This is a genomic window from uncultured Maribacter sp., from assembly GCF_963975365.1.
GTDB lineage: Bacteria > Bacteroidota > Bacteroidia > Flavobacteriales > Flavobacteriaceae > Maribacter.
Genome location: NZ_CAXBGF010000023.1, coordinates 1 through 41309 on the forward strand (window position 1 = coordinate 1; position 41309 = coordinate 41309).

33 protein-coding genes and 1 pseudogene are annotated in these 41309 nt (G+C 36.2%); 5 read left to right on the forward strand and 29 right to left on the reverse strand.

The genetic code is table 11. From position 1 onward, the window contains the following. Window positions 1–603 precede the first annotated feature (603 nt). The 19 genes and pseudogenes from AACZ49_RS17515 to AACZ49_RS17605 form a co-directional block, all read right to left on the reverse strand. Window positions 604–753, reverse strand: a pseudogene (locus tag AACZ49_RS17515) (DUF6090 family protein); the annotation flags it as partial. Between the two features lie 6 nt (window positions 754–759). Beyond that, window positions 760–1512: a DUF6090 family protein gene (locus tag AACZ49_RS17520; protein WP_339657443.1), complete on the reverse strand. Its 753-nt coding sequence runs from the start codon at window positions 1510–1512 to the stop codon at window positions 760–762. 12 nt (window positions 1513–1524) lie between these two features. After that, window positions 1525–2235, reverse strand: a complete 711-nt coding sequence (locus tag AACZ49_RS17525) for a DUF6090 family protein (RefSeq protein WP_339657445.1) — start codon at window positions 2233–2235, stop codon at window positions 1525–1527. 287 nt (window positions 2236–2522) lie between these two features. Next, window positions 2523–3704 (reverse strand): dipeptidase, encoded by a 1182-nt coding sequence (locus AACZ49_RS17530; protein WP_339657447.1) that lies wholly within the window; start codon window positions 3702–3704, stop codon window positions 2523–2525. Between the two features lie 13 nt (window positions 3705–3717). After that, window positions 3718–4470 carry a DUF6090 family protein gene (locus tag AACZ49_RS17535; protein WP_339657449.1) on the reverse strand — a complete coding sequence of 251 codons (753 nt, stop codon included), beginning with the start codon at window positions 4468–4470 and terminating at the stop codon, window positions 3718–3720. A 47-nt stretch (window positions 4471–4517) separates the two neighbouring features. After that, the gene (locus AACZ49_RS17540) at window positions 4518–6026 is read right to left on the reverse strand and encodes a serine hydrolase (protein ID WP_339657451.1); all 1509 of its coding nucleotides are present in this window, start codon (window positions 6024–6026) and stop codon (window positions 4518–4520) included. Between the two features lie 21 nt (window positions 6027–6047). Further along, window positions 6048–7409 carry a serine hydrolase domain-containing protein gene (locus tag AACZ49_RS17545; RefSeq protein ID WP_339657453.1) on the reverse strand — a complete coding sequence of 454 codons (1362 nt, stop codon included), beginning with the start codon at window positions 7407–7409 and terminating at the stop codon, window positions 6048–6050. Between the two features lie 10 nt (window positions 7410–7419). Then, entirely contained in the window at window positions 7420–9114 is a 1695-nt protein-coding gene (locus tag AACZ49_RS17550; protein ID WP_339657455.1) for a D-aminoacylase, read from the reverse strand. Window positions 9115–9244: 130 nt separating this feature from the next. Further along, a complete protein-coding gene (locus tag AACZ49_RS17555) occupies window positions 9245–9871 on the reverse strand; it encodes a Pycsar system effector family protein (RefSeq protein ID WP_339657457.1) in 627 nt (208 codons plus the stop codon). A gap of 27 nt (window positions 9872–9898) precedes the next feature. Beyond that, complete coding sequence (locus AACZ49_RS17560; protein WP_339657458.1) at window positions 9899–10939, reverse strand: adenylate/guanylate cyclase domain-containing protein; 1041 nt, start codon at window positions 10937–10939, stop codon at window positions 9899–9901. A gap of 4 nt (window positions 10940–10943) precedes the next feature. Next, window positions 10944–11318 carry a response regulator gene (locus tag AACZ49_RS17565; RefSeq protein ID WP_339657460.1) on the reverse strand — a complete coding sequence of 125 codons (375 nt, stop codon included), beginning with the start codon at window positions 11316–11318 and terminating at the stop codon, window positions 10944–10946. Between the two features lie 48 nt (window positions 11319–11366). Next, window positions 11367–15074, reverse strand: coding sequence for a two-component regulator propeller domain-containing protein (locus AACZ49_RS17570; protein WP_339657462.1), 3708 nt, complete (start codon window positions 15072–15074; stop codon window positions 11367–11369). Next, window positions 15071–19237, reverse strand: coding sequence for an ATP-binding protein (locus tag AACZ49_RS17575; RefSeq protein WP_339657464.1), 4167 nt, complete (start codon window positions 19235–19237; stop codon window positions 15071–15073). Before AACZ49_RS17575 ends, AACZ49_RS17570 begins: the two co-directional genes overlap by 4 nt. Before the next feature lie 362 nt (window positions 19238–19599). Next, on the reverse strand, window positions 19600–19935 hold the full coding sequence (locus AACZ49_RS17580) for a hypothetical protein (RefSeq protein ID WP_339657466.1): 336 nt from the start codon (window positions 19933–19935) through the stop codon (window positions 19600–19602). A 262-nt stretch (window positions 19936–20197) separates the two neighbouring features. Continuing rightward, entirely contained in the window at window positions 20198–21085 is an 888-nt protein-coding gene (locus tag AACZ49_RS17585) for a hypothetical protein (protein ID WP_339657469.1), read from the reverse strand. Between the two features lie 40 nt (window positions 21086–21125). Beyond that, window positions 21126–21845 (reverse strand): hypothetical protein, encoded by a 720-nt coding sequence (locus AACZ49_RS17590; RefSeq protein WP_339657471.1) that lies wholly within the window; start codon window positions 21843–21845, stop codon window positions 21126–21128. Between the two features lie 722 nt (window positions 21846–22567). Beyond that, window positions 22568–23089 carry a hypothetical protein gene (locus AACZ49_RS17595; protein ID WP_339657473.1) on the reverse strand — a complete coding sequence of 174 codons (522 nt, stop codon included), beginning with the start codon at window positions 23087–23089 and terminating at the stop codon, window positions 22568–22570. Window positions 23090–23512: 423 nt separating this feature from the next. Beyond that, entirely contained in the window at window positions 23513–24208 is a 696-nt protein-coding gene (locus AACZ49_RS17600) for a peptidase E (RefSeq protein ID WP_339657475.1), read from the reverse strand. 83 nt (window positions 24209–24291) lie between these two features. Then, window positions 24292–24828 (reverse strand): ester cyclase, encoded by a 537-nt coding sequence (locus tag AACZ49_RS17605; RefSeq protein ID WP_339657477.1) that lies wholly within the window; start codon window positions 24826–24828, stop codon window positions 24292–24294. 187 nt (window positions 24829–25015) lie between these two features. On the opposite strand from AACZ49_RS17605, the gene AACZ49_RS17610 reads away from it, so the two are divergent. The 3 genes from AACZ49_RS17610 to AACZ49_RS17620 all read left to right on the forward strand — a co-directional run bounded on the left by AACZ49_RS17610 (window position 25016) and on the right by AACZ49_RS17620 (window position 28669). Beyond that, entirely contained in the window at window positions 25016–26977 is a 1962-nt protein-coding gene (locus AACZ49_RS17610) for a histidine kinase dimerization/phosphoacceptor domain -containing protein (protein ID WP_339657479.1), read from the forward strand. Beyond that, window positions 26977–27711, forward strand: coding sequence for a response regulator (locus tag AACZ49_RS17615; protein ID WP_339657481.1), 735 nt, complete (start codon window positions 26977–26979; stop codon window positions 27709–27711). The genes AACZ49_RS17610 and AACZ49_RS17615 overlap by 1 nt, the downstream gene beginning before the upstream one ends. Window positions 27712–27874: 163 nt before the next feature. Beyond that, window positions 27875–28669, forward strand: coding sequence for a hypothetical protein (locus AACZ49_RS17620; RefSeq protein WP_339657483.1), 795 nt, complete (start codon window positions 27875–27877; stop codon window positions 28667–28669). A gap of 93 nt (window positions 28670–28762) precedes the next feature. On the opposite strand, the gene AACZ49_RS17625 is transcribed toward AACZ49_RS17620, so the two are convergent. Further along, the gene (locus AACZ49_RS17625) at window positions 28763–30055 is read right to left on the reverse strand and encodes a DEAD/DEAH box helicase (RefSeq protein ID WP_339657485.1); all 1293 of its coding nucleotides are present in this window, start codon (window positions 30053–30055) and stop codon (window positions 28763–28765) included. A 384-nt stretch (window positions 30056–30439) separates the two neighbouring features. Between AACZ49_RS17625 and AACZ49_RS17630 the strand changes: the two genes are divergently transcribed. Then, the gene (locus AACZ49_RS17630; RefSeq protein WP_339657487.1) at window positions 30440–30676 is read left to right on the forward strand and encodes a hypothetical protein; all 237 of its coding nucleotides are present in this window, start codon (window positions 30440–30442) and stop codon (window positions 30674–30676) included. A 192-nt stretch (window positions 30677–30868) separates the two neighbouring features. Here AACZ49_RS17630 and AACZ49_RS17635 read toward each other — a convergent pair whose 3' ends face one another. From AACZ49_RS17635 to AACZ49_RS17650, 4 genes are all read right to left on the reverse strand, one after another. Then, window positions 30869–32419, reverse strand: a complete 1551-nt coding sequence (locus AACZ49_RS17635) for an FAD-dependent protein (protein ID WP_339657489.1) — start codon at window positions 32417–32419, stop codon at window positions 30869–30871. 102 nt (window positions 32420–32521) lie between these two features. Next, complete coding sequence (locus AACZ49_RS17640; protein ID WP_339657491.1) at window positions 32522–33133, reverse strand: alpha-ketoglutarate-dependent dioxygenase AlkB; 612 nt, start codon at window positions 33131–33133, stop codon at window positions 32522–32524. Beyond that, a complete protein-coding gene (locus tag AACZ49_RS17645) occupies window positions 33130–33258 on the reverse strand; it encodes a hypothetical protein (protein WP_339657492.1) in 129 nt (42 codons plus the stop codon). Before AACZ49_RS17645 ends, AACZ49_RS17640 begins: the two co-directional genes overlap by 4 nt. A gap of 404 nt (window positions 33259–33662) precedes the next feature. Beyond that, window positions 33663–35990: a PAS domain S-box protein gene (locus AACZ49_RS17650; RefSeq protein WP_339657493.1), complete on the reverse strand. Its 2328-nt coding sequence runs from the start codon at window positions 35988–35990 to the stop codon at window positions 33663–33665. Window positions 35991–36201: 211 nt separating this feature from the next. Here AACZ49_RS17650 and AACZ49_RS17655 point away from each other — a divergent pair, with 211 nt between their 5' ends. After that, window positions 36202–36444: a hypothetical protein gene (locus tag AACZ49_RS17655; RefSeq protein ID WP_339657495.1), complete on the forward strand. Its 243-nt coding sequence runs from the start codon at window positions 36202–36204 to the stop codon at window positions 36442–36444. A 244-nt stretch (window positions 36445–36688) separates the two neighbouring features. Here the strand turns inward: AACZ49_RS17655 and AACZ49_RS17660 are convergent, their stop codons facing one another. The 5 genes from AACZ49_RS17660 to AACZ49_RS17680 form a co-directional block, all read right to left on the reverse strand. Continuing rightward, window positions 36689–37498 (reverse strand): HAMP domain-containing sensor histidine kinase, encoded by an 810-nt coding sequence (locus tag AACZ49_RS17660; RefSeq protein WP_339657505.1) that lies wholly within the window; start codon window positions 37496–37498, stop codon window positions 36689–36691. 33 nt (window positions 37499–37531) lie between these two features. Continuing rightward, on the reverse strand, window positions 37532–38239 hold the full coding sequence (locus tag AACZ49_RS17665) for a PAS domain S-box protein (protein WP_339657497.1): 708 nt from the start codon (window positions 38237–38239) through the stop codon (window positions 37532–37534). Between the two features lie 712 nt (window positions 38240–38951). After that, window positions 38952–39308: a helix-turn-helix domain-containing protein gene (locus AACZ49_RS17670; RefSeq protein WP_339657499.1), complete on the reverse strand. Its 357-nt coding sequence runs from the start codon at window positions 39306–39308 to the stop codon at window positions 38952–38954. A 2-nt stretch (window positions 39309–39310) separates the two neighbouring features. Further along, window positions 39311–39604 carry a type II toxin-antitoxin system HigB family toxin gene (locus AACZ49_RS17675; RefSeq protein ID WP_339657501.1) on the reverse strand — a complete coding sequence of 98 codons (294 nt, stop codon included), beginning with the start codon at window positions 39602–39604 and terminating at the stop codon, window positions 39311–39313. A gap of 893 nt (window positions 39605–40497) precedes the next feature. Continuing rightward, on the reverse strand, window positions 40498–41070 hold the full coding sequence (locus AACZ49_RS17680) for a hypothetical protein (protein ID WP_339657503.1): 573 nt from the start codon (window positions 41068–41070) through the stop codon (window positions 40498–40500). Window positions 41071–41309 lie beyond the last annotated feature (239 nt).

A 41309-nucleotide genomic window follows, 5' to 3' on the forward strand; every position in this document is an offset into this window, starting at 1 on the left:
AGAGGCTTATATCGATAGTTGTTATCTCTAATCAAAGGCTTGTGCAACGGTTACCTTTGTTTAAAGTAAATTTTTTGTTGAGTTAACAAATTTCAAGGAAATATTTAATCATTAAATAGTAGTTAAGAATCAAATGGTTAACGAATGCATATAATATTCTTTTAATTACGTATTCACTTGCGTTTTCGTAACGAAATACTTATCTATTTTACCTTTCCCTTTTGCTTGTATTTTACCCCTAGGCGTAAAAGTGAATTGAGGATTGTCTTTTAGTAGTTCATAAGTTTGTTCAGGTTAAACTCCAAATCTGTAAATTTTTCATTTATTGTTTTATCCTTTATCAAACTGAGTTTATTGGTGTTTTTTAAATTATTATAGGAGTTAAAGGTGGGTTTGTTGCTTTGTAAGTCCCATACTGCGGTATTAAAAAGTGAACCGGTAATTATTATAGCACTATAAAGTATGCTGTTTCGTAGAAACACCAAGGATGCTTATCAGTTTTATTTTAATCGTAACTTCTTCTAAAATAATAAGTTACGATTGTATCTTTGCTATTTAAATTCTCTAAAAGGCTCTCTAAAATAGCTTTTTCCTCAATATTTTTTTTCTGTTCTCGTTCCAATTATTGATCTGTAATGCAATCAAAATCCCAATTACCACTAGTACAATTTCGCCTAGGGCGTATTTAAAGTAATTGGTGGTCTTGCCTTCATTAAGCAAGTTTTGGCGGATTTTATGGAAGAATTTAATCATTGTTCTTTAGGATTTATAATTCGTTTCTAGATAATTGATTATTCCTTGGGCCTGTTGATCTAGGTACTTTACTTTGTATTCAAAGTACGTAGCCGTGCTTCCAATGAAGCGGCATAACGGCAGTATGCGTTGATCATTTAAAATTGCTTCATAAACTTGTTTATGGGGAACCACAGGATGCTGGGTTGGAAAAAATTTTCGATGTTCTGAATTCTTGAACAATTCATATTTCAATTGTCTCAATTCTAGCCTTACCGGGTTGGCAGAATTCGTGAAATTGATGGATATATCATTAAAGTTGTCGTAAAAATTCTGCAATAAATTCACCAATTCTTGATCATTTAAATCGGACATCATCCCATTCGTGCTCAGATAATCCCAAGTGTTGTTCCGTTGGGTGAAAATAGGGGTGGTGGTAAAGGAATTGAAATCCATTATGAACCGTAAAGAATCCTGTATAACTTTTGATTCCGATTCCATGATTGGTATAATGTACTTGGCAGCTTGGTTTTGTTCGGTCAAATCTTTTAGGATTGCCTTAATCTGTAAATCATTTTGACGCATATCCAACAATACCGCCTGTATTTTCGTCCTTATCTCCTTTTTGTATCTCTTATTCTCGTTCCAATTGTTGATCTGTAATGCAATCAAAATACCAATAACCACGAGTATTATTTCACCAACAGCATATTTAAAGTATTTGGTTGTTTTGCCTTCTGTGAGGAGATTTTTGCGGATATTGCGGAAGAATTTGATCATCTATGGGTAATTTTATTCAATTTCGTTTTCAATTAATTTTACAATGGTTTTTATTTTTTTCCTGTAACCATCAGATTCCCAGTTAAGACCCGTGTTCAGAGTTACAGCACTTGCAAGAATCCCCTCCAACTTTTTATCCGATAATATCTCTTCAACAGCAGGTAAATTTTTAGAACCAGTTATATTAATATCTTCTATCATTGTTTTATCGTTTAGGAACGATAGGTTATCCGGACTTAAGAAAAAACTGATTTGTATATTTCGAGAAATACCCAAATCTATTAAATGCTCAACTATTATATTTCTGTAAATGTCCACCCATTCAGATTCTTGGTCTTTAAAATCGACTATGCCAGATGAAAATGTAGTGAGATAGTGCCTTAAAGAATCATTTCTAATAAGCTGCAGGTTTTCGGCTGTCATTATTTCATTATCTATTGGGTCAAAAGTTGGGGCAAGGATAAGGGGACTCAAAATTGCAGTAAGTGTATCCATAGTAACTACTGTTTTTGTATCCATTAATTCAAGCGCTCTTTTTGAGCCTTTTATGATGAGTTTTCGCTGATGCATTTTATCTTCAAGTTGGACAAGGTTATCTTTAAACTGGCTTAGCAATTCCACTAAGATTTTTTGCTCTTTAGATCGCTCCTTACGTAACTCGTTCCAGTTGTTTATGCTCAAAGCAATCAAAATTCCAATAACTACGAGCACAATCTCGCCCATGGCGTATTTAAAGTATTTGGTGGTCTTGCCTTCATTTAGAAGGTTTTGGCGGATTTTGCGAAAGATTTTAATTATTCTGTAGTTCAGTTTTGATGATGTCTTTTAACGTAATAGTTTCTATGATAAGTTGCTTATCTGTTTTTCGTTACTACAATTATTAATGCCCAGTGCCAAAAGGATTCCTAAGACAACCAACACAATTTCACCAATCGCATATTTAAAGTATTTGGTGGTCTTACCTTCTTAGAGAAGGTTCTGGCGGATTTTTATAAAGAATTTAATCATATTTAGTTGCTTTCATTGGCTTTTAATACCCGTAACAGATTACCACCAAGTATTTTATCGATGTCTTTTTTGTTATATCCTTTATCTACCAAGACCTTTGTAATTTTTGAATAATCGGTTACATCATCCAATTGTTTTGGGGGTTGATAGATGCCGTCAAAATCAGAGCCAATTCCTACATAATCTATACCCACGAGATTTATTACGTATTCTATGTGTTGAATAACGTAATCAAAAGGTGCGCGAAGTTCATAGGATTCATCAGTATACTTTCTGTACATAGCTTCTTCAGCGTGGTATAACAACATTCCGGTTATTACGAGGGAGTCTATTTCTTCTTTGTGCTTTTCTAGAAATGCCAATTCCCTTGGTTCTACGGAAGGGTCTATAAACCCTGAATTAAAATTGATCTGGATAACGCCTCCATTTTTGGCGACCGCTTTTATTTGATCGTCCTTTAGATTTCGTTTGTGCGGACAAAGGGCGTACACCGAACTGTGAGAGGCGATAACAGGCTTTTTGGTGGTTTCTATAGCATCGTAAAAAGTTTGCTCGCCAACATGGGAGATATCTACCATTATTCCCAAAGCATTCATTTTTTGAACCACTTTTTTACCAAACGCTGTAAGTCCTTTTTTTCCTTCGGAATTATTTAAGCCTTTTGGATTCGTTTCATCCGAAGCACTGGTTGCCCAAGGTGTAGAATTGTTCCAAGTTAAAGTAATATACCGTACACCACGATTGTACAGTGCTTCCATTTTGTCCAGATCATTTTCAAACTGATGACCGCCTTCCAGCCCTGAAAATGTAGCTATTTTATGCTGCTTCACCACTTTTAGAAGTTCTGTGGAATTGGTGACTTTTACTATTTTATTAGGATTTCGTTCTATAACGGCATCCAAACTATCTAGTTGCCGATTGGCAAATGCATATGGGTTGGGTTGGTCACCATCGCTCCAAACCGAGAAGAACTGCACGTCCACACCACCTTCTTTCATCCTATTAAGGTCGCTGTGGGTGATACCCTTTAAATCGGTATCGAAAACAAAATCCTTTTCCATAGTTTGAGTAAGAAAATCGTTGTGTGTATCTACAAAAGTTGCTTTGTCATGCATTTGTTGATAGCGCTGGGCGCTTAGTTGCAACGTTGCAAATAAACTGAAGAGTAGTAATTTGGTTTTCATTGTATATACGTATTTAATCATAGTTTTTAGATCCAGTTGCTTGTAGAATGTCATCAATCAGAAAATCCGTTTCATCTAGTCTAGAAATAATTTGTTGATGTAGCCATAATGAATTGTCCAATAAATTTTCAAATTCAATTTTTTGAAATAAAGGATAATAGCTAGGCTTTACTTTGGAGGTTCCTGCCCATTCATAATTGGCATTACTGTCCATTTCCCTAAAAGAAATATGCGATAACAAAAAAGGTAAAAAATGCTCGTTATTCCACGAATCTAGTTTTGCGAAGCGTGTTTTCCTAATTTCGGTGAGTGAATTCCAATGGTTTAAGAGTGCGGTGATGGAGTCGTTTTCAAAAAGGTTGAGACGGCCGTTTTCTACAATGCTATTAACTGCATTGTCCGCAAAAGCTAGCTCATTAGAAGGGAAGGATAGAAATAGTAAACTATCTAAATTATGACTTAATAAATCTTCTTCTGTGGCGCCAACTAGATTTATCAAATTCATTGCGGATTTAATAGCTCGTTCTTCAGCAATTCTAAAGTTTGCCACGACCTTTTTATTGGATTTAAACTCCACATGTAGCTTGGAAAGTAAATCTCTTTTTTCAAATCCGTTAAGTCGGTCTTGGTTCCAATGGTTGATAGATAAAGCAATCAAAATCCCAATGACTACCAAAATTATTTCGCCCACTGCATATTTTAGGTATTTACCGGTTTTGCCTTCATCTAGAAGTTTTTGGCGTATGTTTCTAAAAAGTTTGATCATGCTTTGGTAGTTGTTTTTTAGGTAATTGATATTTTAAAATATGTGTGTTACTTTTTCTTTATAAATACTTCTCCCATAATGTTTAATCGGCTCGATTTACCGGCTTCGTTAAGGTCAAAATTTACTTTTAATTTCTTATAAAAACGGGGGTCCTTATTGGTAATGAAAGTGTCATAGTGCCAATGTTCTGCACTATAAGTTATAAATTCATTAAAGTTGATTTGCAATTTGCCGTTAAGCAACGCCACTTGTACGCTACCTAACATCTTGTTCTTATAAGTACCCTCATAATCTAACAATGGCAAGCTTGGCTTGGTGTTTTTTACACGTTCGGCTTCGTCTTTCTTTACTTTCTCAATTCCTTCTTTTTTAAAGCCTTGGTACAGATTAAAAACCTCTGTATGCCAATCTCGACCATCATCGTTAAAAGCGAACAAATCCATCGTCTTGTACATAATCGCATGCCGTAATTCTGCATGGTCTAAGTTTGCAAAAACATAGACCGCCAAGTCTTTGTCATGTATAATACCTGCAAGGGCTATCAAACCAAACAGGCTACCGGTATGAAAATCTAACTTATGCCCTTTGTAGTCTTGTTGAAACCATCCCAGCCCATACGTGTTCCAATTGGGTTTGGTCAAGGCATTGGTGGGGTAGGTTCCCGTAGTACCCAAAAAGGAATGGGGCTCAAAAAGTTTTTTGAAGGTTTTAGGTTGTAGCAACGTATCCGATTTGAATACTCCATCATTCACTAAAAAAGTTAAGTAATTACCCATATCGTGTGCCGTAGAGCATATCATTCCCGCGGGACCTATTTGATCGGAGAATCCGTAATCTACTTCTATTAGTCCCTCTTCCATATCATTCAAATAAGGGGTTACATAGTTGCCCGCCTTAAAAATATTGGCTGCTATGGCCTGTGTTCGAGTCATCTCTAAAGGATTGAAAATGCGTTGCTGTACAAATTCGTTCCACGGTTTTCCGCTGGCTGCGGCAATAACTTCACCGGCAACGGCATACATTATATTTTGATAGGTAAATCCGCCGCGTAGGGGATAGGTCTTCTCAGCAAACTGAAATCTTTGAATCGTTTCCTTTGTAGAAAGACTGTCCAAAGTCCATAGGGCATCCGCATTTCCGATTCCTAAATTATGGGTTAACAAATCCTTTACTCGGGCATCTGCCGAAATGTATACATCGGAAAGTTTAAAATAGGGAACATGGTCTGTTACTTTATCATCCCAATTAAGTTTACCGTCGTCCACCAACATCCCCATGGCAATGGCAACGATTGCTTTGGTTGTAGAAGCCATGTTGAAAAGGGTATTTTCATCTACTGCCTCTTTGGTCTTCAAGTTTTTAACCCCGTATGCTTTTTGAAATACCACTTCGCCATCTTTTACAACGATTGTAGCTAAACCAGGAACTTTCCAATCTTTCATTCCTTGAACAATCATGGCATCCAGTTTTTTGTTGGGCGTTTTTTGTTGGGCCGAAACGCCTAAAACAACGAAGAGAGCTATGGAAATACATTGCAAATATTTTCTGGAATTCATTATTTACTTTGTTTTGATATGTTATTCATTCTTTTTAAAAATATAATGACCATAGACTTGATCCGTTTCTAAAATCCCATCTTTAATGTCAATGGTGGTATTGCCATCTATCCAAGTATGATTACCAATATAGGTAGTCAATGTGTCTATATTTCCATCTTTGTTGGACTCAACGGTAATCGCATCGGTAATCGCTTTTACCTCAATGTTGTTGTTTCTACCTCTGATCTGACCAGAATAGGTTCCTTCAACTATAGTTGGGTCAAAATCTAATTCAACGGCCTCATATTCTATTTTATCCAACAGTTTCCACATCAGGTTGTTTACAAAAAATTGACCTCCATGGGGTCCAGTAGTATTGGTTAAACAGATGATATAAACATCTTCTTCCGGAAAATATACGGTCTGTGACAAAAATCCATTAATCCCACCGCCATGGCCAATTTCTTGGTTTCCATAGTTGCTAAAATTAGTAAGGCCCATGGCATAGCGTAGGGGAGTACCATCTTTTAGAGTTTTCGGGGTGATGAGTTTTTGGTATTGTTCTTTCGTAAGTAATTTTTCGCCGTGTAGCGCTTTCATCCAAATCAGTAAATCTTCGGTAGTACTACATAGGGAACCAGCGGCATAAGGCCACGTATGGTTCAGATACTGTTTTTGGTTGAGACCATCTGGGGTATAATCATACCCATACGCCTTGTTTTTAAATACTTTACTGGTGGAACAGTAATGCGTATTCTTCATGCCAAGAGGCTCAAAAATTTTTTCTTTTAGATATTCTTCATAGGTTTTCCCTGTAATTTTTTCGATGATAAGCCCTAAGAAGAAGAAAGCGGAATTGTTGTAAATCAATGCTTCACCTGGTTCGAATAAAAAGTCTTTCGTTTCTAATATCCGCAATAAGGAGTCCCTCGGTAATTCTTGGGGAATAAGGCTTCCAAATTCCTCTATTTCGGTATAACTGGCAATACCCGAGGTGTGATTGAGTAATTGGTCAATGGTCACTTTTCTTCCTTTCGTATCATAATCCAAATACTTCGTAAAATCATCCTCCAGATAAAGTTTACCGGCCTCTACCAATTTTAGGATAGCGACCGCGGTAAACTGTTTGGTCACAGAACCGATTTCAAAAATCGCATTCTCGGGCATGGGCATCTCTAGTTCTAAACTGGCCTGGCCATATGTTTTTTTAAGCAGGGTTTTACCTTTTTGATGCACAAGAATGGCACTACCCGCAATTTTTATACTATCTATACTAGACTGAAAAAGAGAGTCCGAATACACTTCTAAATCTGAAATAGGAGCTGTGTGGGCATTTTCTTCTTTTTTGCAGCTAAGGGCGATTATAAGCGAAAAAAGCAATAGCCATTTTGATATGTTCATAGTTTTCTTTTTACTTTTTATTTATCCCAGTCCATCCCGGCCCACGTACCACTTTGCCTGGGGTAGCGCCTGTGTGTTCACCTTCCTTTAAAACCTGCGCTCCGTTTACAAAAACGTGTAGCATGCCTTCCGAAAATTGAAGGGGTTCGTCAAATGTGGCTTTATCGATAATGGTGTTGGCATCAAAAATGGCCAAGTCTGCATAATTTCCCACGGCCAAAGAACCTCGTCTTTTTATCTTTAAATTGGATGCAGGTAGTCCGCTCAATTTATAAACTGCTTCTTCCAAGGGAATTACTTTTTCATCACGGACATATTTGCCTAAAAGGCGGGCTACATTGCCATAAGCTCGTGGATGGTTACTGGTTTCAAGAAAAACTCCTTCTGGAGCCGAGGAATCAGCATCGGAGCCAAAACTCATGTAGGGAAGGGCCAGTTGTTTTTTTACATTTTCTTCGGACATTAAAAAATAAACCGTTCCCACACGGCTACCATCCTGTACAACCAGGTCCATAGCCGTTTCTTCGGGGGATTTATTGCGTAGTTTAGCTACTTCGGCCAATGACTTTCCGGTCAAGTATTTTAGGCTGTCATTTTTAAATCCGATCAGTAGGATTTTATCATAAGACCCAGTTGCCAATAATAGATTTTCCCATTCATCTGTAGGAATCGTCATCTCTTTGGCAACCTTCTTTCTGATTGCAGGGTCTTGCAAACGCTCCGCCCATTTAGCATACCCACCTTCTTGTACCCAAGGTGGCATAGAAGCATCAAGCCCAGTAGCTCCAGCAGTATAGGTATACATATCGGTTGTAATCTCTAATCCGGCTGCTCTAGCAGAATCAATTTTCGAGACTACAGCATCGTATTTGTTCCAATTATTCTTACCGGCCATTTTTAAATGATACACTTCCGCTCGAATATTAGCCTCGTCGGCAATTTGGATCAATTCGTCAAGACTTTCCAAAAGTTGATTGCCCTCACTGCGCATATGCGAAATGTACATGCCATCATAATCGGAGGCTACTTTACATAACGCTATCAATTCTTGGGTGTCGGCATAAAAGCCAGGAGCATATATTAGTGAAGAACCAATACCCATAGCTCCTTCTTCCATAGCGGTTTTGACCATCGCCTTCATGACCTCCATTTCTTCCTCGGTCGGGGCGCGGTCTTCAAAGCCCATTGTGTTGATGCGTAGCGTTGTAGCTCCTATAAAAGAAGCAATATTGGGAGAGACTCCCTTTTCCTCAAGAAATTGTAAATATCCATCTAGTGTTTCCCAAGTAATATCATAATCGATGTTACCATCTCCAATCCCCTGTACCGCTTTTTTTGATGCTTCGGTCAGAGGTCCCATTGACCATCCTTCTCCAAAAACCTCCAAAGTAACCCCTTGCCGAATATCACTTTGCGATTTTCCATCCTCTATTAATGATTCATTGGCCCAGCTAAGCATGTTTATAAAGCCAGGAGCAACAGTCAAACCAGTGGCGTCTATCTCTTTTAATCCTTTGGCATTTTCCAAATTTCCAAGGGCAGCAATGGTATCTGCATTGATACCAATATCCCCGTGAAATATAGGTTTACCCGTACCATCAGCGATTTGGCCATTTTTAATTAGGATGTCAAACGATTCGGTGTTCGAACAAGATATAATTAAAACTAAAAAAATAATAGAAGTAAAGTAATATAAGGTTTTCATCAGGAAGTTGGTTTAGTGTTTTTTAAATTAAATGGTTTTAATGAATTTAAAAGTTGAACAATATTTTTTATAGAAAACGATATAAATTTTCTAACCGAGAAAGCATATTAGCGGCTACCTATAGGGTAGTTTAGAACAGTCTAAGTACTCCATAGTACACTGAAGTTACTAACAATAGGATAAGACTTATTGCCAAAAACCGAATGGATCTTTGTACGTTTCTGAATTTCCAAGCCGCAATTTTAGAATTGATATAAATTTGTTCTCCCAATTGTTCAAAAACCTGTTGCTCATTTAAACTAACATCGTAGAATTTTTTCGAGAATTCTTTGATGGTACCAAACTTGGTGATGACATCTCCGAAATAGAATACATTGTCACTATAGTCGCTTTCCAATTTTGGAATAAAACACCGTACACTATAAAAAATGGAGATGGTGGTAGCCACAAACCAAAGTCCGATAAAGACATAGAACAGTATGGTATTGGAAACAGAATGCATAACAGGTGCTGCACTTTGATAAATGAAGTTTAGGATAATACCGTAAAAGGAGAGTATAAGTCCCGCTTTAAGCTCAGAAGCTTTTATTAAGCTAAAAACATAATTAATGGCACCCCAATAGTGATCCACCAATTCTTCTGCATGGCCCTTAGATTCAAGCTCGTCAAGTAATCTTTTTTCAAAAGCGGATAGTATATGCTGTTCTTCTTTTCTTTTGCTAGTTTTTTTATTTTTAGGTAGTACTGGTTTGGTCATGTTTTAAAATTTAAAAGCTCTTATAAATTATTCTAATACGTTAAAGACTGTAAGTGGTTGCGCTTTGTTTTTCATAGAGATACTACCTAAATTCTCACATTTAAAAGCCTCTTTTACTTTTTCATAGCAATTTTCACATATAACAATCTGATTTTCTTTTGCGGCGTCTTGTAATCTGGCAGCTGTATTTACGGTATCTCCAATTACGGTATAATCGAGTCGTTTTAAGGTTGCAGAGCCGATATTTCCCGAAATCATTTCACCACTTTTTATACCTATGGATACCTTGGGTTTAAAATTCTCTTTATTTTCAACATTCGGAAATCCGTTGACTTGGTTTCTTATGGCAAGAGCGGCATCAATGGCACGGTCTAAATGGTATTTCCCTCTAAATACGGCCATTACAGCATCACCAATAAATTTATCGATTATTCCATCCTGTTCCATAATTTCTTTCACCATAGCGTCGAAATAGGTGTTGAGCATGGTTACTACGACATCGGGACTCGTAGTTTCACTAATCTTTGTAAAACCACAAACATCTACGAACATTACGGTACCCTCGATACTTTCATTGGCCATAATTTTAGATTCATATTCTTGGCCACCCATAAAATTAAGTACGTTTTCGTCTACGTACATTCTTAGAATATTATTCTCCTTTATCGCCTGCAAGGTTTTGCGAATTTCTCTAGCATGTTTTAAGGTTTTCTCCATGGTCAAGGTAAGATCTTCAAAGTTGATGGGTTTTGTAATGAAGTCAAAAGCACCACGGTTCATGGCAACACGAATATTTTCCATATCACCATAAGCCGATACGATCACCGATTTGATCAACGGACTAGATTCATGCAGTTCAGTGAGTAGTGTAAGGCCATCCATCTCGGGCATATTGATATCACTTAAAACAATATCTATTCCTGGATTCTCAACTAATTTCTCTAGTGCGTCACGACCATTTATTGCAAAAACGAATTCATATTCATTCTGCCGAATTTGTTTTCTAAATTTTTGTTTGATGAGTATTTCTAAATCCGTCTCATCATCTACTACCATTATTTTTGCCATAGTCTTAGGTTAAGGTTATCAGCTTATCTTTTAAAAGTGAAAAGTCTAATGGTTTGGTAAGGAAATCATCGGCACCAAGGTTTTTTGCCATTGTTCTATTTTCATCATCACCATAGGCAGTAATCATCATGACCATTAGTGGTGGTTTTACATAATTTTTTTTTATGTTTTCCAATAATTCTAGTCCGCTCATTCCCGGCATATTAATATCAGATAAAATAAGTACTGCTTCATGTTTCATGGTTTTCATGATTTTTAGTGCATCTTCCCCAGAATAGGCAAAAACAAATTCTAGTTCTTCTTTGCGTATTTCTTTTCTAAATCGCTGTTGAAACAACACTTTTACATCTTGTTCATCATCTACAACTAATATTTTCATAATCTGTTTATTTTGTATTTTTAAATAGTTTTATGAGGGAAAATCATTTTATTTAATTGGTAATGAGATGGTGAAGGTGGTACCTTCTCCTTGTTTTGTTTCAACAGTTAATTCACCGTCATGCACTTTTACAATATCATAGCTTAATGACAAACCTAAACCCGTTCCTTCTCCCGATGGTTTTGTAGTGAAGAAAGGTTGAAAGATTTTATCTAAAACTTCTTTGGGCACACCGTTACCATTATCGGAAACTTTAATTAAAGCCATATTTCCCTGCTTTTTGGTACTAACGGATACCGTTGGTTCATACCCTTTAGGGTTTTGTTCCTTTTTCTTTTTAACGACGTAAAAAGCATTGGTGATGAGGTTTAAAATTACCCTACCCATATCTTGGGGAACTATATTTATTTTGTCTATGCTATCATCAAAATCAGTATTCAACGTAGCATTAAAAGTTTTGTCCTTAGCACGCAATCCATGGTAGGCAAGGCGTAGGTACTCGTCCGATAGGGTATTGATATCGGTCATTTCTTTTTGACCGGTACTGCTTCGGCTATGCTGTAGCATCCCTTTTACAATACCATCGGCACGTTTACCATGAAAAATAATTTTATCTTCATTAGCAGAAACATCTTTTGCCAAGGCTTTAACTTCGTCGTAATTACCGTTTTTAATTTCTTCCTCTAATTCTTCAAGAAGTTCTTTATTTACTTCAGAGAAATTGTTGACGAAGTTTAGCGGATTCTGAATTTCATGTGCTATACCTGCAGTTAACTCTCCTAAACTTGCCATTTTTTCAGATTGGATAAGTTTAGATTGGGTAGCCTTTAATTCATCGATTTTGTTTTTAAGCTGTTCCGTTCTATGGGATACCCGCTCTTCTAAAACCCTGTTTTCTTTTTTTAACCAGCGTGAACGGTAATTGATTATAAACAAAATAATTGCAGCAATTAATACAAGAAATAATAAAGACGCCCACCATGTTTTCCACCAGGGCGGTAAAATGGTAAAATTGAATGAACTGGGTTCGCCCCAAACATCGTTAAAACCTTTTGAAGCTACTTTAAAGGAATAATCCCCGGGAGGAAGATCTCTATAATTTTCGCTCATTGTTTCCTTAGAAATAGGGCTCCAATTTTTATCTATTCCTTCTAAAATATAACGGTAATACACTTGATCAGGATTCGCATAATACAATCCATTATAATTGAAGCTCAAATAATTTTGGGTATAGGGTAGTTTTAGCTCTACGGGCATGTTATAGGTGCCTTCAACGGTTTTCCATCTCATGGAATTCGTAGCCAAATTTCCGGAATCCTTTCTAACTGAACCTATCCCTTGTTTTGGGTCTGAATTTTTTAACCAGCTAGAATCTAGTTTTTTACGTTTTTCCCATATAGCTTCATTATCATAAAATTTTTGTTTTTGGTCGAGTATATTAATCCCTGAAATGTATGTTGGAGAAGCAATTGTATCCTTTGTTATTTCATCCATTACCGTTAACATTTCCCCCTGCACTCCGGCCCAAAAATTATCATAACGGTCAAATGTGAAACTGTTTTCTGAAAAATCCAGTAAATTTAGGCCTTGTGCCCTACCAATGGTTTTTACGTTCCATATTGGTTTCTGTTCTATGGTCCCGAGTTCCGGACTTAAAATAGTCAATCCTCTTGAAGTCCCGGTATACGCTTCGCCTTTGTGAATGCCTATCGCATACACATCATTGGCCGCAAGTCCTTCCGTCTTTGTGAAATTTGTAATCTCATTTGTGAGTACATCAATAAATTGAACACCCATATCCGTAGCTGCCCAAATATTATTTTTTTCATCTAGCGCTATGGAGAAAACGGTATTCGATAAGAGTCCCTCCTCCGTAGTCAAAAAAACGCGTTCGTTGGTAGTGAGGTCTATTCTTTGAATTCCCGAACCCACACCCGCAATCCAAATATGGTTATTAAGGTCTTTTAGAATGACATTGTTTTGAAATACATTCTCTGCCCTTGTAGGCAAGTGGTATTTTAGGGTTAATTTATCTAAATTAACCCTCATGAGCTCTCCCTCTCTGCCACCGAGCCAAAATTCTCCGTCCCCAGCCTCTATTATTCCTGATATAGCGTTGGTTTCTATACCTTGGTCTGTAGACAATTGTTCAATGGTTTCCTTGTTGGGATCAATGACACTGATTCCCTGTTGACTACCTGTTGCCCATATCTTTCCCGTTGAATCTTGCATTAACCTAGCATTAGAATTGGATATTAAACCATCTACTTTTCCTAGGTGTTTAACTGTTTTTGTTGCCGGATCATAAATGTCGATACCTTCGTACGTACCTATCCATATTTTACCGTCTATTGTTTCTAGAGTGTTCCAGACAGCATTACTGGATAATCCATCCGCAGTCGTAAAATTACCAGGTCTTCCAGTTCTCGGGTCAATTTTATATAACCCACCTTGCGCTACGGCTGCCCAAATTTGCCCTTGCTTATCTTCAATTATTTTTAGAATTGCTTGTGAAGGACCGGACGATATAACAAATTTTTGAAGGACTTTTTCTGACTCGTTAAATTGATACATAATGCCATTGGTACCACCAAACCAAATTGAGCCAGAGGTATCTTGGTAAATGCTTGCAATCGCCTCCATATTTTCGAACAAATTACTGTTCAGATAGTTCATACTACTTGTTCTATCCTCGTCTAAGACCATGGCACCTAACCCAGTTCCAATCCAAAGCCTATTGGCCTTGTCTTCATAAAAAGATGTTACAAATTGATTGGGTAAACCATTCTCACTGGTAAGTTTTATGTTTTTTCCAGATTCTAGATTTATGATATTTACCCCGCCATCGGAAGAAAGCCAAATAAGACCATTCTTATCTTGATAAGGTGTTAGGTTAAATGTGCTCAACAGCCCATTTTCTTCATTGAACTGGAAAATGGTTTTTTCATCTAAATCAATAATATCGTATCCTGAGTATTGTCTTGAGACCCAAAATTTACCATCATTGGCTTCCATAAAACCATATATAGCGGAGGTTTGTAAACCAGAAGAAATTTCATAGATCAAATCTGCTTCAAAATCGATTACAGAAATAGTGTCCGCGTTTCCTACCCATAATCTACCCATGGAATCTTCGAAAAGTACACTTGCGGATGACGTAGTAAGACCTTGTTCCTTACCATAAATTTGCATTTTATGTGAATCAAATTTTGCAATTTTACCATCCATACCAATCCACAACATGCCATTACAATCCTTAAAGATGGTACGTGCTGTTGTTGGAAGGCCTAAATCGGTCGTAGCGGACATTACCCCCCTAGTGGCTCCTTGTTTGCTGTATAATTCTCCGGCCTCCAAAATTTCTGGTTCACCTAATTCCTTAACATTTATAGTTAATCTTCCTTCTATCAAGCTATCCATGCTAAAGGGAGAATAGGGGAGGCTTTCCAAATTAAACGGCTTTTTTTCAATGTTCGCTTTAAAAGGCATCGGTAGCCCCAAATCGATTTTTTTTGATGGTAATTTTTCCCAACTGAATTTTTTGTTCAGTAATCGATTTAATGAATTTGTTTCCTTAGTGGTCCAAACAAGGGTATCTGGTTTTGAAAACTCAAAACTTTTGGTAATAGGTTGTTTAAATTCAGTTTCCGCAGTCGGAAAAGGAGGAATCTCATTATTGTCCGCACATGCTGCAAATAAAATAATTCCAAAAATTATTGGAATGAATATTTTTCTATTTGTGATCATTTTTTTCATGATAAGTTATTCACTGGTAGATTAATAAAAAATGTGGTCCCTTCTCCATTACTGGTTTCTAAGGTTAACTCGCCAGCATGCCCTTTCGTAACAATATCGTAGCTCATACTTAGTCCTAAGCCCGTGCCTTGCCCGGTGGGTTTGGTAGTGAAAAAAGGTTGGAATATTTTCTCTTTAACTTTTTCTGGAATGCCACCACCATTATCAGAAACACTAATCTTTATATGGCTATCAACTTTTTTGGTACTTACAGAAACTATAGGTTTAAAATTATTGTCTTTTTGATATTTCTCGTTCACTGCATAAAAGGCATTCGTAATTAAATTGAGAATTACCCGTCCCATATCTTGTGGTATAATATTTATATTTCCAATATGCTCGTCAAAATCGGTTACCAATTCAGCATTAAACGATTTGTCCTTAGCACGTAATCCGTGATATGCCAAACGTAAATATTCATCTGCCAGCACATTGATATCTGTAGGTTCTTTGGTACCGCTACTACTTCGGCTGTGTTGAAGCATGCCCTTTACAATATTTTCTGCACGTTTACCATGGTGGTTTATTTTCTCCAGGTTTTGTTTGATATCCAACGAAATAGCCACAGCTTCTTCAAGATCCCCTTTATTCAATTCCTCGTTCATTTCATCAATAAGTTCGTTGCTTACTTCACTGAAATTATTAACAAAGTTCAATGGGTTCTGTATCTCATGGGCAATGCCAGCGGTAAGCTCTCCAAGGCTTGCCATTTTTTCGGCTTGGATCAATTGTTTTTGGGTCTGTTGTAACACTAAAAGTGCTTCTTCGGCACTTTTTTTAGCGGCTTGTAATTTTATTAAATCCTCTTTTGCCTTGATGGCATGGGCTTCTGCAATTTTTAAATCCTTGAAACGTGTATAGGTGAGATTGAAAACCGCAGCAAAGCGTTCCAACAATAGTAGGGTCTCTTTTGGTTGTTCCTCTGGAGCAGCCATTCCTATTAAACCTCCGGAAAAATAGGCTATGGTCTGTATTCGTCGTTTTTGTTTTAAACCATCGATAAAAGGAATTTTCATAACGGTATTCAGATAATGGAAATACGCTTGAAGTTCTTTTCCCTTCATGTCAATAATGGTCGATTTCAGTTGTTTTTTCCAACCTTCGACCATTTTTTTGATCGATTTGTTTTCTGATGTATATAGTTCAAAGTGGCGTTCAATTTTACTGCCATCTTCATTCGTGGCCCAAGCCTCAATGGCATTAGCTTTATCGTTAATGATACCAATGAATAAACGATTTGGAGCAATACCAAGTTCTAAAAGTTGTTTGAAAACAATGACTGACGTATCCGCTAGTTCATGAGAGGACTGCATGGCCATAGTACGAGAACGAACTTTCTCTAATGACGCTTCAATTTGTGCTTCCCTTGCTTGCGCTTCTGCCTTTTCAAGGTCAAGAAAACGTGTGTAGGCCTGTGAAAATACTTGCGCAAAGCGCTTAAAAATGGCATTCTCTTCGTTGGTAAAAGGTATGGCCCTATAATTACCAACATAGAGATCAATATGTTGCATTAAAAAACTAGATCGGGCAAAACCTGGACTATTCAAAATAAAATTCTTTACATGCTCTGGGAAATTTTTTAGCGCTGAATGTTGAATCATATGTGCACTCCATGCTCTATTTTCTTCCTTGGTAAAAACATCGGCGATAAAATCATTTTCTTTTTTTTGAGCCTCTATGACTGATTTCAATACTCTACTGTCAAAAAATGGCACTTGGATTAAAACTGGCTTGGGTTGCCCATTGGAAGTGAGCCAAAATTTAAAATCGCTTTCTTGGTAGTTCTTCCCAAAACTAACAGTGTCGAATTTTAAGTCCAATAGTCGTAATTGGGCCGAGACCACCTCTATTACGGCTAACAATTCTTCACTATTGTGCATGGTTAGAGACCGACTACGAACGCGTTCTAAAGCTCCTTCGATTTGTGCTTCTCTCGCCTGGGCTTCAGTTTTTTGAAGGTCGAGAAAACGAGTGTAGGTTTGTTGAAAAGCGTTTGTAAAGCGTAACATCATTTTGATATTACCTTCCGATAACCGTTCAGCGCCTACAATCAATAAATACCCCTGCTTAAAATTAAATGTTTGCAGCGCCAATCTTTTTGGTGTGTGCGCAATTAATTCTTTGGCGGTTAAATTAAAATTAATGGTCCGTTCGGCAATAAACGTTTGATGGTTGATAGTTCCCTTTTCATTCAATTGGATGATATGAAAGGGGTCTTGTTTTTTCCAACTTTTTGTAATAGAACGCATTACCTTCGTTTCCTTATGGGGGACACCCATAGGTTTGGCAAATGCGGTACCGTCCAATTGGTTTGATAAATAATTCCACCCAATATTCTCATCCTTATCCATAAGCACATAGCCACTGGTGAGACTGGATATGCCCAATTTGAAAAGTTCATGATACAAAAGTGAGCCAGCCTCTAAAAGTTCTTCGCTTTTATGCATGGCCATACTTCGAGAACGCACTCTTTCCAAGGCCACTTCAATCTGCGCTTCTCTGGCTTGTGCTTCTGCTTTTTGCAGATCAAGGAAACGAGTATAGGTTTGCTCGAAAACTTTGGCGAATCGTTTGAAAACATCATAAGCTTCAGGATAAGGCTCATAAGTAATGAACATCAGGTAACCTTGTGAGAAAAAGGCACAGTGCGAAATTTGAAATTTTGGCATTTCAAATCCAGAAACCAAAATATCTCCCAATGCTTTTTTAGATGCGGCAAGATTAAACATATAGGTGTAGGTTTCCTCAAGCTCTTGTCCGCCTGACTCCATCACAAACAGCTCTTCGCCACGCTGCCTGGCTTCGGAGATTCTTATGAAGAATGGATTTTCTGTGAGTGGTGTTGTAAATGGAGTACGGAGACCACCATCAACTGCGCTCATCCATTGGGTTACAGCTTTTTCATCCTTCTCAAAAATATTAAATCCGCAGGCCCAAGGACGCATACCTAAAGCTTGCATTTGTTTAAACATCTCGATGGAAGTCTCGGCTAATTCAGAACTGTTCTGCATGGCCATGGTTCTGCTTCTTATCCGTTCCAATGCTGCTTCAATTTGAGCTTCCTTTGCCTGTGCTTCTGCTTTTTGGAGATCAAGGAATCGGGTATAGGTTTGTTCGAAGACCTTGGCGAAGCGTTGAAAAATTCCATGAGCTTCTGGTACGGGTTTGTACGTGATAAAAAGGATGTAACCATATTTAAAGAAAGCGATATGATCTATTTGATAAGTGGGTAATTTGATACCGGATTCCTCCATGTCTTTTAGGGCATCTCCTGCTAGTGGTATGGTTTTTAAGTAATCATAATGCACCTTGCATTTGGCTCCCGAAAATTCTTCGATATGAAACTTTTCTCCCTGCTGCCCCTTAATATAAAAATCCAAAAAGAATTTCTCCCGTGGCGTTTTGTAATAGGGCAACGTTCCGTTTTTACTGCTAAACCACTCGTAATCCCCTTCTGCATTATCTGCGTAGATATGGAATGCAGATCCCCAGGTTTCAATGCCGAGCCCTCTTATCTGTTCATCCAAAAGGGAAGAGGCATCGGCCAATTCCTCACTTTTACGCATTGCCATTGTACGGGCCCTTACCCGTTCTAAAGCCGCTTCAATCTCCAGTTCACGATTTTTTTCTTCCAGTTCTTTGGTACGGCGTTTTATCGCTTCACGTAATTCTAAATTTTCTTTGCTTATTTGATTAAAGCCTATGGTTTCACCTTCTTGAGCTTTGCTGTCAGGTGTAGAGTAATGTTGATATACAAAATGCCAACCGGCTTCATTCTGCTCTAGTATATTGCTAAAACGAAATCTACCGTAAAAACTCCAATCGTTTCCATTCGTAAACCAAGCATCGAATAGGTGTGTAATAAAAACTAATTCCCCAAATTGTTCTACGATTTTAGTTTCATTACGTAACTGGGTGTTTCCGGAAAGTTGATCTGCAGTAGCTTTAAAAAAATTAGTGGTATCCTTTCTGTTTAAGAATTCTTCATTGCTGGTAGAGCCAATAAAATGAAAGGCGTCATCAAAGTAGGAATTGTAGGTGGTCACATCACCATTTAAGTAACTGTACAGCCATTTATTATAAACATCTAATACTGCGGCCTCAATCTTTTTGCTTGGTTTCATTTATTGGTCGGTAATGCTGTTGAAATAGAAAAACGCCAACCAAAAACATACTAATAGCTTTATAGGGCATTTCTAAATTTTAAAAAACAAAAAAATCAATACGTAGTAATCATCATCTATATAATGACTAGGCATAGTTTGACCTTTTAAATAACTAAGGGGGAGCTTTGTAGTTGTTTAAATTAAGAAAATTAGCTTTAAGTTCTACTTTAAGTACAGGAGATTTTAATATGGATTTAGGGTTATTTGATATATTGACGAAAAATACTACAGAATATGAATTGAATTGAAAGAGATAGCTCTGTAGATGCACATAACTTTTTTCTTAAAATTATTTGACATGTATAAATACTTGACAATATTTAGTACAAAATATTGTCAAGTATTTTATTCAAATACTGTTCTGCGGCTGTAATTTTTTTATCTGAACGGAAGAGTTCATAGAGTTCTTTTTTTAAATCTGACAACTCCATCTGACTAAATTCGAGTACACCTATAGAAGCTTCAATTTTTTCAAACCTGGTATCCTCATCATCCTTTTTAAATTCTTTATAAAGTGCTGCAAAAGTGGCGCTATCTGTTTTTTGTTTGATCAAATCAATCTCTTCTGGGGTCTGTTCTGAATCTGCCTGTGCACATAATAATAACAGATAGACCTTCAGTTCATGCTTAGACCAATTTTTACTTGAGTTTCTCATTTTTTTGTGTTTTTTTCGTTTCTAGTAATAATCATAATCCACTTGAATTTCAAGAACGGATTGAAAAAGGTTTACAGGCTTTTTTAGGCCTGGGTAAAATTTGTTGCTGTTTTTTACATGTTTCGAGGCCAAATATTATGGCTATGGTAATGACAATAGATAAGGTAATAAAAATTGCCATCATTTGTATTTTATATTATTCCACATACTAAAATTGTTTTCCTGCTTCCGTCAATTCCTTGGCATGAGTTACGATAAAATATTAGGCTTTTGTGAATGACTCCATGGTTTCCCTTCCTACCTCCCAAGCAGTGGTTAATACCAATTTTACGGCATCGCTCTGCTTAAGGTCAAATTGTAGTGTAACATAGGTTTCCTTGGTCATTCCGGGGTATTCAAACCTGTTTTCCCCAACGTAGTCAAAACGCTCCCCATAAACTTCATTCTGTAACCAGGGTAGACCATCTTTTTCAAAAAGTTCGCGGATCTTACCGGTTTCATCGTTTTTATATTTCCCGGTAATTTGGGAAAGGGAGCTATACGAAACCTTTAAACGTTCGTTCATGTTACAATCAAAAGAAACCTTGAGCATACCATCTTCTTTAGTTACTTCGAGTACTCTGTTTTTAGCTTTTACAGATGCTGAAGATGCATCTTTTTTAAGATATGGGTCCCCGGTAAAATAGATCTGTGTTACCAAACTTTGATAACCTGGAGCCGATATCATCATATGAAAATGTGCTGGTCTAATAAATCCGCCTCCCGCATCATAGGGTACGGGCATTTGGGATTGAAAACTATATTTGCCATGTTCATCGCAATATGTAGTGCCTCTATATCTATATGCATCGGTATCGTTGTCATAGACTTCATCTGCTGAACAATGCCAAAGTTCTATTTCTGCATTCTTATAAGGTGTTGTACCGTCTTTATGACGCACACTGCCGGATAGTTGAACTAACTTCCCTGGCACTCCTTTGACGACCAAATTATTTCGTACAGGGCTGTCGGGCCTATAAAACGGACCGAGAATATCTGTTGTCGTTTCGCAGTCACCTATATACGATTCGCCATTGAATTTGATAAAACCTGTGGTGCAAATTGCAACGGCGCTTAGAACTGCCAATTTTGTAAATGTTCTTTTTATCATGATGTTAGTTTTTAAAATTGATTTACATCTGTTCTTTTTATCAAGTTAATGGTAACGCCGCAAACCATTCGGCAAATGCCTGCCAAGGTGGAATTCGAATCTGAAATACGAGTATGGAGTGTACAAATACATACAGTGCAAGGGCAAACGGGAACACCCACCGACCTGTTTTTTGCTTTCGCTCTGCGACGATCAAAGCTAAAAGCAATCCATAAAGAATGACTAATGTGATAATATATCCGCTTAGAGCAAAACCTTCATTCGGAAAAAATGTGTAGAGGATTAAACGAACCAATGCCGGTTCTATTAATACGATTCCTGCGACTATCATTCCCCGTGCATGTATGGTCATGGTATGTCTATATTTTATGGCAATTCCATATCCGAATGAAAAAATCAAAAGGTCTTTTGCAGGAACCCATAGTTCTAGACCCAAGTTTTCTTGAGGGTCTCGTAGTGTGCTATGGGCCAGTAGGATAATCGAAATAAAAATAAGCGGAACAAGGATGTACGATAGTTTTCCAATTTTTTTATGAAGTTCAAATTTCTTTTGAAAAATTAGAATAGGTTGGGCTATCAGCATAAAAATCCAAAGTACTGCAAGGAAAGCATGGAAATGAAAATAGAACGTAAAATCGGCGGTACCATCAAAAAACTTGGCAAAATAGGAAGGCCAAAATCCGGCCATGGCAAGTAGAAAAAGACCTATAAAATAATAACCACTCTTTTCAAAAGCTACTGCTCGTTTTTTGGTTTTCATGGTTTGGATGGTGTCTTTGAAATTAATTGAATAGGAATATTTTATGATTAAAAGTATGTTCGGTGGTATTAGGTCGAAACAAGCTGCCCAAGGCCATTAGTTTGGTCTTTTATGATTGTAGTATATTTATTATAAGAATTTGTCATTTACTTGGTGTCAACATATTGCTGAAATGCCATTTCTTTCCCATTTTTCAAGGTCAGAAAAATGAGCGAATTGAGCGTCATATTACCATTTCTGTAATCATTATATATTAAGGTTGCGACCACTTTTTTATTTTGCATATATGGTGGTTAGATAGCTTTAGGATTAAAGTATTGTTTTCTTTACTATGTTTAGCATAGAGGCCATTCAATACGGAATTTGTGCCTAGGTGAAGATTGTCATCTAATAGCGTACTACCCTCTGCTATGTTCCAAACCAATTTTTCATTTTTTAAATTAAGTGCGACCGGCATGTTATCTTTTTGAATGTTTTAAAAACAGACAGACTTTATTTATCAACAGTTAAATAATTTATTTTCAATAACACTAAAAATTGAAATTCAACTATTAATAAAATAGATCCCCCCGAATTAGGTCTGCCTGTTATTATTTTTGTGTTTTTATTCATCAGTTTTTACTAGCAGCAGGTGAATTGGTAATACCTATATTACTGCTGGTAAAAAATTGATGGTACGTAGGCTAAAGTTTGATTGTTTATAAAAGTTAGGGTAGTTTAAGTTATTCAGTAGGTGGTGTTAACGTATACCCTTGTTTTGTCAATAAATTGATATAATCTAAATAATAACGCATGGTCGTAATTTTACCGTCGACTACTAATGATGCAATATGGTAAGGTACGGGTGTTATAATTCCGGTTTTGTTATTCTTAAGGTTATTTACGCCCCAGGTAAGCAACCATTCTCCTTCGTTCCAATTATTTTCAACCTTTACAGGTAAATACAGGTCATTAGAAATATTATGTTTATAATTGGCAAGGCTATTGACCCAGTATGCCTTGTGTTGCGTTGTATTTAAAGAGTCTAAGCCACCACCAAGACCATAAACCATGGCATCTTTGGTCATTAAAGCCGCTATACCTTCGACATCGGCATTTTGTAGTGCTGTCACGTACTTTTTTAGTGTTTCAGTAGCAGCTTTCCCGTTATCGAAGTCTAAGGTCACTATAGGCTCTTGAGCTTTACATATTGTGACTGCAAACATTAAGGTGACAAAAAGAAATATGATATTTAATCTTTTCATAATTTATTGATTTACTTATTAATACTACTTTTTGAAATTCTAATTAGAGGAGCTATTTTAAAGAAATCAATATTTCGATTGAAATGCAATTGGTTTTGGACGGATATGATTTTAAACTGTCCGAATAGCTCTTTTTATTTATCGAAGCTATTGGGAAATGGATTATGATGTAAAATACTCAAATGATAATTTTATCTACTAGCATAGAGCAACGTAAATTAATAAGCACAAACAATAGGGGCGTGTACCAGAAGCTCATCGATGGTTCTGGCATTGTAACATGATTTACCCGATAATCGAGATTTAAATGCCACGACACTTTCGTAGAACTATAACTTCAATTTCCTTTTAATGCCTCATGGGCTTGCCCCGAGGTTTACTATTCCTATAAATTATTTTAGATTTTCTTAATCGTGCATTACCTTAAGTTGTAATTGTGCTTGGTAAAAGTTGTTCAATGATTTTGCCATCTCTGTTGATATGCACGTAGTAAGAATGGTTTTTATCGTCTAAAGAAATAGAAGTAAAAACTTCTTCGTCGATAAAATGAATTGCAGAACGGTCATCACAGGCATACCCATCAGTTAGTTTTCCAGAAAGGATATTAGTATGGTACAGTGGTCTTCTAAATGTTTCAGAATTGTAATGTGGACAATGGCTTTTATCAATAAATTTCATTCCTTCTACAATACTTAATTCTTTTGGTCTAGAATCTGTAGTGCCACCATTGAACCAACAAAGGGAACCAGCGCTACCACCACCCATAATAACCCCATTCTCATATGCTTTTTTTAGCGCAATATCAATTTCTTGCACTTTCCATATCGCCAACATATTTAGGGTGTTTCCACCGCCAACGATAATAGCATCCATTTTTGAAATGATTTCTTCGAACGATTCTTTTTGGTCATAAGAATTTATCCAAACACTTAACACATGCGGAACCACATTAATTTGCGAACATACCTCATAAAAAGAGTCGATGTATTCCTGATTTTCACCGCTGGCAGTAGGAATAAAACATAGGTTCGGGTTGTCTTTACCTGTAGCCTCGGCCATATATTTTAAAAAAGGCACAGTATGTCTACCGCTACCATAAATTAAAAGTTGTCTTTTCATAAAGACAAATTAATCGATTCTAAATCTAAAAGGAAGGGATAGAGTTCCTAATTTTTTAAAAATTTTTGAATAGACATATTATTTTATTCCATAATTGGGGAAGATATCGAATAGCCCCACTCCTCCAATAGGCCTAAATGGTCAAAGAAAACAGACTCATGTACAATATGACCCTCATCATCAAAAGTTAGAATACTTATGCCCTCGGTATGCCCTATTTTTCCGGTAGGGGATATAGTTCCATACATTCCTGTGTTAGTGCCAACAACTTTCCAATTAACATAGGTTCTATTTTCAAAAACGTTTATTTCCTTGTCAACCATTTTAAAATCGGGCATTGCCCTATGCCAAAAACGCATCGATTTGAAAAGTTCGTTCTGATTTCTCGATTGTATTTTACCGTTTACATTACGTATTAATTTGTTTATGGTAATCAATTTAAGTAAAACGGTATCAGTATCACTCCATGCATTTAAATAGTCTTTTGTAGCTTTTTTTAATATTGTTTCGGTCGTACTAATTTTTGGTAAACTCTCCTTATTTTCACGAGGGTTTGCATCCTTGCATGAAAAAGCTAGAATGAACAGTAGTACCAACAAGTTAAAATTGAGTTTTTCCATGATGGACAATTACCAAATACGCCATTACTCCAAAAGAAAGGATAAACTATTGAATTAAACAAGGATAGAGGATGAGTCTACACATATTTTGTCCGAAGAATCCCATTTACTGATCGGGAGGTTAATGAATAGAATGTTGTACATTTAGTGAAAGGTCATTTTCGATTAATAAGAATCAACTTGTAAAATGATTGCGTTATATAAAAAATTTGGACACGCTTTTATTCTGTCTTTTTTGGGACTAAGCTTTAGCTATGGTCAATTAGTTGACTTGAATAGTGACCACCCTTATAAAAGGGTATTTGTTGATACCGATAATTTTGGAGCCTCTTATCTAGATACTTTAGAGCAGGGGTATCATAAGGTTAAAACAGATTCAGTTCAATTCTCGATACTCAATGATTTGGCATATTATTGGCATACCAGAAACTTAAACACGGCCATGGCCTTTACCAAAAAGGGTCTAGAGCTTACCTCTATTAAAAAAGACCTTGTCTGGCATGGTAGATTTCAACTTACCCAAGGCGCCATTCTTCTACGAATGGAGAAATTAGATAGTGCCCAAAATGTTTTAGAATTAGCAAAAACCAAAGTTCATCTGTCTGATCTACCCTTTTTAAACACTCAGATGGGCTATGTATTTGAACGAAGAGGGCAACTAGATAAAGCCGCAGACTATGCACTAAAAACACTTAATTTAGGTGAAAAGCTTAATAGTGATAAGGCTAAAGCAATGGCTTATAGCGATTTAAGTAATCTTTTTTGGAAACAGGCAAAATTTGAATCGGGATTAGAATATGGTCTACGTTCCTTAAAATTATTTGAAGCTTTGGGCATTACAGATCTAGACTACGACTTTACATTATATGTAACCGGTAATAATTACCTGGCTTTAGGGGATTATGAAAAGGCACGAAAATACTATGAGCATTCTATCATCATTGGTGAGCGTTATGGGTTTTACAATAATTTGAGTGATGTCTATATATCTCTGGTTGATCTCTATTCCTATTTAAATGAATATGAAAATGCCTTAGAAGCTGGTCGTAATGCTGTTAAATATGCCGAGCTTTTGGAAAATAACTTCATGGTTATGCGTGCTTGGCTTTCCATAGGAAAAATGCACAATAAAAGGGGTAACTGTGCAGAAGCAATTAAGGGGCTCAGAAAATCTATAAATGTTGCCACGGTGGATTTTGGAGATGCCTATTATTTAAGTGATGTATATTATGAATTAGGAAGAGCTTATGCTAAAAAGATGGAGTATGAGAATGCATATAAGGCATTTTCTGTATATGATTCACTAAAAAAAGAAGTATTTACAGCCGAGGCCGATCTTCGTATCTCACAGTTAAGAACAGAATTTGATGTGGCACAAAAGGAGGGTATGATAGTATTGCAACAAACACAGATAAAAAAGCAGCAGACACGTCAACATCTTATTATCATTATTACGGTATTGTTGTTATTGTTACTGCTATTGGCATATAAAGCTATTTCAAACAATATAAAAAAGAATAAACTGTTGCAAAATAAAAATGCCGAAAAGGAATTTTTGCTAAAGGAAATACACCATCGGGTAAAAAACAATCTTGAGATTGTTTCTAGCTTACTATCCCTTCAGGCAGCACGAATTGTAGATCCTAAAATTTTGGATGCCATGGAGCAAAGTCAGCAACGTGTTCATAGTATGGGTATGATTCATCAAAAATTATATCTAGGCGAAAAACTGGCGACTGTAGAAATGAAAGATTATTTTATTGATCTAACCGATTATATCATCCATTCCTATGGTAAAAACGACCTGGTAACCGTTAATTTGGAAATGAATGAGCTTGAACTTGATGTCGATATGGCAATATCTATAGGTCTTATTGTTAATGAGTTGATTACAAATTCACTAAAATATGCTTTTCCAGATGATAGAAAGGGTAGTATACATTTAGCATTAAAAGAGAAAGCAGATTTATTTGTTTTGGAGGTAAGTGATAATGGTATTGGTATTGCATCGGACAAACTAGTCGATGGTACCGGTTTTGGGACCCATTTAGTTGATTTGTTGGTAAAACAATTGGATGGAAAAATGATTTTGGTAACGGATCAAGGTACATCGGTATGTATACAATTTCAAAATACAAAAGCTGCTTAATGGAAAAAGATAAGGTGAGTATATTAATAGTTGAGGATGATATGATCATTGCGGCCAATTTGTCTATTCAATTAACAAGTCTAGGCTATGAGGTTACCGGTATTTTACCTAGGGGAGAAGAGGCCATTATCCATGTCATAGAGAATAGGCCACACATATTGCTAATGGATATTAATCTAAAAGGTGAGTTAAGCGGTATAGAAACGGCCAAAGCAATTCAAAAAAATAATAACATTTCCCTTATATACCTTACTGCTAATAGTGACGATGCTACTTTTAATAAGGCCAAAGAAACCCATCCTAAGGCATTTATCACAAAACCCTTCAACAAATTAGTTTTACAACGTACTATTGCTTTAGTCGTAGAGCAAATGAAAGATGAGAAAGAATCGAGTAAGAATGCGCAGCATATTGAAGTTCTTGAAGACCGGATTTTTGTACGTCATAATGGAAGAATGGAAAAATTGCTTTTAGAAGACATACTTTATATTGAGGCAGATCGCAATTACTGCATTCTAATTACACCTAAAATCAAGCATATTCTTACATGCACACTAAAGGTAATGGAAGAAAAGCTTCCAAAATCCAGTTTTGTTCGTGTACACCGTTCCTTTATTATTAATATCTCAAAATTAGACGTTTTGGCCGATGGTCATTTAGAAATTGGTAGAAACGTGATTCCTATTGGGAAATCGCATAAAGAACTGTTGTTGAATCGTATACGTACTGTTTAACTCGTTGTGTTCTCCCTAAAAATCTTTTGATAGTTTAAAACCTTAATTAGGACACTTTTTATATAGGTTCGTCCTGTTCTCATTTTCTTCTTAAAAATAATCGGGTACTATTACAAATGGTTCATGGGAATCATAGTTACTATAACCACTAAATTATAAGAACATGAAAAAAGGAGTATTAATTATCGCACTAATGCTATTTGGTTTTATGACCAATGCACAAGAAACATTATATCTGGTTTTTGAATTTATGAAGGTAGATAATGAACAATCTACTGCATACGACGAAACGGAATCATTCTGGGAAAAAATTCAACAACAGCGGGTAAAATCAGGTGATATACTTGGTTGGGATTTATGGAGTTTACAACCTGGAGGAGAAATGCAAGGGTTTCAATACCTAACGGTGTCACTTTATAGTGATCCGGTAAAAATGATGAATGGCAGTAGTTGGAGTAATATAATGGATAGGGTAAAGGCCGCATATCCTAATATGACAGAAACCGAACTTACCGAAAAAATTAATGGTTCGGCAAGAACAAGGGATTTGGCAGTACGAATATATGCCCAACAAATTGCAACAACAGCAGGGTTTTCACCAACAGAAATGGTTTTGGGCACAATTGCTGAAATAGATATGATGAAAGTTGACCTTATGAATTATAATATCTATGAAAATGCAGAGAAAGAGGTATTTCAGTCTTTACATCAAAAAGAGGTAGATTCAGATAAGAAGCTAAATTGGGGGTTGATCAGGTTTATGAATCCTATAGGTAGTGATACCTATGCATCGCATATGACGGTAAGTATGTTTAAAGATTATGACCAGGCCTTAAATCAAAATATAAACTACAGTGAGGGAGCTACACCTGCTAATACCAAGCAGATGCAAGAAGGTATTGCAGCAAGAGATTTGAAATATGTGTATATGGCCCAACTAATTAGAATGGTGCGTTAATAAAGGAGATTCGTTTTTTTTTTATTTTTTTAGCTAAAAACCCCCTTGATTATGGTCATGAGGGTTTTTTATTTAGAAATTTTTCAATTTAAACTAGTCTCTACTACTTGAATCGTTTCTCTTTTTAGGCCTACTAATATTCCTATTATTTTTTCCACGAAAGTTGTTTCCACCAGGTCTGTTTTTATTACTAGATTTTCCTGGTCCTCTTGGGCTACGCGGTGGTCTATCATCGTTCTCTTCAGGAGTATCATCTATAAACTGATGCTCTGGCATACGAGGAACAGGCTGCTTTATGAGTTTTTCAATATCACGTAGATAAGTTCTTTCTTCTTTATCACAGAAAGATAGGGCAGTACCACTTGCACTGGCACGACCTGTTCTACCGATTCGGTGTACATAGGTTTCAGATACATTTGGCAAGTCATAATTTACCACCAATGATAAATCTTCAACATCGATACCTCTCGCGGCAATATCAGTGGCAACCAATACCTTTAATTTACCATCTTTAAAATCACCCAAAGCTTTTTGTCGTGCCGTTTGCGATTTATTACCGTGAATGGCTGCAGAACGAATATCGGCCTGCGCCAATTTCTTTACTATTTTATTGGCACCATGTTTTGTGCGTGAAAATACCAATACAGAAGCTTGTGGCTGTTGTTCCAGCAAATGAACCAACAACTTTGGTTTATTACCCTTGCTTACAAAGAAAACACCTTGTTCTACCTTCTCTGCGGTAGCTTGTTCTGGTTTAATGGTAATGCGTTCAAAATCACCCAGCATCTTTCGAGAAAGCTCTACAATATCTTTTGGCATGGTTGCCGAAAAGAAAAGTGACTGTCTTTTTGGAGGAAGTTTTGCAATGATTTTTTTAATGTCATGAATGAAACCCATATCCAACATTTGGTCTGCTTCATCTAAAACAACATACTCTAGATCTCTAAAAGAAATAAATCCTTGGTTCATTAGATCTAATAAGCGCCCAGGAGTTGCAATCAATATATCAACACCTCCTCTTAAGGCATTAACTTGTTTGCCTTGCTTAACTCCTCCAAAAATAACTGTATTACGAAGTCCTGTATGCTTACCATATGCAGTAAAACTTTCACCAATTTGAATGGCAAGTTCACGGGTAGGTGTAACGACCAACGCTTTTACTTTTCTTTTTGTCTGACTTAAACTAATTCCTTCATACAAATGATGAAGAATTGGAATACCAAAGGCAGCCGTTTTACCAGTACCTGTTTGTGCAACACCTAAAAGGTCTTTGCCTTTAAGTAGTATAGGAATAGATTGTTCTTGAATTGGAGTAGGGTGAGTATAACCTTCAGCTTCTAAGGCTTTTAGGATAGGTTCGGCTATGCCGAGTTCTTTAAATGTCATAATTTTTAATAAGCGGCAAAGGTACGCTTTAATGTGGAAGTAATTTTAAAGTATTAAGTAGATTGGCAATAAGGATTAAAACTAGTTTTAAGTGTTTATTAGAAAGTAATTAGCGCAAAGTATTCCTATATGATGCAAGACCAGAATATATAAAGGTAAAAATTGATACTTTAATAATGATTAAAAGGCTTTCTGGAGAGCGTTAATAGTCGATTAACGACATCAATTATCGATAAGGTAATTTTGGGTACGGTGTCGTTTATCGACAAGATTTTACACTTCAACTTAACACATGTAAACTAACGAGTAATATGTGCTTTTCAGCGACTCACTACCTAGTGAAACAAGGTCTGCTGCGTTCTATTAGTCTAATAAGCGCAAGTCATGAAAGCAATATTTACAATCATCTTTATCCTCTTCTTAAGCTTTGCTGCGCAAGCTCAAAACGCTACTTATGAAGTTAAGGTTGAAACTATTGAAATGACAATCGTTACTGAAACCACTAATGAGTTAAACCTTGGGTCTAAAACTGATGTAGCTCGTTTGTACAAATTCAAAAATTCAAAAATTAAAAAAGAGTTAAACTTCATTACTAAAGAAAACAAGCCTAAAATGGCTTAAACTTCAGTATTCAGTATTCAGTATTCAGTATTCAGTATTCAGTATTCAGTATTCAGTTTGAAGTGTAATGCATAAAGAAAGAGTGTCTAGGTTAGGTAGTATAACTGAGTTCTGAGAAAATAAAGAGCTAAGCCAAATTCAAAAACTAAACTACTCCTTAGTTATACGAACTTGAATATGCTTCTTAAACTTTTAAAGCCCCTTCATAGCCGCTTCCGCACAGCGTTCTCCATCCATGGCCGCTGAAACAATTCCACCGGCATAACCGCCGCCTTCCCCACATGGAAAAAGGCCTTTAATGACTGGGTGTTCTAAATGTTCGTTTCTTGGAATGCTTACTGGTGATGAGGTACGTGATTCTACTCCAACTATATTTGCTTCAGCAGTGTAATACCCATGCATTTTATCACCAAATGCTTTAAACCCTTGGCGTAGTCTTCCTCCAATAAGTTTTGGCAATAGCGAGTGTAGCGGAGCGGACTTTAAACCTGGCTGATAGGAGGTAGGGTTTAAGTCTACAGATAAGTTTCCTTCTACAAAATCAGTTAACCGTTGTGCAGGTGCAGTTTGTGTGCGGCCACCTGATGTGAATGCCAAACGTTCTAAATCTTTTTGGTATTCCAATCCTTTTAAGGCTCCAAATTTTTCGTACTTAGGTATATCGGTATCTACATTAATTTCTACTACGATACCAGAATTTGCATACAAGTTATTACGTTTCGATGGTGACATCCCATTAACCACCACTTCTCCGGGAGCTGTTGCCGCAGGTACGATGAATCCGCCAGGACACATACAAAAAGAATAGACGCCACGTTCTTTCACTTGTTCGACCAAACTATACGATGCTGCAGGTAATAATTCGCTTCGCTCACCAGAACAATGGTATTGAATACTGTCAATAATATGCTGTGGATGCTCAACGCGAACACCCATTGCAAAAGATTTTGCTGCCAACGCAATATCCTTTTTGTGCAACAAGTCGAATATATCACGAGCGGAATGTCCCGTAGCCAGAATGACTCGGTCTACGGCCATTTCATCCTTTTCATTTAGAATAATAGCTTTTAGCGTGTTATTCTTGATAACGAAATCAGTCACTTTAGTATTAAAATGAATTTCGCCACCATAATGTTGTATAACTTCCCTTATGTTCTGAACAATTTTCGGGAGTTTGTTTGTTCCAATATGCGGATGTGCATCTACCAATATTTGGTCTGTTGCACCATGAAACACCAAGCTTTCAAATATGCGACGTACATCGCCCCGTTTTAGGCTTCGGGTATATAGTTTTCCGTCAGAATACGTACCAGCACCTCCTTCACCAAAGCAATAGTTACTTTCTGGGTTAACAATATGGTCTTGGTTTATCGCCTTTAAATCGCGTCTACGGTCTTTTACATTGTTGCCTCGTTCTAGTACAATGGGTTTGTAACCCATTTCTAAACAACGAAGTGCCGCCCACATTCCTGCTGGTCCGAAACCTATAATATGAATCGGTTTTGCCTTAGAAACATCTTTGTATTTGAAAGATATTTCATTGCTTGGTGCAGGTTCATTGATATAAACGGCCAGTTTATAATTGAATACGATTTTAGGTTTACGTGCATCAATAGATTTTCGAAGTACCCTTATTTTAAAGGTGCCTTCAGCAAGTCCGAGATAATTTGCCGTACGTATTTCTAAACCATTAGGAGTAGCTTCTTCCTTTAACGTTAATCGTAACTGTACATTTCTGACCATGCTGCAAAATTAAAGTAAAATACACGATGTTATTTCAAGAGTTTTAAATTTGCTGAGAAATTGATCTAAAGGAAGTAGTTATAGTTATTATCTATTTGGGGCTTATTTTTCAACAATAGTTCTAAAAGTCAAATTTACCCTGGGCTGCGTACTTCGTTTTGTAGGCGGTAGCCGGTGCAACCAATTAGTTTGTGTTTCATCTTTCATTACCAATAAGCTGCCATGTTCTAAAATCAATTCAACTTTTTCTTTGGTTTCTTTATGTTTAAATGCGAATTTTCGTTCCGAACCAAAACTTAAAGAGGCAATTGCACCGTTCTTTTTTAAATCTTTTTCACCATCGCTATGCCAGGCCATACCTTCGTTTCCGTCGTGATAAAGATTTAGTAGGCATGAGTTAAAAGTCTCACCAGTTTCTTGCTCTACTTTATTTTTTAAGCAGACTAATTCGGTAGTCCAAGGTAATGCCAATTTGGTAGTTTTTGAATAGGTGTATTCAAACGGTTTTTCGCCGTACCAAGCAACCTTTCTTTTAGTAATTATTTTCTTTCCAAATATTATTGCCTCGTCATTTTTCCATTTAATGTGATTTAGCAGCTTGTCTAAAAAATCATTTGCTTCTGAATGAATAAGAATCTTACCATAATAATTTACGGTTCCACCCTGTGGAAGCAAGTTTTTTCTAGAGTCTACTTTTATATCAAACAATTTCATTTTTTATAAGCTTCTTTCATACAATGTCCGCAAGGTCGAAAATTACTTTCATAAGCATCTTCTTTCAATGAGAAAAATAAGCTGTTTTCTCTTTTAATTCGAAAGCCCGATTTACAATTTAACATACCATAAATTTTCAAATTTTATCTCACCAGTTTTAATTTTGGTTCTTACTTTGTTATTTTCTATAGAAATATGATGTCTTTCTATACTTTTATATTGCACATCCAGTATTCGTAACGCTCACGAAATTCATGGGCCTAAGGAAGATAAACACCATCGGTATAAGGCAGGCCAACAAGGTGATGCACCTCTCGGCAATTGCACATAATCTTATGAAATACCTGGAATTTATCGAAAAACGTTCGAAAAATGGGGCGGCGGTCTTTGCTTTCAAGAACTTGGTGAAAAGTAACCTCCACGACCTTTTTTTAGCTAAATTAAAGGCTTTTGCAACGGTTACCATTGTTAGGGCAAGTACTTACAATTCAATCAACAAGTTATTTTGTCCATATTGTACACAAAAGATTTAAATTTTAACTATTGGTAATGTAAACGAAAAGCTTGACCCAATATTTAACTTACTCTCAATTTTTAATGTACCATTATTCTCTTCAATATAACTTTTACACAATTTAAGACCCAAACCTGTTCCTTTTTCCTTGGCTGTACCGTAAGTTGAATAAAATTCATTTTCTGATATTATTTTATTAATATTTTCTTCGGATATGCCTTGGCCTGAATCCACAATATTTATCTTTATAACATTAACTTTTTTCTCGAGTTCAATTCGTATAACACCATCATTACCAGTAAATTTAATAGCGTTTGATAATAGATTTCGGATAATAAGTTGAACCATATCTTCATCTGCATACGCCATAAATGCTTCCGAATAGTCAGTGATAATTGAAATACCCTTTTGCTTTGCACTATATTTAATATTTATAATATTTTCATCTATAATTGCATTAAGGTCAATTTTTTTGGGATTAAAATATACTTGCTCACTATTATATCTTGCCCAATTTAACAAATTCTCCAAAAGTTGAAATGTGCTTTTTGAAAGTTCCTTTTGAGAATTTAAAAACTTTTGAAACGTTTCTTCATCTAGCCCATCGTTGTCCGAAACCATTTCCGATATTTGCATCATAGAACTTATTGGCCCCCTAAGGTCATGTGCTATGATCGAAAAGAATTTATCCTTTGTTTTATTAAGATTTCGCAGTTCTTCCTCTATCTTTTTTTGATTGTCAATATCAATATGTGTCCCAATAGCTCTTTTGGGTTTTTTATCAGCATCAAACTCTATAATTTTACCCTTGTCTATAACCCATTTCCATTTACCTGATTTTGAAAGAAGACGATGTGTATTTTCATAATAATCACTTTTACCGTCAATATGTTCATTTAAATCTTTCATAACTTTGGGCATATCATCTGGATGAACAAGTTTCTCCCAGGTCGATACATTTGGCTCAATCTCATCTTTTTCATACCCTAACATTTTACACCAAAAATCATTAAAAAAGACATCATCAGTTTGCATATTCCAATCCCATAAACCTGCCTCCGTATTTTCAATTGCCAATTTTTGGCGAATTTCACTTTCGAGAAGTTGCTTTTGAAATATATGTCGCTCAAAGGAATTGGAAATTATACCGGAGATGGTTCGCAGAAGATCAATTTCCTCATGTTCCCATTCCTTTTCACCGGTACATTCATCGAAACCAATGAAACCGAAAAAGTGATTTTGAACTATAAGGGGAAAAACCAAAATAGATTTTATTTCTTGACGATCAAGGATATCCACTATATCAGACGGTAAATTTTTTATGTTTGTTGAAAATATTTTTCCATTTTTATCGAGTATTTTTTTCCATGATGGAAAATTTTTATAGGGAATGTCTTGCAGTTCATGAATTTGTGAGCTTATACCAACATTACACCATTCATAAGTATTACTGGATTTAGACCCCGTAACATCATCCTCAAAAATATAAACTCGACTTACTCCAGTTTCATTACCCAATAAGCCCAAAGTGTGGTTGATCTTTTCACTTAAATTAGTTAAGGATAAAAAATTTTGAGAAATGTCAGCAAGTAGGGTTTGTTGGTGCAAACTCCTTTTCAATTTTTCTTCCGCTTCCTTTAGCGGGGAAATATTAATTGCAGAAGTAAGTAAATAATTGTTGGCCTGAATTTTAATAAAGCTGATTGAGAAAAGACAATGAATTGGTTTACCGTCCTTGGTTCTGATAATTACATATTCATTTTCAATATGCGAATTTAATTTTACTTTTTCTGCTAATTCAATTCGTCTATCATAATTGTAAAATAAATTCAATTCTTTTGAATTATGCCCAATAATTTCTGATCTTTCATAACCAAGACTGGTTAAAAATGTTTTATTGACATTTATAAAAACTCCCGTATTCATGTCTGATATAGCCATTAAAGCTTGGTTACTATCAAAGACATGGTGAAATTTTTCCTCTGAAATAGAATTTTCACAAAGATTCCTACTTATAAAAATCAAAGCACTTTCATTGTTCCAATTTCCATGGAAAATTATTGACTCGACGGGTATTTGCATTCCATTTTTGGATAGTAATGGAATAGAGCTGGTTTCAAGTGTTTCAATTGACAATTTTCCTATAAGCTCTTTTACCTTATCCTTAAATTCTGGAGGGTGCACTGCGTATATATTGCTCCCAATAAGTTCACCTTTCAGATAGCCAAGCAAGGCCAATACAGGATTATTTACTTCTATAATATTTCCATTTAAGTCCAAAATGAATATAAAATCATTTATGGCATTAAAAAGATTTTTAAAATTTACTTGGTTGGTATACATATATTAATTCCTTGAATGATTCAATATGTTCATTTTTAGTATGTGAGGTAACGCCAGAGCTATGAGGGCTGCGGAGACAGGGAAAGTTTTTATTTCCGTTTGCGCTCGTAGCCAAACCTTTTTGTTTTGCTTTTTCTTTTTTTTATTTAATGCTAAATCCAAAAGATTTGGCGGTGTTCATTGATATTCCAGGTTTATAACTTAAGCAGTTATGCCCTTATTGTTTATAGGTTTTGTGTCTTTTGCACAAGTTATGAAAAAAAAATCGGTCGTGGTCATTACCGATCTGAAGATGGATCGTAACTTTAGGTATGCAGGGAAAAAAGAACGATCAGGAAAAGCTCTTCAACAATTTCCAGTTGAGCGAGCGTGTACCGGAGTGGACTTGCAACAAAAGTACCATCGGTATAAAGCAGGCCAACAAGGTGATGCACCTCTCGACAATTTCTTATAATCTCAAGAAATACCTGAAATTCATCGAAAAATGTTCGAAAAGTGGGGCGGGGGTCATTGCTTTCAAGGCCTTGGCGAAAAGTAACCTCCATGACCTTTTTTCAGCTATTCCGCACTACCCGAAACTCACTTTACACTGCTGAAATGGAAATGAAAAAGCCTCTTGAAGAGGCTTAAACGGATTCATTTTTAGCCAAATTAAAGGCTTGTGCAACGGTTACTTTTGTTATAAGCAGTTTTTGTACTCACTCATTTAATTTATTGACAGGCAATGTAAATCTGAAATCACTTCCTTTTCCTTCTTCACTTACAACCCAAATTTTCCCACCCAGTTTCCCTACAAACTCTTTACAAAACACTAATCCTAATCCAGAACCCTTTTCATTCGCAGTACCTGGTAATGTCGTATTAGTCGATAAATCGAAAAGTTTGTGTATTGTTTCTTCGCGCATACCAACTCCATTGTCAGAAATAGAAATTTCAACTTGCTGTTGATTTGTAATAGCTGATATATTAATATGCCCTCCTTCGTTTGTAAATTTTATAGCATTCGAAATTAGATTTCGTAAAATTGTTTTTAAAATATTTTCATCAGTGTATAATTCGATTTCAATTGTTGGGGTGTAATGAAGAGAAATGTTTTTAGCCTTTGCAATTGATTTTTCAAGTCCTATTATTTCAAGTATAATTTCCGACAAAATGATTTTTTCTGGTTTGTAGCTAAATTCACTAGTTTGTGATTTTGCCCAATCTAATAAATTGTCAAGTAAAATGAGTGTTTTTTTTGCTGTTGAATTTATCATCTCAATATACTTTTCAGATTCCACTTGGTCTATTTCATTTACATTTTCTAAGAGTAATTCAGAAAGACCTATTATGTTATTAAATGGACTTCTTAAATCATGAGCGATGATAGAAAATAATTTTTCCTTTGTGGTATTAAGTTCTTTTAATTGCTTTTGACTTTTTATTAAGGCTAATTCTGATTTCTTCCTTTCACTTATATCTCTCGCTAAGCCTGTTGCTCCGATAATCTCATTCCTGTCATTTAATATCGGATTAAAAAAACTTTCGTAATAAGCAAGATTTTATTTTCCAAATATCCTAACATTTGTATGAGTTTCGCCCCTTAACGCTCGGTCGTAATTGTTCTTTGCAACTGCTCTATCTTCATCAGAAGTTATACAATCCAAAATATTCATTCCTGCTTCGATTTCCTTCCCATATGCATATTTCATAATTTTGGCATGAGCCGAATTGAAATACAGATAGTGATAATCATTATTGATTGAGAAAAGCATTGTGTCACTTTGGCTTTCTAAACTGGACTTTAGTAACAATTGTGAATCTATCAATGCCTGTTCATCTTGCTTGCGTTTAGTGATGTCTTTTCCGAAAAGCAATACTCCAATTACTTTTTTGTTTATAACTATCGGGTTCATAAATACTTCAATATATAGTGAAGCATTCTGTGTATTAACATTGTCGATAAATGAAAACGATTCATTACTCAGTGATCTGTCATATTGTAATTTCCAGACTTCTCTAAGAGGTTTAGGAAGTGACAAAAGAAGGTTTATACCTGTCTTAAGATTAATTCCGAAACTCTCATAAAAAGCAGAAACAAATACGCTATTAGCATATATAATTTCATAAGCCGAATTTATTGCCCAAACACTATCTGTTGTATTCTCAAAGATGGATGATATATTTAGTTTACTTAATATATTAAAGTTTTTATTGTCAGTATTCTCAATATCTTGATTTTCCATTTTATAATGTGGTATTTCGTTCATTTTTCAAAATTGCTTATAACGTCTCAGCTTGTATGAGTAGTTGTGTGGGTTAGCGGTTAACTTTCCAAGTAAGCGAGAACAAGCAATTAATTTTATACGTTGTGTGTGCCCAGTATGGGCATCTTTACCTTATAGCAATATAAGGATTTTTTTAGAGGGTGTAAGTCCCTTATGCGCTGTAGTAACGTCTGGAAGCATTAGTAAGTCGCAAGGGTGGTAACCGCGAGGTTACATCTGAAGAAAGCGAGACTACAAAACCCGGTAACGACGAACAGGAACCGTATATAGAGGCATGGTTAGTTGGGTAAGCAAGCACATCATTGTAACGCCCAACGAGTACAAAAGATGCATTAATGTAGATACGGCAGGGATCGGGGGAAAGAAGATGTTCTTACCTGGGGAGGTCTCCCAAGCTACGTGTAGCTATATGGAGAAGTCAGCAGAGGTCATAGTAGTTGCTGGAAATGAGCTGATAGCAAAATCAGAGGTCTCACAAGCGACGAAGGGCCGAACGTAATTCTCTTTAAAATTCGCATAGGAATGACGATTCATGGCCTATACTAAAATTAGAGGATAGTTTCAAGGGTGAAAAGAGCCTTGGAGTGATGGATTGCGAACCGCCGTATACGAGACCCGTACGTACTTTGGTGTGAGGGGTGCACTCCGTCATTTATGGGGAGAGCCGTCTACTCGACTAACCACTGGCTTTATTTTAATAATCTTGAACTAAAACTTCAGTTGGAATGTGTAGATTAGTGTTAAGTTTTCTTATCATATTCAAAGTCAGTTTTCTTTTTTTATTTAGTATTTCACTAACTCTACTTTTAAAGCCAACAACTTCTGCTAAATCATTTTGATTCATTCCCATTTGTTCCATTCGGAACTTAATTGCCTCGATAGGGTCGGGCATACCGATTGGGAAATTCTCATTTTCGTATCGGTCAATCAAGATTGAAAGGATTTCCAATTCGTCTCCTTCTTCCGTTCCTTTTTTTGCATCAAAAATATCCTCAAGTCTGTCGAGCGCTTTTTGATAGTCTTTTTCGTTTCTAATAGGTGATATTTTCATAATCAGATGTTATTTGTGTCAATTTTGTCATATTCTGCGTGAGTTCCAATAAACCGTATCCAGCATATTCCGTATTCAAAGTTGAATTTTACAATTAAGCGATAATTATTGCCTTTGATGTTATAAACAATTCGGTTGTCTTTTAAAATACTTGCACTTGGATATTCATTCTTTAAATCGTTAATGTTTTTCCATTCAGATTTTTCGGTTTCTCTATACCACGATTTTAATTGTTGTTCGCAATCAGCGTGTTTTTCCCAAAAATCTCGTAATGTTCGTTTCGCTATTACTCGCACATTATAATTGTTTGTCGCAAATATAGCAAGAAAGTTACCAATATGGTAATTATTTCATTTTTTTCAGCTGTCTAGTCCTGAAATATGCTTTATTTAAAAACAGCGTAAATCAATTATTAACCTGTAGCCTTTATTAAAGAGGGGTCAAGCTTGCGCACAACTTGTTTGGCTATGGTTTCGTTGCGTGAAAATCCGAGAGAATTTTCCGCCGTAAACCGAAGATAGCAAATTTGCTTCCGACTTTCCGAGAGAAAAGTCGGAAGCAATAAATTATATACGGTGTGTGTGCCCAGCATGGGCATCTTTTAACTACAGAAATGTAGTTAATTAATCTAGAGGGTGCAAGTCCCTTATGCGCTGGGGTAACGTCTGGAAGCATTAGTAAGTCGCAAGGGTGGTGACCGCGAGGTTACATCTGAAGGAAGCGAGACTACAAAACCCGGTACCGACGAACAGGAACCGTATATAGAGGCATGGTTACTTGGGTAAGCAAGCACATCATTGTAACGCCCAACGATTACCAAAAGGGTAGCTATGTAGATACGGCGGGCATTGGGTGAAAGAAGATGTTCTTACCTGGGGAGGTCTCCAAAGTTACGTGTAGCTATATGGAGAAGTCAGCAGAGGTCATAGTAGTTGCTGGAAATGAGCTGATAGCAAAATCAGAGGTCTCACAAGCGACGAAGGGCCGAACGTAATTCTCTTTAAAATTCGCATAGGAATGACGATTCATGGCCTATACTAAAATTAGAGGATAGTTTCAAGGGTGAAAAGAGCCTTGGAGTGATGGATTGCGAACCGCCGTATACGAGACCCGTACGTACGGTGGTGTGAGGGGTGCAGTCCGTTCCTAACTAGGGGCGGACCCGCCTACTCGATTAGGTGCAGTTATTTTATTCTGTTAATCGTTTATATTGATTTTCGTATAGATTAATAGTCACTTCATTCGATTCGTACACTTTACCTTCGATAGTTATTGTGACCTTGTATTTTGTCTCTATCTTTCCTTCTACATTTATACCATTAGCCAATTCAAATTCAATTTGTTCGTATGAACCTAAAGTTTCATCATAATAACTATTTCCACAGGATGATGTACCATATTCTCCGTGGGGAAGCCATTTGTCATTTATTAATATGAAACCATTTAAATTTCCAATAGTAGCATCAATTCGCGGAATTATATATGTTGAGTTTGAATCATTTTTCAAGATAGCTTTTCTGTAAATTCCGCCATACTCATTCACTCTGAATTCATTCGGTATAAAGCGAATAGTTAATCCCTCATTTTTTGGATTCAAAATTTTAGATTTATTCTTATGATAAGCACTTATTCTGTCAGATAATTTTCCTGTCAATGTCATTGATAGGGGAAAATATTCCTCATAGCTAATGTCTCCATTATTCAATTTTTCAGAAAGCTCTTTATCAGCCTTTTCCCATTTGGTCTGACTTAATGAACTCATCGATAATAGACAGCATAAAATTAAAGTTGTAACTCCTCTCATTTTTTTTTCTAATTGCACCTAACGGTTTTGCGTGTATGAGAAGTAGTGGATTTAAAAGTACTACACTTTCAGTTTGGCACTGACTTTTATGAAGTGCATTGAACTTTGGTATATCACTGAACTCGCTATTTCTTATACACGCTGTGCTTGTTGCACAAGTTATGAAAAAAAGCCTCCCAAAGATCTTGCGGATCCAC

What these genes read in the sequence shown, in the direction of transcription:
- AACZ49_RS17520 (WP_339657443.1), bottom strand. Translation starts at nt 1,512, where the DNA reads ATGATCAAATTCTTCCGCAATATCCGCAAAAATCTCCTCACAGAAGGC.
- AACZ49_RS17525 (WP_339657445.1), bottom strand. Translation starts at nt 2,235, where the DNA reads ATGGGCGAGATTGTGCTCGTAGTTATTGGAATTTTGATTGCTTTGAGC.
- AACZ49_RS17530 (WP_339657447.1), bottom strand. Translation starts at nt 3,704, where the DNA reads ATGAAAACCAAATTACTACTCTTCAGTTTATTTGCAACGTTGCAACTA.
- AACZ49_RS17535 (WP_339657449.1), bottom strand. Translation starts at nt 4,470, where the DNA reads ATGATCAAACTTTTTAGAAACATACGCCAAAAACTTCTAGATGAAGGC.
- AACZ49_RS17540 (WP_339657451.1), bottom strand. Translation starts at nt 6,026, where the DNA reads ATGAATTCCAGAAAATATTTGCAATGTATTTCCATAGCTCTCTTCGTT.
- AACZ49_RS17545 (WP_339657453.1), bottom strand. Translation starts at nt 7,409, where the DNA reads ATGAACATATCAAAATGGCTATTGCTTTTTTCGCTTATAATCGCCCTT.
- AACZ49_RS17550 (WP_339657455.1), bottom strand. Translation starts at nt 9,114, where the DNA reads ATGAAAACCTTATATTACTTTACTTCTATTATTTTTTTAGTTTTAATT.
- AACZ49_RS17555 (WP_339657457.1), bottom strand. Translation starts at nt 9,871, where the DNA reads ATGACCAAACCAGTACTACCTAAAAATAAAAAAACTAGCAAAAGAAAA.
- AACZ49_RS17560 (WP_339657458.1), bottom strand. Translation starts at nt 10,939, where the DNA reads ATGGCAAAAATAATGGTAGTAGATGATGAGACGGATTTAGAAATACTC.
- AACZ49_RS17565 (WP_339657460.1), bottom strand. Translation starts at nt 11,318, where the DNA reads ATGAAAATATTAGTTGTAGATGATGAACAAGATGTAAAAGTGTTGTTT.
- AACZ49_RS17570 (WP_339657462.1), bottom strand. Translation starts at nt 15,074, where the DNA reads ATGAAAAAAATGATCACAAATAGAAAAATATTCATTCCAATAATTTTT.
- AACZ49_RS17575 (WP_339657464.1), bottom strand. Translation starts at nt 19,237, where the DNA reads ATGAAACCAAGCAAAAAGATTGAGGCCGCAGTATTAGATGTTTATAAT.
- AACZ49_RS17580 (WP_339657466.1), bottom strand. Translation starts at nt 19,935, where the DNA reads ATGAGAAACTCAAGTAAAAATTGGTCTAAGCATGAACTGAAGGTCTAT.
- AACZ49_RS17585 (WP_339657469.1), bottom strand. Translation starts at nt 21,085, where the DNA reads ATGATAAAAAGAACATTTACAAAATTGGCAGTTCTAAGCGCCGTTGCA.
- AACZ49_RS17590 (WP_339657471.1), bottom strand. Translation starts at nt 21,845, where the DNA reads ATGAAAACCAAAAAACGAGCAGTAGCTTTTGAAAAGAGTGGTTATTAT.
- AACZ49_RS17595 (WP_339657473.1), bottom strand. Translation starts at nt 23,089, where the DNA reads ATGAAAAGATTAAATATCATATTTCTTTTTGTCACCTTAATGTTTGCA.
- AACZ49_RS17600 (WP_339657475.1), bottom strand. Translation starts at nt 24,208, where the DNA reads ATGAAAAGACAACTTTTAATTTATGGTAGCGGTAGACATACTGTGCCT.
- AACZ49_RS17605 (WP_339657477.1), bottom strand. Translation starts at nt 24,828, where the DNA reads ATGGAAAAACTCAATTTTAACTTGTTGGTACTACTGTTCATTCTAGCT.
- AACZ49_RS17610 (WP_339657479.1), top strand. Translation starts at nt 25,016, where the DNA reads ATGATTGCGTTATATAAAAAATTTGGACACGCTTTTATTCTGTCTTTT.
- AACZ49_RS17615 (WP_339657481.1), top strand. Translation starts at nt 26,977, where the DNA reads ATGGAAAAAGATAAGGTGAGTATATTAATAGTTGAGGATGATATGATC.
- AACZ49_RS17620 (WP_339657483.1), top strand. Translation starts at nt 27,875, where the DNA reads ATGAAAAAAGGAGTATTAATTATCGCACTAATGCTATTTGGTTTTATG.
- AACZ49_RS17625 (WP_339657485.1), bottom strand. Translation starts at nt 30,055, where the DNA reads ATGACATTTAAAGAACTCGGCATAGCCGAACCTATCCTAAAAGCCTTA.
- AACZ49_RS17630 (WP_339657487.1), top strand. Translation starts at nt 30,440, where the DNA reads ATGAAAGCAATATTTACAATCATCTTTATCCTCTTCTTAAGCTTTGCT.
- AACZ49_RS17635 (WP_339657489.1), bottom strand. Translation starts at nt 32,419, where the DNA reads ATGGTCAGAAATGTACAGTTACGATTAACGTTAAAGGAAGAAGCTACT.
- AACZ49_RS17640 (WP_339657491.1), bottom strand. Translation starts at nt 33,133, where the DNA reads ATGAAATTGTTTGATATAAAAGTAGACTCTAGAAAAAACTTGCTTCCA.
- AACZ49_RS17645 (WP_339657492.1), bottom strand. Translation starts at nt 33,258, where the DNA reads ATGTTAAATTGTAAATCGGGCTTTCGAATTAAAAGAGAAAACAGCTTA.
- AACZ49_RS17650 (WP_339657493.1), bottom strand. Translation starts at nt 35,990, where the DNA reads ATGTATACCAACCAAGTAAATTTTAAAAATCTTTTTAATGCCATAAAT.
- AACZ49_RS17655 (WP_339657495.1), top strand. Translation starts at nt 36,202, where the DNA reads ATGCCCTTATTGTTTATAGGTTTTGTGTCTTTTGCACAAGTTATGAAA.
- AACZ49_RS17665 (WP_339657497.1), bottom strand. Translation starts at nt 38,239, where the DNA reads ATGAACGAAATACCACATTATAAAATGGAAAATCAAGATATTGAGAAT.
- AACZ49_RS17670 (WP_339657499.1), bottom strand. Translation starts at nt 39,308, where the DNA reads ATGAAAATATCACCTATTAGAAACGAAAAAGACTATCAAAAAGCGCTC.
- AACZ49_RS17680 (WP_339657503.1), bottom strand. Translation starts at nt 41,070, where the DNA reads ATGAGTTCATTAAGTCAGACCAAATGGGAAAAGGCTGATAAAGAGCTT.